We start from the raw sequence: 51,101 nt of genomic DNA, 5'->3' as shown, positions 1-51,101 counted from the left end.
GGCTTGCCCCGCGATAGCGATAGCACTGCCAACATCGCATCGCGGGGCAAGCCCGCTCCCACGTTGCCCGGTTCTCTGCGCGGCAGCGCAGCCCGGAAGGGCTGGGTGATCTCCCACAGAAAACGCATTCCCCTGTAGGAGCGGCCTTGTGCCGCGATGGGCCGCAAAGCGGCCCCCGCTGTCTCAAACGGCCTGGACTGCCCCCACCTTGCCCCGCCGCTGGGTCAACGACACCAGCAAGATGAACAACGTCACCCCGGCAGTCATCAGCGTTTCATAGCGGTACGCATCGCTGAACAGCATGTAGCCCAGCACCATGACAATCGTGCCGATCACCAGCCACGTCAGCCACGGGAATAGCCACATCTTCAGCTCAGGCGTACGCCCTTCACGCTCTGCACGGGCACGCATGCGCAGTTGCGACACAGCGATCACCAGGTACACCAGCAAAGCGATGGCGCCTGTGGTCGACAGCAGGAAGCCAAACACCTTGCCAGGGAACACATAGTTCACTAGGCACCCGGCAAAGCCTGCCAAGGTCGAGAAAATCACCGCCACCGTGGGCACGCCAGCGCCGGAGATACGTTTGGTCATGCTCAACGCCTGCCCGCGCGCACCCAGCGAATAGAGCATCCGCGAAGCCGTGTACAACCCCGAGTTCATGCAACTGGTTACCGCCACCAGCACCACGATATCCACCAGCAGCTTGGCACCCGGCACGTTGAGCACCTCGAGCACACGCTGGAACGAACCTACCGCCTTGAGTTCGGGATCGTTCCAGGCCACCAGCGATACCACCAGGAAGATGGACGCCAGGTAGAAGATGGCAATGCGATACACCACAAGGTTGGTGGCACGGCGAATCTTCTCTTTCGGGTTGGCGGTTTCGTCTGCGGCGATGGTGACGATCTCGGCACCAAAGAACGAGAAGATGGTGATCAGCACCCCACCCAGCACCGTGCCAAAGCCATTGGGCATGAACCCGCCGCTATCCCACAGCCGGCTGACGCCCGACACCTCGGCCAGCGGCCAGAAACCTAACACTGCCAGGCTGCAGACCACGATGAAGGCGATGATCGCAACCACCTTGACCAATGCGAACCAGTACTCGAAGGCACCGAAGTTCTTCACGCTGATCAGGTTGGAGCACGACAGCACCAGCATGATCAGGAATGCGAACAGCCACGACGGCACTTCAGGGAACCACGCATGCAGGATATCGGCCCCGGCAATGGCCTCGACCGGGATGATCAACACCCAGAACCACCAGTACAGCCAGCCAATGGTGAACCCGGCCCATGGGCCGATGGCTTCGGATGCGTAGGTGGAGAACGAGCCGCTGTTGGGGTTGGCGATGGCCATTTCGCCGAGCATGCGCATTACCAGCAGCACCAGCAGGCCGGTCATTGCGTAGGAGATCAGGATGGCCGGACCAGCGGTGGCGATGGCATTGGAGGAGCCGATGAACAACCCCGCGCCAATGATGCCGGCGATGGAAATCATCGACACCTGACGGGAGGTCAGGCCGTGTTGCAGGGAACGCTGTTTCTTGTTGTTGGGCGATACCATGGGGAACCCTCGAATGGGTCGGCCGCCGTACCGACGGCTGAAAGTTGAAGCAGAATTCTGTAAGTCGGATAACTACTTTGTTGTTTTTGTATAACGCCGGTAGCGGTGTTGCCCTCCTCTTCGCATGACCGGTTGTCATGGTTGACGCAGATCAGTATTAATCTATGAGGCAAGGTCAACAAACGACCTTTTCGAAGCACATCATTCCAATAGCGAATGAACTCCTTCCATTTTGCCGGGTTAACGCACTGCCATGTCCAAACGCCTGATGCCGTCCACCACCGCCCTGCAGTGCTTCGAAGCCGCTGCCCGGCACCTGAGCTTCACCCGCGCAGCCCAGGAACTGCACCTGACCCAGAGCGCGGTGAGCAAGCAGGTGGCGCAACTGGAGGACATGCTTGCGCACCCGCTGTTCCAGCGTATCCGCCGGCGCCTGCACCTGACGCCGGCTGGCGCGCTGTACCTGGCCGAAGTGAACAAGATCCTCACCCAGATCGATATTTCCAGCCGCTACATCCTCAGCTACGGCGATGAGACCGAAGTGCTGCGCATCGCCACCCAGCCAACCTTCGGAGCGCGTTGGCTGGTACCTCGGCTCAAGGGCTTTGGCGAGCGCCACCCACGCATTCACCTGGACATTCGCAACGAACTGGAGCCGTTCGACCTGGTGCAGGCCAAGGCCGACATCGCCTTCTTTTTTGGCCAGGGCACCTGGCCGGGGGCAACTTGCATCGAGCTGTTCAGCGAAACCGTGGTGCCGGTGTGCGCGCCTGGGGTGCTGGCCCAGCAACGCTTTACCAGCGCCGAGGCGCTGACTGCGCACCGCCTGCTGCAATGCGCTTCGCGCCCCGAGGCCTGGCATGAGTGGTTTCTGGGTTTGGGCCTGCATAGCCAGAACAGCTACCACGGGCCACGCTTCGACACGTTCTACCTGTGCATCCGCGCCGCTATTGCCGGCTGCGGTATTGCGCTCATCCCGCGCTACCTGGTGGCCGAGGAGCTGGCCGAAGGCAAGCTGGTGATCGCCTGGGACCACCCGGTGGCCAGCAATGGCCGGCATTTCATGGCCCATGCCGAACACGCTGCCGAAGTGCCCAAGGTGCGCGCATTCGTGCAGTGGATTGGCGAACGGGTGGCGGACGAGTACGCATAAGCCTGTACCGCCCTCATCGCAGGCTGGCGCCAGCTCCCACAGGGGCCGTGCAGAGCCGCGATATTGATGCCTGCAGATTCCTGTGGGAGCTGGCGCCAGCCTGCGATGGGGGCGGTACAGGCTTGCACCAATGATCAACAGCAAGCACAACTTCGCGAATCCAAGGAATGATCGCAATCCATTAATTCGTTTGCAGTGCAACCCCGCCGCGCGTTTGGATATAAACAAACTCGAACAAGGCCCGCGTGCACATGAACCAGGAAAGTATCAGTCAATCCATCGCCATCGTTCACCCAATCACACTTTCCCATGGCCGCAATGCCGAAGTCTGGGACACGACCGGCAAGCGTTACATCGACTTTGTTGGCGGTATCGGGGTACTCAACCTGGGCCACTGCAACCCGGCTGTGGTCGAAGCCATCCAGCAACAGGCCACGCGCCTGACCCACTACGCCTTCAACGCAGCGCCCCACGGCCCTTATCTGGACCTGATGGAGCAACTGCGCAGCTTCGTGCCGTTGAGCTACCCGCTGGCGGGCATGCTCACCAATAGCGGTGCCGAAGCGGCAGAAAACGCCCTGAAGGTCGCCCGCGGCGCCACCGGCAAGCGCGCCATCATCGCCTTTGACGGCGCTTTCCACGGCCGCACCCTGGCCACCCTCAACCTCAATGGCAAGGTCGCGCCCTATAAGCAGCGCGTCGGCGAGCTGCCCGGGCCGGTCTATCACCTGCCCTACCCCAGTGCCGACACCGGGGTCACCTGCGAGCAGGCGCTCAAGGCCATGGAGCGCCTGTTCAGCGTGGAATTGGCGGTGGAAGACGTGGCTGCGTTCATTGTTGAACCGGTCCAGGGCGAAGGCGGCTTCCTCGCGCTGGACCCGGCGTTCGCCCAGGCGCTGCGGCGCTTTTGCGACGAGCACGGCATCCTGATCATCATCGACGAGATCCAGTCCGGCTTCGGCCGCACCGGCCAGCGCTTCGCCTTCCCTCGGCTTGGCATCGAGCCTGACCTGCTATTGCTGGCCAAGAGCATCGCTGGCGGCATGCCGCTGGGGGCATTGGTGGGGCGCACAGAACTGATGGGCGCGTTGCCCAAGGGCGGGCTGGGTGGCACCTATTCGGGCAACCCGATTGCCTGTGCAGCAGCGCTGGCCAGCCTTGCGCAGATGACCGATGCCAACCTTGCCACCTGGGGAGAACGCCAGGAACAAGCCATCGTCAGGCGCCATGCGCACTGGAAGGCTTCAGGGCTGAGCCGCTTTGTCGGGCGCTTGACCGGCATTGGTGCGATGCGCGGTATCGAATTGGTCAACGCCGACGGCAGCCCGGCGCCCGCGCAATTGGCGAAGGTGCTGGAAAGCGCTCGCAGCAAGGGGTTGTTGCTGATGCCAAGCGGCAAGGCGCGGCATATCATCCGCCTGTTGGCGCCGCTGACCACCGAGCCGCAGGTGCTCGAGGAAGGCCTGGATATCCTCGAACAGTGCCTGGCAGAACTGGGTTAGGCGTTACAGGCCCAGCTCTTCGGGGGTCAGCATGTCGCATTCAAAGGCGATCCAGCCGCCTTCGAGCTCGGCATGGCCGTTGACGATCGGGCCGTAATAGGTGAGGCCGTTGTCCAAGGTGACGCAGATGTGCGAGGCGGGTTTTTCCGGGGCCGCGAGCGTACCGACGAAATGCACCTTTTTCAGGGTTTCGGTCACCGCCTCCAGGCCTATGCGCTGGTTGGTGTTTTCCGAAGCCTCGACGTCGCCGCCACGGTCCTCGCAGCTAACAGTGACGGTGGCGGTGTAGGGGTACTTGTTGCTCAAACTCTGTGTCCTCGACAAAACGGCATGTGCCAATAAGGCCGCCAGAGTAAGGCAGTGCTGGCGCCGCTGCGAGAAAAAAAACCAACTCCCCTGATTTAAAGGCCCTGCCTGACCTGTGCTGGCGACTCGTCCCACAGCCTCTATGCGCAACTGCCAATTATGGCGGGACAGCCGTTTCAATAGCATGGCTACCTCATCCAATCGCCAAGGTATCCGTAAATGCTCAAGTTCACGCTGTTCCCTGCTGTCGCCCTGCTGCTGGTTGCCGGCCAGGCCGTCGCCCAATCCTGCCCTGAAGCCTCGACAGTCACCCAGAAGCCCGAGGGCACCGGCTTTGCCTACATGGCAGCCGGGGGCTGGACGGGCGAAAACCCGATGGCCGACGAACACGACCTGAAGACGTTCAAGTTCACCGCTGTAAAAATCAAAGAGGGTGCCGTGCTCTGCGATTACGAAGCCGATGAACGTGGCGGCGCTCGCATGCAGCTCAAAGCGTCCAAACAACCGGCAAAAGGTAACTGGAGTAACAACTTCTGCAAGTCTGCCAACCCTGCGGACTGCACCTTCAAGTGATCAAAGCTGGTATTACCAGGGGCTAGCAGCCTCAATCAGCGTTGGTCCAAGCGTGCGTCGGCTGGTATTGTGCCCGCCGATGCATGCCCCACCACGCGAGGATACCGAGTGAGCGCCGAACAACACCTGATCGCCGACCTGTTCGAGGTCGACAAACGCCTGACCCTCAAGCCCGTCGTGGACTTCAACAATTACCTGCGCAATGCCTTTGCCGATGGCGCCTGCCGCTGCCACCGCTGCATCGAACGTGCAGGCGACGAAGCCGGCTACACCCACCGCCACACCTTCGAAATCGAAGGCCGCACGCTGAACCGGCGCTTTGCCAATACCGCCGGTAGCGATGTGCTGCTGATGCTGAAAAAAGCCTGGTTGTCGTACACCAAGGCTGACCTAGTCACCGTCGGCCCACTCGACATGACCACACTCACGTCGTTCACCGAGCCCTCCCTGCACGCGCGCCTGCTGGCGCTGCTGCCAGCCAGTGGCCTGGCCCGCGAAAGCGATGGCCAGTGGCATTTACAGCTGCTCGCCGACTGACCGACGGCGGCCACGGCAGGATTCCCCGGCTCTGCTACCGTGGGTTAATCCTCACCTGCAGGTGACCCGCCATGGCCCGCACAACCCCCATCGAGCTGTACCGCAACATCGGCATCGTCGCCCACGTCGATGCCGGCAAGACCACTACCACCGAGCGGATCCTGTTCTACACCGGTGTCAACCACAAGATGGGCGAAGTGCATGACGGTGCAGCGACCATGGACTGGATGGCGCAGGAGCAGGAACGCGGCATCACCATCACCTCTGCGGCTACCACGGCGTTCTGGCAAGGCTCGACCAAGCAGTTCGCCGACAAATACCGTTTCAACATCATCGATACCCCCGGCCACGTCGATTTCACCATCGAGGTAGAGCGCTCGCTGCGCGTGCTCGACGGCGCGGTCGTGGTGTTCAGCGGTGCCGACGGGGTTGAGCCGCAATCCGAAACGGTCTGGCGCCAGGCCAACAAATACAACGTGCCGCGCCTGGCCTACATCAACAAGATGGACCGCCAGGGTGCGGACTTTCTGCGGGTGGTCAAGCAGATCGACCAGCGCCTGGGCCATCACCCGGTGCCGATCCAGCTGGCTATCGGCAGTGAAGAACACTTCGTTGGGCAGATCGACCTGGTGAAGATGAAAGCCATCTACTGGAACGATGCCGATAACGGCACCAGCTACCGCGAAGAGGCCATCCCTGCAGAGCTTCAGGCACTGGCTGATGAATGGCGCGACCATATGGTCGAAGCCGCCGCCGAGGCTAACGACGTGCTGACCGCCAAGTACCTCGAAGGTGAAGAGCTGACCACCGAGGAAATAAAAGCGGCCCTGCGCCAGCGCACCATCGCCAATGAAATCGTGCCGACCATCCTCGGCTCGTCGTTCAAGAACAAGGGCGTGCCGCTGATGCTCGACGCGGTCATCGACTACCTGCCCGCGCCCTCGGAGATCCCAGCGGTCAAGGGCACCCACCCCGACGACGAAAGCCGGCACCTGGAACGCCATGCCGACGACCACGAGCCGTTTTCAGCCCTGGCGTTCAAGATCGCCACCGACCCGTTCGTCGGCACCCTGACCTTCGCCCGGGTGTATTCCGGCGTACTTAGTTCAGGCAATGCAGTGCTCAACTCGGTCAAAGGCAAGAAGGAGCGCATCGGCCGCATGGTGCAAATGCACGCCAACCAGCGCGCCGAGATCAAGGACGTGTGCGCAGGCGACATCGCCGCACTGATCGGCATGAAAGATGTGACCACCGGCGACACCCTGTGCGACCTGGAAAAACCGATCATCCTTGAGCGCATGGACTTCCCGGACCCGGTCATTTCAGTGGCGGTGGAACCCAAAACCAAGGCCGATCAGGAAAAGATGGGCATCGCCTTGGGCAAACTGGCCCAGGAGGACCCTTCGTTTCGCGTGCGCACCGACGAAGAGACCGGGCAGACCATCATCTCTGGCATGGGTGAGCTGCACCTGGACATCATCGTCGACCGCATGCGCCGCGAGTTCAGCGTCGAAGCCAATATCGGCAAGCCACAGGTGGCGTACCGCGAGAAGATCCGCAATACCTGCGAGATCGAGGGGCGCTTCGTGCGCCAGTCGGGCGGGCGCGGCCAGTATGGCCATTGCTGGATCCGTTTCGCACCGGGCGACGAGGGCAAGGAAGGCTTGGAGTTCGTCAACGAGATTGTCGGCGGCGTGGTGCCGCGCGAATACATCCCGGCCATCCAGAAAGGCATCGAGGAGCAGATGAAGAACGGCGTGCTCGCCGGCTACCCGCTGATCAACCTCAAGGCTGCGGTGTTCGACGGCTCTTACCACGACGTCGACTCCAACGAAATGGCCTACAAGATCGCTGCCTCCATGGCCACCAAGCAACTGTCACAGAAAGGCGGCGCGGTGCTGCTTGAGCCGGTGATGAAGGTCGAAGTGGTCACACCCGAGGAATACCAGGGCGATATCCTGGGTGACCTGAGCCGCCGCCGCGGGATTATTCAGGACGGCGACGAGACCCCCGCAGGCAAGGTGATCCGGGCCGAGGTGCCGCTTGGCGAGATGTTTGGTTATGCCACTTCGATGCGCTCGATGAGCCAGGGCCGGGCGAGCTTCTCGATGGAGTTCACCCGCTATGCCGAGGCCCCGGCGAACATTGCCGAGGGGATTGTGAAGAAGAACCGTGGGGAGTGATGTTTGCCTGCTCTATATCGCGCCTTGACGCCCCTGTAATCGATGGACTCGCCCCCGCCGAGGCATCACAGTGCCACGGTGGCGTTCGAAGAAACCAACGGCAGCGGGGGCGAGTCCATGAAAAAGCATAGTTCAAAGCACAATCCTCTGCCTTCCACAGCAGGTCTGAGCAGGCGGCTCAAAACGACAGCCAAGGAAGACGCAATCGCGTTGTCGGCCCCATCATTGCTACGGCGATCGTGGCGAAACAAACCGAGCCCAGTCGTTTTGCCAGTAACCGCATGGATGACTGGCCTTAGGGTCTGTCTGAAATGTGTCTGCGCGACGGCCAGACAAGCCGGTTTTTAACGCAGCATGGCCGAGTGCAGGCACTTTACGTACAAAACCTAGCCTGCCACCCTACTCGTTAAACCTTCGGAGACCCGCTATTGAACCCCCTCGCACGGACGCTGACCACCCTGCTGCTCACCTGCCTGCCACTGCTTGCCCATGCCAGCAATGCCGAGACCCTGATCGCCCGCCACGACTGGCACCAGGCGGCCCGTGCCGTGCTGCTCGAGGCCGGCCAGGAGAAAAATATTGATTCATCACTCCCGCTGGCCCAGGCCAGGGCCGGTTTTGTCGATGACGCCCTCAACACCATCGCCGGTCTTTATGCTGGCTCGCAGCCCTATCGGCTGGTGGAAGTGGCAGAGCTGCCACAGGTAAGCGCGGCGCGCCGTGAAGCGTTGCTGGGTCAGGCGCTGGACATTGCCCGGCAACAGGCCGAGCGTGACAGCACCGCCAGCACCGGAGCCTTCATGTGGCTGGCACTGCACTACTGCGGCGCGGGCGACGAGACACAGGCCCGTGCGTTGCTTGCTTTGGCGCTGGAGTATGCGCACAAGCTCGGCAGTTACGACCGGATGATCTACGCGATGCAGCGCAGCCCGCAACATACCCGCAGCTGGATGATCAGCCCGGTGACCCAGGCCCTTGCGCGCGATCGAGAAAATGCCGCCTTCAACTGGCTCGGCCTGGCCGAGCTGGCCTTGAAAATGGGCGACAAGACCCAGGCTCTGGGTTTTGTCGACCAAGGGATCGAGGCCACCGGTCAACTGCGCGACTCGCGCAATGGCTACGTCCTCAGCCAGCTCAATTTGTTGGCGCTCAAGGCCGGCAGAGCCTCGCTGCCAGAGCCCTTGACGCCCTATCTGAACATGACCCGCCTGGCTATCACTGGCGCCCCGGACCAAGCCTATGCGCTGCTCGCCGCCGCGCCCCAGGACGGCAACACCCATTACGGCGCCCGCCTGTGGCCAAAGCTGATCGAGGATGCCAGCCAGCGTAATGACCTGCCCACCGCGCGCTATTTCGCCGAACGCCCGATCGAGCAATCTGCGCTGGAGCAGGCCAGCGCCTGGCAGCAGGTGGCTCAACTGCAGTGGCAAGCCCACCAGGACTTCAGCGCCAGCTACCGGCAGGCATTCCAGGCCCTGGAACCCGCCGCCGGCACGCCGCGCAGCCTTGAGGACATCAGCACCCTGGCCAAGCTCCTGGACCTGGCCCGGCAAGCGGGCCTGAAACAACCCGAGCCAGCACTGCTGGACCAAGCGGTGGCCATGATCGACCATCTGCCGGCCGACAGCCCCTCTGACCAGATCCGGGCACGATTGCAGTTGCTGCCCTGGCTATGGCGCCAAGGGACAAGGGATCTGGCCACAACCCAGGCGCTGACGGCATACCGTGACCTGAGCGGTTACCGCGACTCTTCGGCCGCCACCCGCGCCGAGTTGCTGACCGAGATGGGGGTGGTGTTCAGTGAGGTAGCGGCGCCCTCGCCCGGCGTCAGGACACCAGCGCCCGCTCCCGCAAAACCATGATCTCGCGCGCAGGCCCAGGCAAGGCTGCTCCGGGCTGGCCAGGGTGACTTCGGAGTTGGCCGGACAGACCCTAGTGCTGCTCCCCTGCCCGCTTCAGCAGCTTCTTGCAGCGTTCGGACAAATGCACCACACGCAGATGCTTGCCCGCTTTGGCATAACGCTCACGCAGGGTCTGCAACGCCGCCACCGCCGAATAATCGACGAAGCTCAGGTGCTGGCAGTCCAAGGTGACGTTGGCCGGGTCTGCCGCGGGGTCGAACTGGTTCAGAAACGGCGTGGTCGAGGCAAAGAATAGCGTGCCATGTACGTGGTAGTGCTTGCTGCCCTCGGCATCTTCGTGGCTGTCTGCGTACAGCTCGCGTGCATGCTGCCAGGCGAAATTGACCGCCGCGATAACGATGCCGAACAGCACGGCGGTGGCAAGGTCCGTGAACACCGTCACCACGGTCACCGCGATGATCGCCAGCACATCGCTGACCGGCACCTTGTGCAGCACCCGCAACGAGGCCCAGGCGAATGTCTGCTGGGCGACCACGAACATCACCCCAACCAGTGCAGCCAGCGGTATGCGCTCGATCAGCGGCGACAAGAACAACACGAACAGCAGGATCATCACCCCTGCGACCACGCCGGACAACCGCCCGCGCCCGTTGGAACTGAGGTTGATCACCGTCTGGCCAATCATCGCGCAGCCGCCCATGCCGCCACACAACCCCGAAACCATATTCGCCGCCCCCAGCGCCACGCACTCACGGTCAGGGAAGCCCCGGCTTTCGGTGATTTCGTCGGTCAGGTTGAGCGTCAGCAGGGTTTCCAGCAGGCCGACCATTGCCATCAGCAGGGCATAGGGCGCGATGATCTTCAGGGTCTCGAGATTCCAGGCAACGTCCGGCAGCTTGAGTGCCGGCAGGCCGCCGGCGATGTGGGCCATGTCGCCAAGGGTTCGCGTTGGCAGGCCGAGCAGATACACCGCCAGGCCAACACCCAGGATTGCCACCAAAGCCGGCGGCACCGCACGGGTGAGCCTGGGTAGCACATAGACCACCAGCATGGTCAGCGCCACCAGTCCAATCATCAGGTACAGCGGCATGCCGCTGAGCCAATGCTCGCCCTCCTTGAAATGCTCAAGCTGGGCCAGGGCGATGACAATGGCCAAGCCGTTGACGAAGCCGAGCATCACCGGGTACGGCACCAACCGCACCAGCTTGCCCAGGCGCAGGGCGCCGAACAGCATCATCACCACCCCGCCCAACAGCACCGTGGCCAACAGGTACTGCACGCCGTGCTGGACCACCAGCGCCACGATCACCACCGCCATGGAGCCAGCAGCGCCGCTGATCATGCCGGGGCGGCCACCAAACAGCGCTGTCAGGGTGCAAATGATGAAGGCCCCATAAAGGCCCATCAGCGGGTTGAGGTGCGCCACCAGGGCAAAGGCGATGCACTCGGGCACGAGCGCAAACGAGGTGGTAAGGCCGGCGAGCAGGTCGGCGCGTAGACGAGCGGGTTTCATGAAGGTCCTGTGAGCAGCACGGCGCGCTGGAGCGTGACGTGTGGGGTGGCTTGAAATCGAGGGCGCGATGTTACGGAATTTGTCAGGCGGCAACCATCACCCATTGATTTGCGCCGTTGTGATTCACAACCGGCAAGATGCTGACAAATTTGCCATCATGCATGTTCAACCCGCGGAGATCATGGACATGCCGCTACGCCCTCTTTTCGCCTCGCTGCTCCTCACTGCAAGCCTCACCGCGCAGGCCGCCACCGAGGTCATCGCGCTACAACATCGAGCCAGCGCCGAACTGCTGCCCACCGCCCAGTCGTTCATCGGCAAGGATGGCACCGTCAGCACCTTCGAGAACAAGCTCATCGTCAACGCGCCGCAGCAGCGCATCGACGACCTGCGCACCTTGCTGCAACAGCTCGACACCGCGCCCAAGCGCCTGCTGATAAGCGTCGACAACGACGACAGCAACTTCCAGGACAACCGCGGCGACGCCCGGGTGATCCGCTACGGCACGGCCAACCGCGAAGGTGGCATGCAACAGGTTCAGGCCAGCGAAGGCCAGCCGGCGCTGATCCAAGTGGGCCAGAGCGTGCCCGTCACCAGCAGCTCCACCGATGGTTACGGGCGGGTGCAGAGCAACACCGAATACCGCAACGTGACCCAGGGCTTCTACGTAACTCCCAGCCTGAGCGGCGACACGGTTCGTCTGCAAATAAGCACCAATAATGACCGAATGAGCCAGGAACGCCAGGATGTAGTGAAAGTGCAGAGCACCGACACAACCGTCACCGGGCGCCTGGGCGAGTGGATCACGCTGGCGGGCTTCAATCAGCAAAGCCAGGCCGGGCGCAGTGCCTCCAGCCTGAGTTACAGCACCCAGCGCGGTGAAAACATGACTTTGCGGGTAAAAGTCGACCTGGTGGAGTGAATCCAGGCAATTCAAGGCCTCGACCAGAGGCCTCTAAACTGACTGCCAAGTCGTATTAGACCAAAGATGTAGTAGACCCATAAAAGCACTACAAAACGTTTGACAGGGTGTTTTTCCCAAGGGCATGATGGCCCCGCTCCCGCTGATCAGAGGCCCTGGCAAGGGTCTTCGGAGCGTCCTGCCACCACCTGCGCAGGCGCTTCGTGTCCATACAGCCCACAAGGCGGTTCGACAAGGTTGCGACTGCAACGAAGAAGTTGTCCCGAGGGACGGAAGCGCATTACCGCAGCACTGGCAACCGCGTCGCAAGGCAGCACGGCATCCACGAGCCAACCTGCACTGCACCGCCACGCCCGACTGCTCCCCCTTCCCCTTCGCACCTTCCCGTCGCCGCCGCACCCTCCTCCAGCCGTCAGGCACTCTGAACCGCGTTTTCGGGCATCAGCACAACTATCTCAAGATCGATGCGACGAGGTTTATTTCCATGGCACTGACACGCGAACAGCAAATTGCAGCCCTCGAGAAAGACTGGGCCGAAAACCCGCGCTGGAAAGGCGTGACTCGTACCTACACCGCCGCCGATGTCGTTCGTCTGCGTGGCTCGATGCAGCCAGAGCACACCCTGGCGCGCCATGGCGCAGAGAAACTGTGGAAGCTGGTCACCCAGGGTGCCCACCCGTCCTTCCGCCCTGACAAAGACTTCGTCAACTGCATGGGCGCCCTGACCGGCGGCCAAGCCGTGCAGCAGGTCAAGGCCGGTATCCAGGCTATTTATCTGTCGGGCTGGCAGGTGGCCGCCGACAACAACTCGGCCGAGTCCATGTACCCCGACCAGTCGCTGTATCCGGTCGACTCCGTACCGACCGTGGTCAAGCGCATCAACAACTCGTTCCGCCGCGCCGACCAGATCCAGTGGAAAGCCGGCAAGAACCCGGGCGACGAAGGCTACATCGACTACTTCGCGCCCATCGTGGCTGACGCCGAAGCCGGTTTCGGCGGCGTGCTCAACGCCTACGAACTGATGAAGAACATGATCGAGGCAGGTGCTGCCGGCGTGCACTTCGAAGACCAGCTGGCCTCTGTCAAGAAATGCGGTCACATGGGTGGCAAGGTGCTGGTACCCACCCAGGAAGCTGTACAGAAGCTGATCGCCGCGCGACTGGCTGCGGACGTTGCCGGGGTGCCGACCATCATCCTGGCCCGTACCGATGCCAACGCCGCCGACCTGCTGACAAGCGACTGCGACCCGTACGACCAGCCATTCGTCAATGGCGAGCGCACCCGTGAGGGCTTCTACAAGGTGCGCGCAGGCCTCGACCAGGCAATCTCCCGCGGCCTGGCCTACGCCCCGTATGCCGACCTGATCTGGTGCGAAACCGCCAAGCCCGACCTTGATGAAGCACGCCGCTTCGCCGAGGCGATCAAGAAGGAATACCCGGACCAACTGCTGTCGTACAACTGCTCGCCGTCCTTCAACTGGAAGAAGAACCTGGACGACGCCACCATTGCCAAATTCCAGCGCGAGCTGTCGGCGATGGGCTACAAGCACCAGTTCATCACCCTGGCCGGCATACACAACATGTGGCACGGCATGTTCAACCTGGCGCACGACTACGCCCGCAACGACATGACCGCCTACGTGAAGCTGCAAGAGCAGGAGTTCGCCGACGCGAGCAAGGGTTACACCTTCGTTGCGCACCAGCAGGAAGTGGGCACGGGCTACTTCGATGACATGACCACCGTGATTCAAGGTGGCGCATCGTCGGTGACGGCGCTGACCGGCTCTACCGAGGAAGAGCAGTTCCACTGATGGTGGGTTGCGGTTAGACGAAGGCCCGGAGCTTGTAAAAGCCCCGGGCCTCTTTCATGCAACACTACCCAGATGAAATAAGGCATTACAGACGCCCATCAAAACTCCAAGCAAATCCTAAGCACGGAATCCACCATCGATTGGTACCGCCACACCAGTTACGTAAGAAGCTGCGTCGGAGCTAAGCCAGTACACAAGCTCAGCAACTTCATAAGCTTCACAGACTCGTCCCATGGGCTGCGATGCGCACACGTCATCAAACTGGCTTCCCAACACATGCCTTGCCAATGGCGTTGACACAAACCCCGGGCAAACGGCACTGACCCGCACACCATAAGGGGCATATTCCTTTGCAACGGCCTTGGTAATTCCAACTAGGGCGTGCTTGCTGGCGGTGTATACAGAACCACCCGTCACACTGGCATTCAGGCCTGCCAGCGAGGCGACATTGACAATACTGCCATACCCCGCTTCACGCATTGCAGGCAACACAGCCTTCATGCATCGCCATGGCGCACTTACATTGGTGGACATGACATCTTCGAAATCAGCATCGGGATAATCCTCGGTCATTGTAAACGATCGACCATCAATACCAATGCTATTTACGAGACAATTTATAGGTGGATGATCGAGAGCCAGTTGCTTGAAGAGATCGGCCAACTCGATGGGGCTACGCAAATCAACCGAGTATGGATGCGCACACCCCGCTCCCCTGTTGATACTCTCACATACACGGACGTTCCTAACATGATCTCGTCCGCACACAATAACTGTGCATTGCTCTCTGGCAAATTTCCAAGCACACGCCTCTCCGATACCGGAGTTGCCACCAGTAATAACAACCACCTTGCTCATACCTTCAAGCCTCTCTGTCATTGATCAAGTCTTGCACGCTGAAGAAATAGACAGGCCACGCCAAAAATCACACCAGCGCAACCAAAACTTGCCCAAGTAACATTGAAGCCAAGGCCATCCAGCATCGGCACAGCTAGGGTCACGCATAGCACTCGTGCAGCAGCTTGAATCACAGGTATCAATGAAAACAAAAAACCTTGTTGCAACCGCGGCGCTCGCTGGGCAATCAAGGTCGCCATGTACGTGATGCCGATGATTTCGCCCAGGGTCCAGACCACCACCATCAGCAATATTGCTGGCCAAGTCTCGAGCAAAGCATAGGCGCCGAAACCAATGCCGTAGCAGATCGCAGCTAGCGCCATGTTGGCCATGGCAGAGCAACGGCGACTCAAGGCGATCAACGGTCGAGTTAGTACGATGACTAGTAACCCATTGACAATACCTGCTACTCCAAACAAATGAGCCGCATCACCTACCCCCAATGCTCCTAACCAGAGCGGAAACTGGTATTCGCGCTGGCCATCGAGCAAGGACAATACGAAGAACATCACACCCGCCAAGATCACCACCGCAGGTATGGGCACACTCTTTGACTCAAACTGCGCATCCTTATGAGTATCGAGATGACTCTCAACCATCGGCAGGGTCAAGACAGCGCTCGTCACCAGGCAAACCAGGCTAATCACTGCGGTAAACCACAAGAGATACTGGCTCTGCAAACTAAGCAGGACGCCTCCTACGACAAACAGTAAGACACCACCCGCATTACTGGCGAGATGGAGATATGCAAAGGCCCCCACCTGATCGCCGGACGGTGCCGCCTGGGCCGTCATCACACTGAAAAGCGGTGTGATAGCACCCGCATTGAACATAAAAAGCAAAATCATCCCCATAGCGATGGGTAAAATCGGCAGTAAGCTACCCAACAGCGCGAGTAGCGCCGTTGACGAGCAGCCCAACAAAAGAATTCGGCTACCCATACGCCCCGGCAGTTGGCCACCAAGCAGGTTTCCGGCCAGATAGCTGATGATCATCAGCGACACCATTGTCGCCAATTCAGCATCTGCCAAAGCGAAGTGCCGACTCATGAATAACGCCGCAAACGAACCGACTCCGTTGGTCAGGACAAATAGCGACTTTAGCAGTGCCACCTTATGCATCATCGGAGTCATTCGCTTAATGCTATGGCCTACGACACTATCCATGAGGGCCGAGGCACAATGTCGTGCCATCCTTCAGCCTTGAAATCCAGCGACGCTCACTTCCAACTCGAATGTTCCAGAGCCCCAGTAACTTATCGACATCCAGTAATTGCGCCTGACGAGCCAAGCGCAGGTATAAGCGCACAGCCTTCACGCTGGTGCAACACTGGAGTAGTTGGCCAGTGGCCAAAGGACAGACCTCGCCAACGAAATAGAAATACTCCCTAGCCTTCAATAAATCACGATTGCTACCGACTTCATATAGCATCTCCAGCAACGCACGCTCAGGCATTGACCTGAGCACACCGTCCCGCCGTTCAAGTGTCGTAGTGCGCAGTTTTATATCGCCGCGCCAATCAAATAATCCCGCATATACATAACGTACCGAATAACGCTCGACAAACCAACGAGGCAATGAGGCCCGGTCATCGCCCCACAATACTAGTGAAGTATCACTCCCATATACTTCGCGAAGCGCACTGCCACCGCCTAAATGTAGGCAGGTTATCTGACGCTCCAGATAGCAGCAGCCCACCGCAAGGCTCAGCTCATTATCTGGAAAGGCATAAATACCTCGAGCCACACGATTCAGCCAACCATTCCTGGCATAGCTGGCGGCCCTCTGGCTCGATATCCCAATGCGTTGCAACGTACTTAGGTCGAGCAACATCTCGCGCGGTTGGGAGGTATAGAGTTTTCTGATCAAAGAATATTGTTGTTGTATGGGCATATCTGCATCCTGCGACTTCTAGGCTAACGCCGGTGACTGTTGGTGCAGGGCATCCCTGCCCCTAACGCTAGTTTCATGCTTCTTTCAAAGCCTGGATGAACGATTGCAGATCGTCTCCCTTTGGAATTGCCACTCGCAGCACATTGGTCAGCAATGAACCAGCATGGGGATATTGTGAGCAATCGCTGAAACGTATCCCCGCCTTGTGCAATGCTTTGGCCAAACGCTGATCGGGGCCGTCATCGAGCAGCAAGAAGTTGGCAAGGGTATCGATAACGCCGATTCCAAAGCCTTGGCAGCACTCAACAATCCGCGTACGCACTATATCTTGGCGATCATGCGCCGCTGCGAGTTCTGGCTAATTGGCTAGACAATGCTGAGCTGCCTTGACTGCCGCGTGGTTGATATCCCAAGGGCCACGCAATTTGAGCAACTGACTGACAGCATGCGTGCTGGCCACCACATAGCCGACACGCAGACCTGCCAATCCGAAATATTTGGAAAACGAGCGGATAACGAACAACTGCTCAAGGCCGCTGAAGATACCAAGGCAAGAATGGCGGAGGTACTCATAATAGCACTCATCAACAATCACTGGTTTATTCAGTTCAACGCAGCGAGCTATCAAGCGCTGTAGATCATCAGGCTCAATCTGCACACCCAACGGATTATTCGGATTACACAAAATCAACCCATCTCGACCTGACAAAGCTTCGAGCACTACATCGCAAGGAAGATGAAATAATTTCCCGCGCCGCTCGTATGGCACAATGACCGCCTCCACGCCATTGACGTCTAACATCTGGTAATAGAACGAAAAAACGGGGGATGGAACAACCACCTGCGCGCCTGGCTCGAACACCAGACGGACCACCAGATCGATAGCCTGATCGGCCCCATTGGTCAACAGAAGGTTCTGGCGAGGGACCTGACAGTAGTCACTGAGCGCGTCGAGCAGTTGTCGGTAGTTAGGGTAGGTATATAGATCCCTAGGAGCCAAAGCTTCGGATAGAAACTTCTCAAGGAAGGACTCGAGAAACTGATTCTCGTTGAGATCGAGCAAAATAGAAGAGAAGTCCCGCTCCGGTGCTTTCCAGTGCCCTGCAGCCAGGGTGTGCGAATGCAGCTTCACAAGTTACCTCCTCCATAAATAATTTCCTCTCCCTTTCGATACATGAGCCGAACCTCCTCCTCACTTGCAAAGACCACGGAGCAACCACTCGCGACAGCCAACTGCTGGCTAACAATTAGACGCCCGACCTCCGCCGTGAAGGCTAAGGCGCGATGAAACGCTTCAGAGAGATTACGCCCAAAGGTGGTGATGCCATGGCCTGGCATGACGATGCAGTTAGTCTCAGTCACGCATTGAGAAATGGCATGTATGTCCAGTTCGATATTCACACCCTCGTCAAGTATGCGAGGGGGTTTGCCCAGCACCAGGGCCGTGTCATTGGAGACATACTTCATTGCCCGCCATCGCATGACCGAGAAGAACGCCAGAACTTCATTTGGGTGTAGGTGCACGGTAGCATTTATGTCTGGGCGACAACTGAAAATCTCTCGGTGCATCCGGTGTCCCACGCTTGGCCTTGTCACACCGTGTATCAACTCATCTGTAAGCAAGTCGAGCACCACAATATGCTCCAACCCACACTCCTCCAGTGACAGACCAAGGTGCTTGGTGTAAATGACATCGCGCCGACGATGCGGGCATGGGCGCCGCACCGCGATATTTCCAAGGGTATTCATAAGCAGTTGCCGAGCAGCCAACCGTTGCCCGTACAGCAGTATGTCTTGAGCGATTTTCCGTTCGAACCAGACGGGTAACTCGCTATTCCCCTCAGGATTACGCTCGTTGATCGGTTCAGACATGTGCTTCGCCCTCCTGATTTTGGGGCCACCACTCTTGGTCGGTCACTGACGGTGCTTTCTCGAGCATCGTCAGCAGAGTTTTGAGTGCCCTTGCCTTTAGGGTCGACAATGACCGCTGGCTGCAAAACGCCGCATGAGGCGTCAGCGCCACGCGCGCATGTGCACGCAGCGCTGACGGGATCGCCGGCTCGTGCTCGACGACATCAAGCAGGGCCTGCCTCAATTGCCCACTATCCAGTGCTGACAACAAACTATCGGTGTCAATCAGCCCACCTCGGGATGTGTTAACCAGTACCGCGCCAGGTTTGAGCCTGGCCAGATTGCACTCATTGAACAGATGGTAAGTCGTCGGCGTCAGCGGTAGGTGCAACGTCAGAATGTCGGCTTGCGCCAGCACGGCCTCAAACGAACAAGCCTGCGCCACCCCATTAGGACAGTTCGCAAACGCTGGATCATGGAATTTCACTTGGTAGCCAAACACAGCAGCACGCCGGGCCACTGCCTGGCCGATGGCGCTATAACCCAACACGCCGAGCACAGTCTCATGGCATGACTTGAGCAACTCACCTGGCGCCTGTGTATTGCACTCACGCCAGCACCACCCCCCCATCTGGGTATGTCGAAAGTATTCAAGCAGCCTGCGCTGAGCTAGCAGCACAAGCGCCAAGCTGTGTTCGGCCACCTCCTCAACCCCCACCTGGCCGACGTTGGCAAAGCGGATCCCCTTAGCCCTTAAGGCAGCCATATCCACATCATCCACCCCCGTGGTTGCCTTCACCAGCGCCCGACATCGCGACGCCTGAGCCAACAGCGCGTTATCAACCCTTACGGAATGGAATGCAACGATGCCATCTGCCCATGCCAGTTGCCCGGGCGTTGGGGTACAGGTCACCTTGATCTCGCAGCCATCATCGTGCAGACCATCGAACTCGTTGTGCTCGAGGTAGTTCACCTGTAATGAATCGATCATTAGAATTCTCACGTGCCTATCCTTTTCCATTGGAATCATATTTGCCGTGCGCTTAGGTAAGGTTCTTCATGGAACTGAGGAAGTAGTCGCAGCGCTGCCCCAACTGCCGCTCCAACGCAGTGGTGTACAGGTGCATAGCAACAATCATGTCCTGACTGGCATGACCCACACATCGGAAGTAGCTGGTTGCCGCCTGCCATGGGAGTGCAGGCTCTCGCAGCGCCACCTCCAGCCCTACGACCTGCTCAGAAGTGATGAGCGAACGCGCCAGAGCCTGACTGATTTCCCCTGACTCATGCATTGCCGCCTGCGGGTCGTCAACATGGATAAGCGCCTGACTGAGCAAACAAGGATCAACTTCACAGGCTTGCAGCGTGCTGCCCCCGATAGCGTTGATGTGCACCCCACGCTTAAGTTGATGAGGGTGGACCAGGGGGGATGGCTTATCGTGGGAAGTGGTGGTGCAGACGATATCCGCATCAAGCAGTGCCTGCTTGACTGACTTGACAGCCTCTACCGGCACGCCAATCTGTTCGCTCATGGAGACAGCGAAGGCATGGCAGCGATCCAGGTCTCTGGCCACTACCTTGACCCTACGCAATGTTCGGATCGCAGCCATAGCCTCTATATGGGCCTTGGCCTGCACCCCTGCCCCGATTATCGCCAGTGTTGGTTGCGCGATTGGGCAGAGACGGTCGGTGGCCAGCGCACTCATGGCAGCAGTGCGGAGTGCCGTAAGCGCACAGCTATCGAGCATAGCTTGCAACTGCCCGGTACAGGAATCGAGTAGCAAAACCGCGCCGTTTATAGCCGGCAGCCCTCGATTGACATTGCCTGGGAAGAAAGACGACACCTTGACCCCCATCACCTTTCTATCAGTGAGAACAGCAGGCATGAACAAGGAGAAAGCCTTGTGCGCAGGATGCTCAATAACATGCCGCGGAGGCACCTTATCCGGCGTGCGCGCGCTTGCTCGGTAATCCCTTGCCAGCACAGCCAAGAGCTCCTTGATATCAGTGCAGTCGCGAATATCTTGCGCATTAAGTAGAAGCATGCCCGAATCCTCGACCATTATGACTCAACCAATCTGGCAACTCTGCGAACTTGCTTCGCACGGCACCAGGAAAGTTCGCCTGTAGGTAATAACTGACAAGCCATCTTGGTTGCGACCGGTCACCCGCACCGTAACGATGCCTTGTCCTGGCCGCGAGACCGAAAGTCGCTTTGTCAGCACTTCGCTCTCGGCATAGAGAGTGTCACCTGCAAACACCGGGTTCGGCAGGCGAATTTCGTCCCAACCCAAGTTAGCGATCGCACGCGCACTTAAAGTCGAGACAGTCATCCCACTGATGATGGCCAAAGTCACCGAACTGTTGACCAGTAGACGACCGAACTCGGTATGCTGTGCATAGTGAGCATCGACATGGGAGGGGTGGTTGTTCATGTTGATCAGGGACTGCCAAATATTGTCTAACTCCGTGACGGTCCGACCTGGCCGATGCTCAAACAGGTCGCCGACAACGAACGCCTCGTAGTACAAACCTGGGGCTTCCCGATAGCGGTTTGCTGCAATTCGCTGATACCCGGTGATCATCGGTTCCATTACCAAACTCCAAAGAGCCCCAGTTCTTGGGCTCGCTGCATGACCTTGGTGGATTGTTTGACGAACGGAGGCCCGATCATCCGCGCATTCAACCGAGTAATCTTGTCGCCATTGCTGCGGGAAGCCTCGATAATTTCGCGGGCTCTTTGGATTTCCTCTGGCGAAGGACTGAAGACCTGGTTGATGGTAGCCACCTGACGCGGATGGATCGCGGTCTTGCCGCTAAAGCCCAACCCCCGGACAGCCGAGCTTTCCCACAACAGCCCAGGCTCGTCATCCAGATGAAAGTAAGCAGTATCGAATGCAGGAATGCTGGCTGCTGCCGCTGCGGCGACAATGCAAGAACGTGCATGCAGCATGTTCTCCCAACCACCAATATCCACACCCATACTAGCCGCGTAATCTGCGGAACCGAAGATCAAACCATCGGCACGATGGGCCACCGCGTGGATGTCACGTATGCATAAAGGGGTCTCCACTGTGACCAACACCAAGGGAGATATACCTTCCTCGCGGGCTACGTTGGCGCGCACGACATCAATTTCGCTTGCACACTCAAGCATGGTCATAACTACTTGTTGTGGCTGGTGCTCCAACCGCTTAAGCAAGAGCAGGTCCCGCAACCCCTCGTTGTTGCGCAGGGAGTTGATGCGCACCGCCGTGCTGACCGATGGCTGCTCGGCAAAAAATCGCTCAAGGTTTTCCCGTGCTTCAGCCTTCCGCCCAAGGGGCACACCATCCTCCATATCCAAGACCATGACGTCGCTCAACCCACGTTTGCAGTATTGGCCTGGGTAGAGGGCAGAGCAGTAGAGCAGGCTCCGGGGGGTGGATGAACTCATGGATGCACCTCCATCTGTTCTTCCTGCGCCTCGCCCCACTGCTGAACCTGCTGCGCAACGATCGAACAGAAACTGTGGATGTCTAGCTCGGTCATGTCTGCACGCAGCATGACCCGCAGGCCGGATTTATTCCTTGCGACGATCGGAAAAAAGACCGCGGAGGTGTAATAGCCTTTCTGGAACACAGCCTCGGATACCTTGACAGCCATGCCAGGACTCGCCATCGGGATTACACGAATGGGCGATGGTGTGCCGGTATACTCGGTTGGCACTAGCTGGTCGAACAACGTGATATTGTCGGCCAGCCTGCACTGCAAGATTGCTAGTTCGGTACTATGGTGAATTTCCAGCGAGGCCATCGCTGCACCGATCGCAGCTGGATTTAGATACTGCGAATAGGACATCGGCCCGCCAAACCGACGAAACTCCTTTAGATACGGTGCCTGCTTAGACATAAAGATGCCACCGCCATTGGCAGCAAATGCCTTAGCCAACGAATAAACCAGAATAGTCCTGCTGTTTATTTCTGGCATTAGCGCGCGGACAATACCTTCGCCCTGTTCTCCATAAGCGCTCAATGAATGAGAGTCATCAAAATAAAGAAACAGCCCGTACTTATCTTGCAAGCCAAGCAACTGCTCAATGGGCGCAGCACCACCCATACTATAAGCTCCATCGGCAACATAAGCCACCTGACGATGACGCCGGCACATATCTTCCAAAAACTGCACATCATTATGTTCGCATGTAGCGACCTGTGTTTCATCACCGCACACAGCCTTCATCTGATTCAATGCAAAATGCGCATTCTTGTCAAAAACCAGATAGGGCCGTACTCCATTGGTGAATATGCCGGCAGCGAGTAACGGTAATGAAGCTACAATTCCGGCACTACAGGATGTAGCTGTAAATGCTTGACAACTGAAATGCGATGACAATGCCTCTTCCAGTTCATCCAATTCACGAAGACGGATACGAATGCGCGAGGTCGGCAGGTTGACAGTACCACTCTCCAATACATAGCGAGCCGCCCGCTGGACCAGTCGCTTATCAGTCTCCAGCCCCAGATAGGAGCATGAGCACATATTCATGAAGACATGCCCGTCCTGGTCACGCAGGCGACCGGATGGATAGTGGGCCACACTGCGATCTGTCAGGCCAGAATCTTGAGCGAGCTCCCAAGCCGCGCTCCCCAACTCAACAGTGCGGGCGGTATTGATGAAAAAATTCCTTTGCTCGGACATAGCACTCCCTTAAGCATGCACGCACACTTTACTTACAAAGAAAAAGGAAACTTCCTACAGCAGCCAATACAAATTATTACTTGCTGCCTTTCAACAATCCAAAGGTCGGATGCAATACCAACACCCTACAACCAGGAAGGTCAACCCCAAGAGAAAAGCAGAGCATCCAGACACGCGAAAACTCATGCCTCAGGTGATATCCAGTGAAAAGATCAAACAACCAACCCACACCCAAAAGCGCCTAAACAATCTAAGCCAGAACGGTACCCGCTCAGAAACTGTTTGTTGCACTTCACCTTGGCCCCATCTAAAGCCTCTCCCCCGCATCTGAAATTGGCCAGATATATTCACGCCATTTTTTAGCACATCTTCCCACCAGCCACCCCACAGCTCTGGCCGGGCCACTACCCGTGACCTATCTGGTACGCCGACATGATCTGGTGCGAAACTGCCAGGCCCGACCTGGACGAAGCACGCCACTTCGCCGAGGCGATCTAGAAGAAATACCCGGACCAACTGCTGTCGCAGAACTGCTCGCCGCCCCTCAACTGAAAGAAGAACCTGGACGACGCCACCATTTCCAAATTCCAGCGCGAGCCGCGGGCGCCGGGCCACAAGCACCAGTTCATCACCATGGCCGGCATCCACACATGTGACACGGCATGTTCAACCTGGCGCACGACTACGCCCGCAACGACATGACCGCCTACGTGAAGCTGCAGGAGCAGGCGTTCGCCGACGAGACGCGAGCAAGGGTTACACCTTGGTGGCGCACCAGCAGGAAGTGGGCACGGGCTACGTCGATCACATGACCATCGTGATTTAAGGTGGCGCATCGTCGGTGACCGCACTGACTGGTTCGACAGAGGACGAGCAGTTCCACTGTCAGAGCTTTGTTTTGCCTGTAAGGCCTCATCGGCGGCACAGGCAACATTGCGGATTAGGTCTATCCTTGAGGCAGCATCGCCAGCAAGGACCGCCCATGCCATGTCCAAGCCACTCAATGATTCTCGTCCTGGCCACCACTGCTCTTTATATGCACTGGCCATCGCCGCCCCTGCTGGCCAGGCCGAAGGATCTGTTCCTATGCGGCCTGGCTGCTTTCCTGTGCGCACGCCCGGCCTACCTGCGCGGCTACTGCAATCTCAACCCGAGCCCCGCGGTGTCGGCGCTGGCGTTCGCCGTGCTGGTCGGCGGCGGCGTACTCTGCTTGATTGCCAGCAAAGGGCTCGACCCGCGGTTTATACCGGTGGAGCTGTACGCCCTTGCCATCGGCGCCATGCTCTGCCGCACCTCGGCCTGCCGCGGCAGCGGCAAAACCGACAAAGCGTTGACTCAGAGCAGTGCAGGCATTCTAAGAAGCTGCTAGAACGAGGGGTTTTCCCATTTGCAATTGGTGTCGCTCGCCAGACGAACTTTACAAGGCGTAGAAGGGGCAAATGAATACGGCGCAGTTCAAATGATATTAATTATCATTCCGCAACTAAGCCGCCATTACGCCAGGTAAGAAACATAATTAACAAAACCGCACGCAATGCCCGAACTACAAGGCTTTCAGCCAGTTACAAAGGTTTTTTGTTCTTAAATCTACGAATAAATTTGCTTCGGAAATTTTACTTGCTGAGGGTTTACCCATAAAATCAGCGCGATTGATTCAGCTGCGACATTTGGTCACTGCTTCTGCGACACCGCGTCGCCGCTCTACTTATTTCAGACTGCAGAGCTGGGTCTCTGTATAAGGATTTCAGCATGTCCGATTCAGCAGGACTCATGGCCCACAACTGGGGCTTTGCCATCTTCCTCCTGGGTGTCGTCGGCCTGTGTGCCTTCATGCTCGGCCTGTCCAGCCTGCTCGGTAGCAAAGCCTGGGGCCGCGCCAAGAACGAACCCTTCGAATCCGGCATGCTGCCTACTGGCAGCGCCCGCCTGCGCCTGTCCGCAAAATTCTATCTGGTCGCGATGCTGTTCGTGATCTTCGATATCGAAGCCCTCTTCCTGTATGCATGGTCTGTGTCCGTCCGCGAAAGCGGCTGGACCGGATTCGTCGAAGCACTCGTTTTCATAGCAATTCTGTTGGCAGGTCTTGTCTACCTTTGGCGCGTCGGGGCGCTCGATTGGGCTCCCGAAGGTCGTCGCAAGCGGCAAGCGAAGCTGAAACAATGAGGCTTTGGCATGCAATACAATCTCACCAGAATCGATCCGGATGCACCCAACGAGCAGTACCCGGTCGGTGAACGGGAAACCGTCACCGATCAACTGCTAGAGGACCAGGTCCACAAGAACATCTACATGGGGAAACTCGAAGATGTTCTGCGTGGGGCAGTCAACTGGGGTCGCAAGAACTCCCTCTGGCCGTACAACTTCGGCCTGTCCTGCTGTTACGTGGAAATGACCACGGCCTTCACGGCGCCCCACGACATCGCCCGCTTCGGCGCCGAAGTCATCCGGGCATCGCCGCGTCAGGCCGACTTCATGGTCATCGCCGGTACCTGCTTCATCAAGATGGCGCCGATCATCCAGCGCCTCTATGAGCAGATGCTCGAGCCCAAATGGGTCATCTCCATGGGTTCGTGCGCCAACTCCGGCGGCATGTACGACATCTACTCGGTCGTTCAGGGGGTCGACAAGTTCCTCCCCGTGGACGTGTACGTGCCTGGCTGCCCGCCACGCCCCGAGGCATTCCTGCAAGGCTTGATGCTGCTGCAGGAATCCATCGGCCAGGAGCGACGCCCGCTTTCCTGGGTTGTCGGTGATCAAGGCATTTACCGTGCCGAGATGCCCGCCCAGAAAGACCTGCGTCGCGAACAGCGTATCGCGGTAACCAACCTGCGCAGCCCCGACGAAGTCTGATCCAGCGACCTGCCGCCCGCTCCCATGGAGCCGGCGGCCTGGCTTCATTCTTAACGTTGACCCAAAGCGACCGAGACCATGACAGCGGACAACGCTATTTTCATTCCGCCTTACAAGGCTGACGACCAAGATGTGGTCGTCGAACTGAACAACCGCTTTGGCGCCGAAGCATTCGTCGCCCAGGAAACCCGCACCGGCATGCCGGTACTGTGGGTCAAGCGCGCACAACTCAAGGAAGTGCTGAGCTTCCTGCGTGGCGTCGCCAAGCCCTACAGCATGCTGTACGACCTGCACGGCGTCGACGAACGCCTGCGCACCCAGCGCCGTGGCCTGCCCGCCGCCGACTTCAGCGTGTTCTACCACCTGCTGTCGATCGAACGTAACAGCGACGTGATGATCAAGGTGTCGCTCAGCGAAGGCGACCTCAACCTGCCGAGCGTGACCAGCATCTGGCCGAACGCCAACTGGTACGAGCGTGAAGTGTGGGACATGTTCGGCATCGACTTTGCCGGCCACCCGCACCTGAGCCGCATCATGATGCCGCCCACCTGGGAAGGTCACCCGCTGCGCAAGGACTACCCTGCCCGCGCCACCGAGTTCGACCCGTTCAGCCTGACCCTTGCCAAGCAGCAGCTCGAAGAAGAGTCGGCGCGCTTCAACCCCGAAGCCTGGGGCATGAAACGCCAGGGCGCCAACGAGGACTACATGTTCCTCAACCTTGGCCCCAACCACCCTTCGGCCCACGGTGCGTTCCGTATCGTGCTGCAATTGGACGGCGAAGAAATCGTCGACTGCGTCCCGGACATCGGCTACCACCACCGTGGAGCCGAAAAAATGGCCGAGCGCCAGTCGTGGCACAGCTTCATCCCCTACACCGACCGTATCGACTACCTCGGCGGGGTGATGAATAACCTGCCGTACGTGTTGGCCGTCGAGAAGCTGGCGGGCATCAAGGTGCCGCAGAAAGTCGACGTTATCCGCGTCATGCTTGCAGAATTCTTCCGCATCACCAGCCACCTGCTGTTCCTGGGTACCTATATCCAGGACGTGGGCGCCATGACCCCGGTGTTCTTCACCTTCACCGACCGCCAGCGCGCCTACACCGTGATCGAAGCGATCACCGGTTTCCGCCTGCACCCGGCCTGGTACCGCATCGGTGGCGTCGCCCACGACCTGCCACGCGGTTGGGAAAAACTGGTCAAGGACTTCGTCGATTGGCTGCCAAAGCGCCTGGACGAATACACCAAGGCTGCGCTGCAGAACAGCATCCTCAAGGGCCGTACCATCGGCGTTGCCGCGTACAACACCAAAGAGGCCCTGGAATGGGGCACCACCGGTGCCGGCCTGCGCTCCACCGGTTGCGACTTCGACCTGCGTAAAGCGCGCCCCTACTCCGGCTACGAGAACTTCGAGTTCGAAGTACCGCTGGCCCACAACGGCGATGCCTACGATCGCTGCATGGTCCGGGTCGAGGAGATGCGCCAGAGTATCCGCATCATCGACCAGTGCCTGCGCAACATGCCGGAAGGCCCGTACAAGGCGGATCACCCGCTGACCACGCCGCCGCCCAAAGAGCGCACCCTGCAGCACATCGAGACCTTGATCACTCACTTCCTGCAAGTCTCGTGGGGCCCGGTCATGCCGGCCAACGAGTCGTTCCAGATGATCGAGGCGACCAAGGGCATCAACAGTTACTACCTGACGAGCGACGGCGGCACCATGAGCTACCGCACCCGGATCCGCACCCCGAGCTACCCGCACCTGCAGCAGATCCCTTCGGTGATCAAAGGCAGCATGGTCGCGGACCTCATTGCGTACCTGGGCAGTATCGACTTCGTTATGGCTGACGTGGACCGCTAAGCATGAACAACACGCTTATCCAAACCGACCGTTTCGCCCTGAGCGAAACCGAGCGCTCGGCCATCGAGCACGAGATGCATCACTACGAGGACCCGCGCGCGGCGTCCATCGAAGCCCTCAAGATCGTGCAAAAGTCGCGCGGCTGGGTGCCGGACGGCGCGATCTACGCCATCGGCGAAGTGCTGGGCATCCCTGCCAGCGATGTCGAAGGTGTGGCCACCTTCTACAGCCAGATTTTCCGCCAGCCAGTTGGCCGCCACATCATCCGTGTGTGCGACAGCATGGTCTGCTACATCGGCGGCCACGAATCGGTGGTCAGCCAGATCCAGAGCGAGCTGGGCATCGGCCTGGGCCAGACCACCACTGACGGGCGCTTCACCCTGCTGCCAGTGTGCTGCCTGGGCAACTGCGACAAGGCCCCGGCACTGATGATCGACGACGACACCTTTGGCGACGTGCAGCCTGCTGGCGTTTCCAAGCTGCTGGAGGGTTACGTATGACCATTACTTCCTTCGGCCCGGCCAACCGCATTGCGCGCTCGGCCGAAACCCACCCGCTGACCTGGCGCCTGCGTGACGACGGCGAGCCGGTCTGGTTGGCCGAGTACCAAACCAAGAACGGCTACGCGGCGGCGCGCAAGGCCCTGGCCGAGATGTCGCAGGACGACATCGTGCAGAGCGTCAAGGACTCGGGCCTGAAGGGCCGTGGCGGCGCAGGCTTCCCCACCGGCGTGAAGTGGGGGCTGATGCCCAAAGACGAATCCATGAACATCCGCTACCTGCTGTGCAACGCGGATGAAATGGAGCCGAACACCTGGAAAGACCGCATGCTGATGGAGCAACAGCCCCATCTGCTGATCGAAGGCATGCTGATCAGCGCCCGCGCGCTGAAGGCCTACCGCGGCTACATCTTCCTACGTGGCGAATACACCACTGCAGCCAAGAACCTCAACCGTGCCATCGATGAAGCCAAGGCCGCTGGCCTGTTGGGCAAGAACATCCTGGGTTCGGGCTTTGACTTCGAGCTGTTCGTGCACACCGGCGCCGGGCGTTACATCTGCGGTGAAGAAACCGCACTGATCAACTCCCTCGAAGGCCGCCGCGCCAACCCGCGCTCCAAGCCGCCCTTCCCTGCCGCCGTTGGTGTGTGGGGCAAGCCGACGTGTGTGAACAACGTCGAAACCCTGTGCAACGTGCCGGCCATCGTCGCCAACGGCAACGACTGGTACAAGTCGCTGGCCCGTGAAGGCAGTGAAGACCACGGCACCAAGCTGATGGGCTTCTCTGGCAAGGTAAAAAACCCCGGTCTGTGGGAGCTGCCATTCGGCGTGACCGCACGCGAGCTGTTCGAAGACTACGCCGGCGGCATGCGGGACGGCTTCAAGCTCAAGTGCTGGCAGCCAGGCGGCGCCGGTACTGGCTTCCTGCTGCCTGAGCACCTGGACGCACAAATGTACGCAGGCGGCATCGCCAAGGTCGGCACCCGTATGGGTACGGGCCTGGCCATGGCCGTGGACGACAGCGTCAACATGGTCTCGCTGCTGCGCAACATGGAAGAGTTCTTCGCCCGTGAGTCGTGCGGCTGGTGCACCCCGTGCCGCGACGGTCTGCCATGGAGCGTGAAGATGCTGCGCTCGCTGGAAGCCGGCCAAGGCCGAGCCGAAGACATCGAGACCCTGCTGGGGCTGGTCAACTTCCTCGGCCCAGGCCGTACCTTCTGTGCTCACGCACCAGGTGCCGTCGAGCCGCTGGGCAGTGCCATCAAGTACTTCCGCTCCGAATTCGAGGCCGGTGTCGCACCAGCAAGCGCTGCCGACACCCTGCGCCCGAACCTGGCCAAGCCGATCGCGTCCGGGCCGGTTGTGGTCGGCGCATAACAAGATAGACAGCGGGTGGTCCGTGCCACCCGCCAGCCTGCAGGCCGGCCCGAACGATTCGAGGCCGGCCGCGGGCTCACCGATTTCCATTAGCCACGCCCGCTCACGCGGGCCAACGAAGAACTTTGAACCATGGCCACTATCCACGTAGACGGCAAAGCGCTCGAAGTCAACGGTGCAGACAACCTGTTACAGGCCTGTCTGTCGCTCGGCCTCGACATCCCTTATTTCTGCTGGCACCCGGCGCTCGGAAGCGTCGGTGCCTGCCGGCAGTGCGCGGTCAAGCAGTACACCGACGAGAACGACACCCGTGGTCGCATCGTCATGTCCTGCATGACCCCTGCCTCCGACGGCACCTGGATCTCCATCGAAGACGAAGAGTCCAAGGCGTTTCGCGCCAGCGTCGTCGAATGGCTGATGACCAACCACCCACACGATTGCCCCGTGTGTGAGGAAGGCGGCCACTGCCACCTGCAAGACATGACGGTAATGACCGGCCACAACGAGCGCCGTTACCGCTTCACCAAGCGTACCCACCAGAACCAGGACCTCGGCCCGTTCATTTCCCACGAAATGAACCGCTGCATCGCCTGCTACCGCTGCGTGCGCTACTACAAGGACTACGCCGGCGGCACCGACCTGGGTGTGTACGGCGCCCACGACAACGTGTACTTCGGTCGCGTTGAAGACGGCGTGCTGGAAAGCGAGTTCTCCGGCAACCTCACCGAGGTCTGCCCGACCGGTGTGTTCACCGACAAGACCCACTCCGAGCGCTACAACCGCAAGTGGGACATGCAGTTTGCCCCAAGCATCTGCCATGGCTGCTCCAGCGGCTGCAACATCAGCCCCGGCGAGCGTTACGGTGAACTGCGCCGTATCGAGAACCGTTTCAACGGCTCGGTGAACCAGTACTTCCTGTGCGACCGTGGGCGCTTCGGCTATGGCTACGTCAACCGCAGCGACCGCCCACGCCAGCCACTGCTGGCCGACGGCAGCAAGCTGTCGCTGGACGCCGCCCTGGACAAGGCTGCCGACCTGCTGCGCGGCCGCACCATCGTCGGTATCGGCTCGCCACGCGCCAGCCTCGAGAGCAACTACGGCCTGCGTGAGCTGGTCGGCACCGAGTACTTCTACTCGGGTATCGAAGCCGGTGAGCTGGCCCGCGTGCGCCTGGTGCTCGATGTACTGAACAACAGCCCGCTGCCCGTGCCTACCTTGCGCGACATCGAAGACCACGACGCTGTGTTCGTGCTCGGCGAAGACCTGACCCAGACCGCCGCCCGCGTAGCACTGGCCGTGCGCCAGGCGACCAAGGGCAAGGCCGAGGCAATGGCCGATGCCATGCGCGTGCAGCCATGGCTGGACGCCGCCGTGAAGAACATCGGCCAGCACGCGCTGTACCCGCTGTTCATCGCCTCGCTGGCTGAAACCAAGCTCGACGACGTCGCCGAGGAATGCGTCCACGCAGCCCCTGCGGACCTCGCCCGCATCGGTTTCGCCGTGGCCCACGCCATCGACCCGAGCGCCCCTGCCGTTGCCGGCCTGGACGACGAAGCCAAGGCCCTGGCCCAACGCATCGCCGATGCACTGGTTGCCGCCAACCGCCCATTGGTGGTTGCAGGCACCTCGCTGGCCGACCCCGCCCTGATCGAAGCCGCTGCCAACATCGCCAAGGCCCTCAAGCTGCGCGAGAAGAACGGTTCGCTGACTCTTGTCGTACCTGAGGCCAACAGCCTGGGCCTGGCCATGTTGGGTGGCGACTCCGCCGATGCCGCGCTGGATGCGGTCATCAGCGGCAAGGCCGATGCCATCGTGGTGCTGGAAAACGACCTGTACGCGCGCCTGCCGGCGGCCAAGGTCGACGCGGCCCTGGCGGCTGCCAAAGTGGTCATCGTTGCCGACCACACCAAGACTGCCACCCTGGACCGCGCCCACCTGGTGCTGCCAGCGGCGTCGTTCGCCGAAGGCGACGGCACCTTGGTCAGCCTCGAAGGCCGCGCCCAGCGTTTCTTCCAGGTGTTCGACCCGCAGTACCTGGACAGCAGCATCCAGATCCATGAAGGCTGGCGCTGGATGCACGCCCTGCGTGCCACCCTGCTCAACAAGCCGGTGGACTGGACGCAGCTTGACCAGGTCACCAGCGCGTGCGCCGAAGCCGCCCCGCAACTGGCCGGCATCGTCAACGCAGCGCCAAGCGCGGCATTCCGCATCAAGGGCATGAAGCTTGCCCGTGAGCCGCTGCGTTACTCCGGCCGTACCGCCATGCGCGCCAATATCAGCGTGCACGAGCCACGTACCCCGCAAGACAAGGACACCGCGTTCGCCTTCTCCATGGAAGGCTATTCGGGTTCGGCCGAACCGCGCCAGCAGGTGCCGTTCGCCTGGTCGCCGGGCTGGAACTCGCCGCAGGCCTGGAACAAGTTCCAGGACGAGGTGGGTGGCCATCTGCGTGCAGGTGACCCGGGCGTGCGCCTGATCGAAAGCCAAGGCGACCGCCTGAGCTGGTTCAACGCCATTCCCGGTGCGTTCAACCCGGCCCGTGGCACCTGGACCGCCGTACCGTTCTTCCACCTGTTCGGCAGCGAAGAGAACTCCTCGCGCGCAGCCCCGGTGCAGGAGCGCATCCCTGCGCCATACGTGGCCCTGGCCAAGGCCGAAGCCGACCGCCTGGGTGTCAACGAAGGCGCGTTGCTGAGCCTGTCGGTGGCCGGCGTTTCGCTGCGCCTGCCGCTGCGTATCAATGAAGAGCTGGGCGCAGGCCTGGTTGCGTTGCCCAAAGGCCTGGCCGGCATCCCACCAGCCATCTTCGGTGCACCCGTCGAAGGCCTGCAGGAGGCAGCACAATGAGCTGGTTCACCCCCGAAGTGATCGACGTGATCCTCACCGTCGTGCGCGCCATCGTGGTGTTGCTGGCGGTGGTGGTGTGCGGCGCCTTGCTCAGCTTCGTCGAGCGCCGTCTGCTGGGCTGGTGGCAGGACCGTTACGGCCCGAACCGCGTAGGCCCGTTCGGCATGTTCCAGATCGCTGCCGACATGCTGAAGATGTTCTTCAAGGAAGACTGGAACCCACCTTTCGTCGACCGCATGATCTTCACCCTGGCACCGGTTGTGGCCATGAGCGCCCTGCTGATCGCCTTCTGCGTGATCCCGATCACCCCGCTGTGGGGCGTGGCAGACCTGAACATCGGCCTGCTGTTCTTCTTCGCCATGGCGGGCCTCTCGGTGTACGCGGTGCTGTTCGCCGGCTGGTCGTCGAACAACAAGTACGCCCTGCTGGGCAGCTTGCGGGCCTCGGCGCAGACCGTCTCCTACGAGGTGTTCCTGGGCCTGGCGCTGATGGGTGTGGTGGTCCAGGTGGGCTCGTTCAACATGCGCGACATCGTTGAATACCAGGCCCAGAACCTGTGGTTCATCATTCCGCAGTTCTTCGGCTTCTGCACCTTCTTCATCGCCGGCGTCGCCGTGACTCACCGTCACCCGTTCGACCAGCCCGAAGCGGAGCAGGAACTGGCCGACGGCTACCACATTGAATATGCCGGCATGAAATGGGGCATGTTCTTCGTGGGTGAGTACATCGGCATCATCCTCATCTCGGCGCTGCTGGTAACCCTGTTCTTCGGCGGCTGGCACGGCCCGTTCGGCATTTTGCCGCAACTGTCGTTCCTGTGGTTCGCACTGAAGACCGGCTTCTTCATCATGCTGTTCATCCTGCTGCGCGCCTCGATCCCGCGCCCACGCTATGACCAGGTGATGGACTTCAGCTGGAAGTTCTGCCTGCCGCTGACCTTGATCAATTTGCTGGTGACCGCTGCGATCGTGCTTTACAACACGCCAGCCGTCGCGGCCCAGTGAGGATTTGACCCATGTTCAAATATATCGGCGACATCGTTAAGGGCACCGGCACTCAGCTGCGCAGCCTGGCCATGGTGTTCTCCCACGGGTTCCGCAAGCGCGACACCCTGCAATACCCGGAAGAAGCGGTATACCTGCCGCCGCGCTATCGCGGCCGCATCGTGCTCACGCGCGACCCCGACGGTGAAGAGCGCTGCGTGGCGTGCAACCTCTGCGCGGTAGCCTGCCCGGTCGGCTGCATCTCGCTGCAGAAGGCCGAAACCGAGGACGGCCGTTGGTACCCCGAGTTCTTCCGCATCAACTTCTCGCGTTGCATCTTCTGCGGCCTGTGTGAAGAAGCGTGCCCGACCACCGCAATCCAGCTCACCCCGGATTTCGAAATGGCCGAGTTCAAGCGTCAGGACCTGGTGTACGAGAAAGAAGATCTGTTGATCTCCGGCCCCGGCAAGAACCCTGACTACAACTTCTACCGTGTTGCGGGCATGGCCATCGCTGGCAAGCCGAAAGGCGCTGCACAGAACGAAGCCGAGCCGATCAACGTGAAGAGCTTGCTCCCATAAGGACAGAAAGATGGAATTCGCTTTCTACTTTGCATCCGGGATCGCCGTGGTCTCCACCCTTCGGGTGGTTACCGGCACCAACCCCGTGCACGCCCTGCTCTACCTGATCATTTCGCTGATTTCCGTGGCAATGATCTTCTTCTCCCTCGGTGCACCGTTTGCTGGCGCCCTGGAAGTGATCGCCTACGCCGGCGCCATCATGGTGCTGTTCGTGTTCGTGGTGATGATGCTGAACCTTGGGCCGGCTTCGGTCGCCCAGGAACGTGGCTGGCTCAAGCCGGGCATCTGGGCGGGGCCAGTGCTGCTGGGCGCGCTGCTGCTGCTCGAACTGCTCTACGTGCTGTTCGCCAGCCCGAGCGGCGCTGCCATCAGCGGCACCACCGTGGACGCCAAGGCCGTGGGCATCAGCCTGTTCGGCCCTTATCTGCTGGTGGTCGAACTGGCCTCGATGCTGCTGCTCGCTGCAGCCGTCACCGCCTTCCACCTGGGCCGCAACGAGGCGAAGGAGTAAATCATGGGTGCTATCCCTCTCGAGCATGGTCTGGCGGTCGCCGGCATCCTGTTCTGCTTAGGTCTGGTTGGCCTGATGGTCCGCCGCAACATCCTCTTCGTGCTCATGAGCCTGGAAGTCATGATGAACGCTGCTGCCCTGGCGTTCATCGTCGCCGGTGCCCGTTGGGTACAACCCGACGGCCAGGTGATGTTCATTCTGGTGATCAGCCTGGCAGCCGCCGAGGCCAGCATTGGCCTGGCGATCCTGCTGCAGCTGTATCGCCGCTTCCACACTCTCGACATCGATGCTGCCAGTGAGATGCGCGGATGAACCTACTCTTCCTGACTTTCGTCTTCCCCCTGATCGGCTTCCTGCTGCTGTCGTTCTCGCGCGGGCGCTTCTCGGAGAACCTGTCGGCGCTCATCGGCGTGGGTTCGGTAGGCCTTTCGGCCGCCACCTCCGCCTACGTGATCTGGCAGTTCAACGTGGCCCCACCTGAAGGCGGCGCCTACAGCCAACTGCTGTGGCAGTGGATGTCGGTTGACGGCTTTGCACCTAACTTCACCCTGTACCTGGATGGCCTGTCGGTCACCATGCTCGGTGTGGTGACCGGTGTCGGCTTCCTGATCCACCTGTTCGCGTCCTGGTACATGCGTGGCGAAGCCGGTTACTCGCGCTTCTTCTCGTACACCAACCTGTTCATCGCCAGCATGCTGTTCCTGATCCTGGGCGATAACCTGCTGTTCATCTACTTCGGCTGGGAAGGCGTGGGCCTGTGCTCGTACCTGTTGATCGGTTTCTACTACAGCAACCGCAACAACGGTAACGCAGCGCTAAAGGCGTTCATCGTCACCCGTATCGGCGACGTGTTCATGGCCATTGGCCTGTTCATTCTGTTCGCCCAGCTGGGTACGCTGAATGTGCAGGAACTGCTGGTGCTGGCACCGCAGAAGTTCAAGGCTGGTGACACCTGGATGGTGCTGGCCACCCTGATGCTGCTCGGTGGTGCGGTCGGTAAATCGGCGCAGTTGCCGCTGCAGACCTGGCTGGCCGACGCGATGGCAGGCCCGACCCCGGTTTCGGCACTGATCCACGCCGCAACCATGGTCACCGCAGGTGTCTACCTGATCGCCCGTACCAACGGCCTGTTCCTGTTGGCACCGGATATCCTGCACCTTGTGGGTGTGGTGGGTGGCGTGACCCTGGTACTGGCCGGCTTCGCCGCGCTGGTGCAGACCGACATCAAGCGTATCCTCGCCTACTCGACCATGAGCCAGATCGGCTACATGTTCCTGGCCTTGGGCGTAGGTGCCTGGGACGCGGCAATCTTCCACCTGATGACCCACGCGTTCTTCAAGGCCCTGCTGTTCCTTGCCTCCGGTGCGGTGATCGTTGCCTGCCACCACGAGCAGAACATCTTCAAGATGGGCGGCCTGTGGAAGAAACTGCCGCTGGCCTACGCAAGCTTCGTGGTCGGTGGTGCTGCCTTGGCCGCCCTGCCGATCCTGACCGTGGGCTTCTATTCCAAGGATGAAATCCTCTGGGAAGCCTTCGCCAGCGGTAACAGCGGCCTGCTGTATGCCGGCCTGCTGGGCGCCTTCATGACCTCGCTGTACACCTTCCGCCTGATCTTCATCGCCTTCCACGGCGAAGCCAAGACCGAAGCCCATGCTGGCCACGGCATCAGCCACTGGCTGCCGCTGGGTGTGCTGATCGTGCTGTCGACCTTCATCGGTGCATGGATTCACCCGCCACTGGCAGGCGTACTGCCGCAGAGCGCAGGCCACGCCGGTGGCGAAGCCAAGCACTCGCTGGAGATCGCTTCGGGCGCTATCGCCATCGCCGGTATCCTGCTGTCGGCCATGCTGTTCCTGGGCAAGCGCCGCTTCGTCAGCAGCATCGCCAACAGCGGCATCGGCCGTGTGCTGTCGGCCTGGTGGTTCGCCGCCTGGGGCTTCGACTGGATCTACGACAAGCTGTTCGTCAAGCCTTACCTCTTGATCAGCCACCTTCTGCGCAAGGACCCGGTTGACCACGGTATCGGCCTGATCCCGCGCCTGGCGCGTGGCGGCCACGTCGCCATGAGCAAGACCGAGACCGGACAACTGCGCTGGTACACCGCGTCCATCGCCATCGGTGCCGTACTGGTACTTGGCGCTGTAGTAGTGGCGGCGGTATGACCATGAACGTTGCGAACCTTGCGACTCTGCAAAAGGAAACGAACCCGTCATGATTTTGCCTTGGCTGATCCTGATTCCTTTCATCGGCGGCTTCCTGTGCTGGCTGGGTGAGCGCTTCGGCTCTACCCTGCCGCGCTGGATCGCGCTGCTGACCATGTCCCTGCTGCTCGGCATCGGCCTGTGGCTGTGGGCGAACGGTGACTACACCCTGGCCCCGGCCCCTGGCGCAGAACCTGCCTGGGCGCTGGAATACAAAGTCGAGTGGATCAAGCGCTTCGGCATCAGCATCCACCTGGCGCTGGATGGCCTGTCGCTGCTGATGATCCTGCTGACCGGCCTGCTCGGCGTGCTGTCGGTGTTGTGCTCGTGGAAAGAGATCCAGCGCCACGTCGGCTTCTTCCACCTCAACCTGATGTGGATCCTGGGCGGTGTGGTCGGTGTGTTCCTGGCACTGGACCTGTTCCTGTTCTTCTTCTTCTGGGAAATGATGCTGGTGCCGATGTATTTCCTCATCGCGCTCTGGGGCCATAGCTCGGCAGACGGCAAGAAGACCCGGATCTACGCTGCCACCAAGTTCTTCATCTTCACCCAGGCCAGCGGCCTGATCATGTTGGTGGCGATCCTTGGCCTGGTGCTGGTGAACTACAACACCACCGGCGTGCTGACCTTCAACTACAGCGACCTGCTCAAGGCCGAACTGCCGCCTGGCGTGGAATACGTGCTGATGCTGGGCTTCTTCATCGCCTTCGCGGTGAAGCTGCCAGTGGTACCGTTCCACTCCTGGCTGCCAGACGCCCATGCCCAGGCACCGACCGCAGGCTCCGTGGACCTGGCAGGTATCCTGCTGAAGACCGCCGCCTACGGCCTGCTGCGCTTTGCCCTGCCGCTGTTCCCGAACGCCTCGGCCGAGTTCGCGCCAATCGCCATGACCCTGGGTCTGATCGGCATCTTCTACGGCGCCTTCCTGGCCTTCGCTCAAAGCGACATCAAGCGCCTGATCGCGTTCTCCAGCGTCTCGCACATGGGCTTCGTGCTGATCGGTATCTACTCCGGCAGCCAGCAAGCCCTGCAAGGCGCCGTGATCCAGATGCTCGCCCACGGTGTATCGGCAGCAGCGCTGTTCATCCTCTCCGGCCAACTGTACGAGCGCCTGCACACCCGTGACATGCGCCAGATGGGCGGCCTGTGGCACCGCATCGCGTACCTGCCGGCCATCAGCCTGTTCTTCGCCGCGGCCTCGCTGGGCCTTCCGGGTACCGGCAACTTCGTCGGCGAGTTCCTGATCCTGATCGGCAGCTTCGCCCACGTGCCTTGGATCACCGTGATTGCCACCACTGGCCTGGTGTTCGGTTCGGTGTACTCGCTGATCATGATCCACCGCGCCTACTTCGGCCCGTCCAAGGCCGATACCGTGCTGGCCGGCATGGACGCGCGCGAGCTGATCATGGTGCTGGGCCTGGCCGTGCTGCTGATCGTGCTGGGCGTGTACCCGCAGCCGTTCCTCGACACCTCTGCCGCCACCATGAGTGGTGTGCAGCAGTGGCTCGGTTCCGCTTTCACTCAACTCGCTTCGGCCCGGTAAGAGCGCTATGGAATTCACCACTCAACACTTCATCGCATTGGCGCCGATGCTGATCACCACCATCACCACGGTGGTGGTGATGCTGGCGATCGCCTGGAAGCGCAACCACTCGCAGACCTTCCTGCTGTCCACCGTGGGGCTGAACCTGGCCCTGCTGTCGATCCTGCCGGCACTCAAGGTTGCACCGCTGGCGGTCACAACGCTTGTGACCATCGACAAGTTCGCCTGCCTGTACATGGCGGTCATCCTGATCGCCACGCTGGCCTGCGTAACCCTTGCTCATGCTTATCTGGGTGAAGGCTCCAAAGGCTTCCCGGGCAACCGTGAAGAGCTTTACCTGCTGCTGCTGATGTCGGCACTGGGCGGCCTGGTGCTGGTCAGCGCCAACCACCTGGCTGGCCTGTTCATCGGCCTGGAGCTGCTGTCGGTGCCGGTCTACGGGCTGGTGGCGTACGCGTTCTTCAACAAGCGCTCGCTCGAAGCTGGCATCAAGTACATGGTGCTGTCGGCAGCAGGTTCTGCGTTCCTGCTGTTCGGCATGGCGCTGCTGTACGCCGATGCCGGCAGCCTGACCTTCGACCAGCTGGGCAAGGCCCTGGCGACCACCAGCATGCCGAGCCTGCTGGCACAGCTGGGCCTGGGCATGATGCTGGTAGGTCTGGCCTTCAAACTGTCGCTGGTGCCATTCCACCTGTGGACGCCGGACGTGTATGAAGGTGCTCCGGCACCTGTCGCCGCGTTCCTGGCAACCGCCAGCAAGGTAGCGGTGTTCGCTGTTCTGGTGCGCCTGTACATGCTCTCCCCGGCTGCCAGCAGCGGTGTGCTGAGCACCGTACTGGCCGTCATCGCAGTGGCCTCGATCCTGGTCGGCAACCTGCTGGCGCTGACCCAGAGCAACCTCAAGCGTCTGCTCGGTTACTCCTCCATCGCCCACTTCGGCTACCTGGTCATCGCCCTGGTTGCCAGCAAGGGCATGGCCATGGAAGCAATGGGCGTGTACCTGGTCACCTACGTGATCACCAGCCTTGGCGCCTTCGGTGTGATCACGCTGATGTCCTCGCCATACGCGGGCCGTGACGCCGACGCGCTGTACGAGTACCGCGGCCTGTTCTGGCGCCGCCCGTACCTGACCGCCGTGCTGACCGTGATGATGCTGTCGCTGGCGGGCATCCCGCTCACTGCTGGCTTCATCGGCAAGTTCTACATCATCGCCACTGGCGTCGAGTCGCACCTGTGGTGGCTGGTCGGCGCCTTGGTGGTGGGTAGCGCCATCGGTGTCTACTACTACCTGCGCGTAATGGTCACCCTGTACCTGGTGGAGCCGAACCTGCGCCGCCACGATGCCCCACTGAAGTGGGAACAGCGTACCGGTGGCGTCATGCTGCTGGCCGTCGCCATTCTTGCGTTCGTGCTGGGTGTGTACCCGCAACCCCTGCTGGAGCTGGTGCAGCAGGCTGGTTTGCACCTGGTCGGCTGATTGGCTGGCTGATGTAAAACAAACCCCGCCTCGGCGGGGTTTCTTTTTGCCCCGAAATACCGTTGAACACAGTCTGTGTAGGAGCGGCCTTGTGTCGCGAAAGGGGTGCGAAGCGCCCCCAGGATATTTGAATCAAGCTGATACGGCCGGGGCCGCGTTGCGACCCTTTCGCGACACAAGGCCGCTCCTACACAGACCATGTCCGGACGCGATAGTGATGTCATACGCGTCACTGTGCTTCATCTGCTCTTCGAAGCGTCAGACTCCCGCACTCGATCTGGAACCCGCCCCATGCGCCCCACCCTGCCCTCTTCCTTGCTGGCCCTGTTGGTCGCTGGCACCACCCAGGCCGCTGGCCGCGTCGAACTCGACGAAGTCGTGATCCGCGACCAACCGCAGAGCGAACAGGAAGCTGCCGCCCAGCGCCTGCGTGAAATCCCCGGCGCCAGCAACCTGGTGGACATGAACGAGGTCGGCCAGGGCCGGGTGGCGAGCAATCAGGATGTCTTGGCCTACCAGCCGGGGGTGTTTGCCCAGTCGGCCGGAAACGATGGCATCAAGCTGTCGATCCGTGGCTCGGGCATCAACCGTGCCCCCGGCGCCCACGGCTCGGGGGTTTACACGATGTTCGACGGGCTGCCGTTGACCGGCCCCGGTGGCACCCCATACGAGCTGTTCGAGCCACTGTGGCTGAGCCGCGCCGAGGTGCTGCGCGGTGCCAACGGCTTCGAGCAGGGCTCGCTGGCGCTGGGTGGGGCGATTAATTACGTCACGCACACCGGCTACGACGCCGCGCCCCTGCAGGTGCGCTACGAGGTCGGCAGCCGTGGCTATCAGCACCGGCATGTGAGCTCCGGTCAGGTGCTGGGCAACCTCGATTACTACGTTGCCCTCACCGACTCCGAATACGACGGTTACCAGAAACACAGCAGCGGCAGCGCCAAAGGTATTGCCGCCAACGTTGGCTATCGCTTCAACCCGAACCTGGAAACACGCTTCTATCTGCGCTACCGCGAGACCGAGAACGAGCTGGCCGGGCGCTTGACCAAGGCGCAGATCAAACACGATCCGCGCGCGGCGAACTCTGCCTACCTGGCCCGCAACGACAGCCGCCCACAACCAGGCAGCACATGGGTGGGCAACAAGACCACATTCTTCCTGGACGACGATTCACGCCTGGAAGCGGGCCTTGTGTATCACGACTTCCCCATGGACTTGCGTGAAGGTGCAATGCGACTGAAGGTTGCATACACCGATGTCAGCGGCACGCTGAACTACATCCGGCGCGACACGCTGTTTGGTCACGAGAGCAAAACCACCGTCGGCTGGCGCACCACCAAGCATCTGCCCAACAGTGGCGCGTCGCAGTTTTCGCGGGTTGACGATATTGTCGGCGCGCGCACTCGCGACTTCAGTTATCAGGGCTCGGACACCGTACTGCACGCCAGCAACGACCTTGAGTTGGTCCCTGACCTGTGGCTCACCACCGGCATGGCGATGATCTACACCCGGCGTGAGAGCGCTGTGACTTATCCGGCTAGTGGCGGCAAAGTCAGCCAGCACGACTGGGACTATGCCCCGCGGGTGGGCCTGCGTTACGACATCAACCCACAGTTGCAGGTGTACGGGAACCTCAGCCGCTCGGTGGAACCGCCGCATCCATGGTCGCTGATCTGGGGGTCTACGGTCGCTACCCAGCCCATCGAGCTGCAGAACCAGACAGCAACTACCCTGGAACTCGGCGCCCGTGGCGATTCGGCTATCGGCCGTTGGGATCTCGCCTGGTACTACTCGCAGGTACGCCATGAGCTGCTCGCAGTCGAGATCGTCGCCGGCCTGCCTGCCAAGGAATCCAACGCCAGCCCCACCGTGCACCAGGGCGTCGAAGCCGGCCTGGACAGCACCCTCTGGGAGCAAGCGGGCGCCGGCAAGTTGAGCCTGCGTCAGGCCTACACCTTCAGCGACTTCCACTACCGCGACGACGACGAGTTCGGCGGCAACCGCCTGCCCGGCATCCCGATGCACTACTACCAGGCCGAACTGCGCTACGGCTGGCCGAGCGGGCTGTATGCCGGGGTCAACGCGCAACTGGCTTCCAAGGTGCAGACCGACTACGCCAACAGCTATCACGCCGATGCCTATGCCCTGCTTGGCGCGCGCCTTGGCTGGGACTCGCCGAAGCAGGACTGGCAAACCTGGCTGGACCTGCGCAACCTGACCAACAAACGCTACGCAGCGACAGTTACGCCAGGCTACAACGATGCAGGGCTGGACGTGGCCCGCTCGACACCGGGCGAAGGGTTTGGCGTATACGCCGGGGTGTCCTACAGCTTCCGTTGAGGGACGGGCCGCGGGGCAACCTCGCGGCCCTGTTCACGACGGCAACTGCACCTGTTGCTTGTTCGAGGCAAGGATTGCCCAGCTGGAAATGAACAGCGCGGCGATCAGCGGCCCGATCACAAAGCCATTGAGGCCGAATACCGAAAGCCCGCCGAGGGTGGACACCAGAATCAGGTAGTCGGGCATGCGCGTGTCCTTGCCGACCAGGATCGGGCGCAGCACGTTGTCGACCATGCCGATTACCAGCACCCCGAACGCAGTCAGCACGATGCCTTGCCAGGTCGAACCGGTCAGCAGGAAGTACGCCGCCACAGGCGCCCAGACGATCCCCGCGCCCACAGCCGGCAACAGCGACAGAAACGCCATCAACACCGCCCATACCAGCGCACTGGGAATACCCAGCACCCAGAAGATCAAGCCACCCAGCGCCCCTTGGGTGATCGCCACCAGCAGGTTGCCCTTGACCGTCGCACGCACCACACGCTTGAACTTCAATTGCAGGCGGCGCTTCTGGTGCTCGGGCAGCGGTACTGCCTGGCGCACTTTGCGCGCAACTTCTGCGCCCTCGCGCAGGAAGAAGAACAACACGTACAACATGATGCCGAAGCTCACCAGAAAATCGAACGTGCCCTGGCCGAAGCTGAAGGCTTGGCTGGCGAGAAACTGGCTACCCTGGGTCGCCCACTTGGTGATCTTGTCGCGCAGCCCGTCGAGGTTGCCCATGCCAACCCGGTCCAGTGCATGCTGGGCGTAGCCGGGCAACATGTCCTTGCCGCGCTCGATATAGCCGGCAATGTCCAACTGGCCACTTTCGATGCGCTGGTAGAGCGAGGCGCCCTCCTGCACCAGCAAGGCACTGATGACGATGACCGGCAGGATCGCGATCAGCAGGCAGATAGCCAGCGTGGTGGCGGTTGCCAGGTTGCGTCTACGCTCGAAGCGCATCACTAAACGGCGCTGCAATGGCGCGAAGAGGATGGCCAGAATGACTGCCCAGAAAATCGCCCCGAAGTACGGCAGCAGGATCCAGATGAACGCGATGGTGACCACTGCAAGCAGCACGGTCAGGGCTTTGTTCTGTAATACGGTTTGGTTCATGGGCAATCCTCAGGGGTTCAAAAGCTTAGTGCTCCAGGCAGTGGCAAAAGTGCCGTTGATTCAGGTCAATACTGGTATTGCCGCGCCGTTCTAGCATCCGCGCCTTTTGCCCACGGTGCGCCCCATGACCTCCCCCACCCCACCCGAACTGCTGGCCCCTGCCGGCACCCTCAAAAGCATGCGCTACGCCTTCGCCTATGGCGCCGATGCGGTATACGCCGGCCAGCCGCGCTACAGCCTGCGGGTGCGCAACAATGAATTCGACCACGCAACCCTGGCCCAAGGCATCGACGAGGCCCATGCCTTGGGCAAGCGCTTCTATGTGGTGGTCAACATTGCCCCGCACAACGCCAAGCTCAAGACCTTTCTCAAGGACATCGCGCCGGTGATCGCCATGGGCCCGGACGCGCTGATCATGTCCGACCCCGGGCTGATCATGCTGGTGCGCGAACATTTCCCGCAGATGCCGGTGCACTTGTCGGTGCAGGCCAATACGGTCAACTGGGCCAGCGTGCAGTTCTGGCAGCGCATGGGCCTGACCCGGGTGATCCTGTCGCGTGAACTGTCCCTCGAAGAGATCGAGCAGATCCGCGAACAGGTGCCAGACATGCAACTGGAGGTGTTCGTGCACGGCGCGTTGTGCATGGCCTATTCAGGCCGCTGCTTGCTGTCGGGCTACCTGAACAAGCGCGATGCCAACCAAGGCAGTTGCACCAACGCCTGCCGCTGGAAGTACCAGGCCAACCCCGCCAACGAAAATGCCACCGGCGATATCGTCCGCGAGTACGAGCCAACGCTTGGGCTCGGCAGCCCCACCAGCCAAGTGTTCCTGCTCCAGGAAAGCAACCGCCCTGGCGAGGAAATGCCGGCGTTCGAAGATGAGCACGGCACCTACATCATGAATGCCAAGGACCTGCGCGCCATCCAGCACGTCGAGCGCCTGAGCCGCATGGGTGTGCACTCGCTGAAGATCGAAGGCCGTACCAAGTCGCACTTCTACTGCGCGCGAGCCGTGCAGTCCTATCGCAAGGCGATCGACGATGCTCAGGCTGGCCGGCCGTTCGACCGCGGCCTGATGGACAACCTGGAATCCCTAGCCCAGCGCGGCTACACCGAAGGCTTCCTGCGCCGCCACGTGCATGACGAATACCAGAACTACCAGCGTGGTAATTCGGTATCCGAGCGCCAGCAGTTCGTTGGCGAACTGACCGGGGTACGTGTGGATGGCCTGGCGGAGGTCAAGGTGAAGAACCGCTTCGCCATCGGCGACCATCTGGAGCTGATGACGCCACAGGGCAACTATCACTTCGACCTGCAGCGCTTGCATAACCGCCAGCAGCAGGCTATCGAGGTGGCACCCGGCGATGGCCACGTGGTGTACCTGCCCATCCCTGAGCAGGTGGCGCTGGAATACGGCCTGTTGATGCGCGACCTCGGCAACGACGAGACGCCTGCCTGACAGACCTGTAATCTGTGCGTCAGGCCCCTGACAGCTGCGCCAGATAAAGTGACTACGGGGCAACCCGCGTTCCCCAGCCCAACTCAATAGTGTGCAGTTTCACAGGAGCCTCACCATGCCGCGCAAACATCTGCTGACCTTCGCCCTGCTGGCCATTAGCGGGTTGGTGCAGGCCGCCGAAACCATCGATGTGTATCGCGACCCTAGCTGCGGTTGCTGCAAGGCATGGATCAAGCACCTGAGCGACAACGGTTTCACCGTCAATGACCATGTCGAGCCGAACATGAGCGCGGTCAAGCAACGCCTCGGCGTGGCTCCGCGCCTGGCTTCATGCCACACCGGGGTGATCAACGGCAAGTTCGTCGAAGGCCACGTGCCGGCTGAGCAGGTACGGCTGCTGGCCGAGCGCGACGACCTCAACGGCGTGGCAGTGCCGGGTATGCCCATGGGCTCGCCGGGCATGGAAATGGGTGATCGCAAGGATGCCTACCAGGTGATCGGAGTGACTAACGCAGGCCAGGACACCGTAGTCGCCCAATACTGATGCTCAGCCTCTGGGCGCTGTTCCTCAGCGCCTTCGGCGCAGCCACCTTGTTGCCGTTGCAGTCCGAAGCGGTACTGGTCGGCCTGCTGCTGCGCGAGCCGCACGCCTGGGCGATATTGCTGTTGGTCGCCACCGTGGGCAATGTGCTCGGCTCGGTGGTCAACTGGTTGCTGGGGCGGGGTATCGAACGGCTGCGTGACCGCCGCTGGTTCCCTTTCAGCCCCAGGCAACTGGAGCGTGCCCAGCAGCGCTACCAGCGCTGGGGCCAATGGTCGTTGCTGCTGAGCTGGATGCCGGTGATCGGCGACCCGCTTACGCTGATTGCCGGTATCATGCGCGAACCCTTCTGGCGCTTCCTGCTGCTGGTCAGCATGGCCAAGGCCGGGCGCTACCTGGTGGTGGCCATATTGACCTTGGGCTGGGTTCACAGCGGGTAACGTCTAGAATGCCGACGCTTCAACCCGGTCTCGCGTATTCAGGCAAAGCGCTGCAATTGCATCTCCCGCAGCCGGCTGAGGGTGCGCTGGTAAGGGAACGCCAGATAGCCTTTGGTGTACAGCGCTTCCAGCGGCACTTCGGCCTCCAGGTACAACGGCACCCGCCGGTCGTAGCATTCGTCTACCAAGGCGATGAAGCGGCGTACGCTGTCATCCTTCGGCGCCAACGTCGGCAGTTCGCGGTCGCCGGCCAGCACACGCGCTGCGCCGTCCTCAGTACCACGGGCAATACGCCCCGCGGCTTGCTCGCCGCTCAGCGCCGGAATACCGCCCAGCAGGATCGCCGGGAAGCGGTCGCACAGCCCCATGAAGTCGATAGCGGCCAATGGTTGCTCGCACAGGTCGGCAAAGCGGCACCAAAGGGCCTGCGGGCTGTGGCGCAGCACAGGGATCAGGCGCGAACCCAATTGCACCGGTTGCGTGCTGCCAGCATCGCTCGGGCTCAATTGTTTGAACACACGCTGTAGCGCATCGGGCTGTGCCACCCAGTAACGCTGCTGCTGAGCGCCGGGGTGCAAGCGATGGTCCTGCCCGCCAGCCACTGGTATCACCCGCATATGCTGTTGGATGGCGGCGATAGCTGGGAGGAAGCGTTCGCGGTTGAAGCCATCGCGGTACAGTTGGTCGGGCGGCTGGTTGGAGGTGGCGACAATCACCACGCCTTCCTCGAACAGCACCTGGAACAGCCGACCAAGAATGATCGCATCGCCTATGTCGCTGACGAACAGCTCGTCGAAGCACAACACACGTATTTGCCCGGCAAGTCCACGAGCCAGGGCCTTGAGCGGGTCTGCGGTGCCATTGAGCTGAAACAGCCGCTGGTGCACCCAGGCCATGAAGTGGTGAAAGTGCTGGCGGCGGGCAGCGGTGGGCAGGCAGCGGTGGAACAGGTCCATCAGCCAGGTCTTGCCACGGCCAACCGGCCCCCAGAGGTACAGCCCCTGGGGGCGGCCACCGCACTGCAACGCCTCGAAGCAAGCCTGCAAGGCGGCGACAGCGGCGGCCTGGGCCGGGTCCAGAGCAAACCCGCGCTCGCTGAGCGCCTGGTGGTAGAGCGATTGGGGATTCATGGCCGGCATGGTACGCCAGTTGGCAGCTGCTGCGCAGGATGGGCTATGAGTCCTTGCGCAGGCCAACCTTGAGCAGCGCGCCGTCCTTGTCGTCCGTCAATACATACAGGTAGCCGTCCGGGCCGACCCGCACGTCACGGATACGCGCTTTCAGGTCGCCGAGCAGGCGCTCCTCATGCACCACCTTGTCGCCGTCGAGTTGCAGCCGGATCAGTTCCTGGGTCGCCAATGCGCCAATGAACAGGTTGTGGTCCCACTCGGTGAAAGTGGGGTTGTCATAGAAGGCCATGCCGCTGACGCCGGGCGATTTTTCCCAGACGTGATGCGGGTCGACCATGCCATCGACGTGTTTACCCTTCGCTTCCGGGATTGGCAGCATCGAATAGTTGATGCCGTGGGTCGCAACCGGCCAGCCGTAGTTCTTGCCGGGCTTGGGAATGTTGATCTCGTCGCCGCCACGCGGGCCGTGCTCGTTAGTCCATAGTTCACCTGTCCACGGGTTCAGCGCAGCGCCCTGCTGGTTGCGGTGGCCGAACGACCAGATCTGCGGCTGCACATTGTCGCGACCAACAAAAGGGTTGTCCTTGGGGACTTCGCCGCCAGGGAGAATGCGCACCACCTTACCCTGAAGCTTGTCCAGGTCTTGGGCGGTGGCGCGCTGGTTGTTCTCACCCAAGGCGATAAACAGGTAGCCATCACGGTCGAAGACCAACCGCGAGCCAAAGTGATTACCGACCGACAGCTTCGGTTGCTGGCGGAAAATCACCGTGAAGTTTTCCAGACGGGTTTTGTCCTCGGACAATTGGCCACGGCCGACCGCAGTACCGGCTTTGCCGTCGCTGCCCTCCTCAGCAAACGACAGGTACACCGTGCGGTCCTTGTCGAACTGCGGCGACAGCGCAACATCCAGCAGCCCGCCCTGCCCTTCGGCCCAAACCTTGGGCACACCGTTCAAGGGCGGCCCGACCTTGCCGTCGGTGTTGACGATGCGCAGGTTGCCTGAGCGCTCGGTGACCAGCATGTCTTGGCCACCCGGCAGAAAGGCCAGCGCCCACGGGTTGCGCAAGCCATTAGCGACGGTTTTGACCGTCAGCATGCCTTCTTCACTGGGGAACTGCTGTTCGACTGCGGCCGTGGCCAGCAACGGGAAAAGGCTGGCCGCAGCCAGGGTGGACAGCCAGGTACGTAACGTCATGCTCGGTTCCTTCGAAAGGGCTCAGGGCGCATGCTGCGAATCGCGCGGTGGGCGGGTAGGTTCGAGGTTAGGGGCCTGTGGTTGGCGGCGCAGGTTATCACCGTTGCCAATGCCGCGATTTTCAAGCGTCGGCGGCCGCGGATTGGGCTGGGTGCCGGGGCCGCGTACCGCCGGGGTGGCCGGGACGCTGCCCTGACGACTGTTGGGGTTGGCGCGTTGAATCGGGCTGTTGTAGGGGTTGTTGCTGTCGCTGGCGGCAAGCAGCAGCGGTGGCGCCACAGGCGCGGCGTGCAGGGGCAGGCTCAGCAGCAAGCCAAGGGCCAGTGTTGGCAACAGGTTCATGCTTCACCTCCTCCACGAAAAAGCGCGCCTGGGCGTTGGATAGCCTAAGGCGCGCTGGGTTCGATGCGAATGAGGGAATGCTTTCGTGATGTTTCAACGCACAGCCGGCAACGGCTTTGGACAGTGATTAGCGGCCTGAGTTGGCGGCGGCCATCATCTTGTTCACTTCGCTGCGCACCAGGCTCGTGAATTCAGGTGGCGACATGCTTTCGAACTCGCCCCGCACCCATTCCGCCCATTTGCCCTTGCGCCGCGGCTTCTCGGCAATCAAGCGGCCGGCTTCGGCTTTGGCCTTGCCGAGGTTGGCTTGCCAATAGGCGAATAAACGCGCCTTTTCTGCCTCGATCTGCGCCCTTTCCTGGTAGCTCATGTTGGCCAGATTGAAACTCATGGGGAAATACCTGCCACTGAAAAATGGGCGCTATCTTACACCGTGCCGCGAAGCCATCGGCAGTCTGCTGCAACTTTCCAGACGCAACGGCATCAACTGTTGACCCAAACCTTTCATGAGGATGTTCACATGGCCAGGAAAAACGGCGCGCAATCGAACAGCGACCAGATCAAGGATCAGGTATTCAGCGAGCTGCAGGCATTGATCGAAGAGTCGGAAAAACTGCTCAGCGACAGCGCTGCGCTGGTGGGCGAAGAGGCCGAAACCCTGCGCGCGCAAATTGGCCAGAAACTGAGCCAGGCCCGTCAGGCTACCACCCGCCTTGGCCAACGTGCGCAGCCGGTGGTCGATGCCACCCAGGAATACATTGGCGGCCATCCGTGGCAGACGGTGGCCATTTCTGCAGGTTTTGGCCTGGTAGTCGGCTTGCTGCTGGGGCGCCGCCAGTAACGGCAGCGACGCTCAGGCAGCCAGGGCCAAGGGGATGCCGCTGTGAAAGCGCATCTCTTGGTCGGGCGAGGTAATCAGCTCCACCTCAGCCTGACGCACCTTCTCCACCACCAAGGCGATGTCCTGTGCATCGCCATAATGGTGGGCAAGCTTAAGATACCCCTGATAATGCCGCGCTTCGCTCTTGAGCAAACCGTTGTAGAACTTGCCAAGTTCCTCGTCCAGGTGCGGCGCAATCGCAGCAAAACGCTCGCAACTGCGCGCTTCAATAAATGCCCCCACCACCAGCGTGTCTACCAACTTCACCGGCTCGTGAGCACGCACAAGGCGGCGCAGGCCCGATGCATAGCGCCCGGCTGAAACGGGGCGTAGCGGCACACCACGGCGCTTCATGATGCGCAATACCTGCTCGTGGTGGACCAGCTCTTCACGGGCCAGGCGCGACATCATATTGATCAGCTCTGGATGCGCGTTGTATTTGGCGATCAAGCTGAGCGCGGTACTGGCCGCCTTGAACTCGCAATTCTTGTGGTCGATCAACAGCGTTTGCTGGTCGGCGAGCGCCGCTTCGATCCAGGCATCGGGGGTGCGGCAACCGAGAAAGGCTTCGATTTCAGGAATCAGGGACATGGCACTCACAATCAGACAGGCATCCTCAGGGGCCGTGGATTATACCGGCGGCAGCGGCAGGTGCCAGTGTCTATGCTTGATTCACGTCAAGCGGCGTCACGAGCAGCGCTGGCTATAGTCAGCCATCGGTCGTCATTCACAACGGAGTTTCAGCCATGCAAGCCGTTCGCAGTATTCTGGTCGTTCTCGACCCGCACCACGCCCACAGCCGTGCCCTGACCCGCGCCAAGCTTATCGCCGGGGTGACCGGCGCACGCCTGCACTTGCTGATGTGTGACAAGAAGCAGGAACACAGTGCATTGCTGAGCTTGCTTAGCAGCCAGTTGCACGACGACGGGTACGACAACGTCAGCCATGAACAAATCTGGAAAGACAGCCTGCATGAGTCGATCATCGCCGTGCAGCAGGCCGAAGGATGCGAGCTGGTAATCAAGGAGCATTCCCCTGATAACCCTCTGCGCAAGGCATTGCTCACCCCCAGTGACTGGAAACTGCTGCGTCTATGCCCAAGCGCCGTGCTGATGGTCAAGAGCGAACGCCCCTGGACGGGCGGCGTTATCCTGGCGGCCGTGGATGTGGGTAACCAGGATGAGGATCATCGTCACCTGCACGCCAGCATCATCGACCACGGCTTCGCCATTGCCGGCCTGACCAAGGGTGAATTGCATGTGATCAGTGCGCACCCCTCCCCCATGCTCTCGGCATCAGACCCTGTTCTGCAACTGAGTGAATCGATCGAACGACGCTACCGAGAAGCCTGCAAAGCCTTCCAAGCCGAGTTTGATATCAGTGACGACAGGCTGCACGTGGCAGAAGGGCCAGCAGATGTGCTGATTCCCTATACCGAACAGAAGTACGACGCAGTGGTCACCATTATCGGCACCGTTAGCCGCACCGGTATCTCCGGAGCATTGATCGGTAATACGGCGGAGGTGGTGCTTGATGCCCTGGAGGGCGACGTGCTGGTGCTCAAAAGCGAAAAGGCGGTTGAGCACCTGGCAGAGCTGGCACAAGCCTAGAGATTCTTGCGCCAGAAAGACAAAACCCCTACCTGCATGCGCAGATAGGGGTTTTGCGAAATGAATCTTGACGATGACCTACTCTC

The 51,101-nt window shown here is 60.7% G+C and carries 48 protein-coding genes and 1 pseudogene; 29 read left to right on the top strand and 20 right to left on the bottom strand.

Translation table 11 applies throughout. The features are described from left to right. Window positions 1–183: 183 nt before the first annotated feature. Window positions 184–1,569 carry an amino acid permease gene (locus HU720_RS10965; protein ID WP_186519947.1) on the bottom strand — a complete coding sequence of 462 codons (1,386 nt, stop codon included), beginning with the start codon at window positions 1,567–1,569 and terminating at the stop codon, window positions 184–186. A 253-nt stretch (window positions 1,570–1,822) separates the two neighbouring features. Between HU720_RS10965 and gcvA the strand changes: the two genes are divergently transcribed. Next, a complete protein-coding gene (gene gcvA / locus HU720_RS10960; protein WP_186519946.1) occupies window positions 1,823–2,722 on the top strand; it encodes a transcriptional regulator GcvA in 900 nt (299 codons plus the stop codon). Between the two features lie 251 nt (window positions 2,723–2,973). Beyond that, on the top strand, window positions 2,974–4,224 hold the full coding sequence (locus tag HU720_RS10955) for an aspartate aminotransferase family protein (RefSeq protein ID WP_186519945.1): 1,251 nt from the start codon (window positions 2,974–2,976) through the stop codon (window positions 4,222–4,224). Window positions 4,225–4,227: 3 nt separating this feature from the next. Here the strand turns inward: HU720_RS10955 and HU720_RS10950 are convergent, their stop codons facing one another. Next, window positions 4,228–4,530, bottom strand: a complete 303-nt coding sequence (locus HU720_RS10950) for a hypothetical protein (protein ID WP_186519944.1) — start codon at window positions 4,528–4,530, stop codon at window positions 4,228–4,230. Between the two features lie 219 nt (window positions 4,531–4,749). Between HU720_RS10950 and HU720_RS10945 the strand changes: the two genes are divergently transcribed. From HU720_RS10945 to HU720_RS10930, 4 genes are all read left to right on the top strand, one after another. Beyond that, complete coding sequence (locus HU720_RS10945) at window positions 4,750–5,103, top strand: DUF3757 domain-containing protein (protein WP_186519943.1); 354 nt, start codon at window positions 4,750–4,752, stop codon at window positions 5,101–5,103. Between the two features lie 108 nt (window positions 5,104–5,211). Beyond that, window positions 5,212–5,640, top strand: coding sequence for a hypothetical protein (locus HU720_RS10940; protein ID WP_186519942.1), 429 nt, complete (start codon window positions 5,212–5,214; stop codon window positions 5,638–5,640). A gap of 71 nt (window positions 5,641–5,711) precedes the next feature. Then, the gene (fusA, locus tag HU720_RS10935; protein WP_186519941.1) at window positions 5,712–7,823 is read left to right on the top strand and encodes an elongation factor G; all 2,112 of its coding nucleotides are present in this window, start codon (window positions 5,712–5,714) and stop codon (window positions 7,821–7,823) included. Between the two features lie 428 nt (window positions 7,824–8,251). Beyond that, window positions 8,252–9,685: a hypothetical protein gene (locus HU720_RS10930; protein ID WP_186519940.1), complete on the top strand. Its 1,434-nt coding sequence runs from the start codon at window positions 8,252–8,254 to the stop codon at window positions 9,683–9,685. A gap of 70 nt (window positions 9,686–9,755) precedes the next feature. Here HU720_RS10930 and HU720_RS10925 read toward each other — a convergent pair whose 3' ends face one another. After that, window positions 9,756–11,198, bottom strand: coding sequence for a SulP family inorganic anion transporter (locus HU720_RS10925; RefSeq protein WP_186519939.1), 1,443 nt, complete (start codon window positions 11,196–11,198; stop codon window positions 9,756–9,758). A gap of 187 nt (window positions 11,199–11,385) precedes the next feature. Between HU720_RS10925 and HU720_RS10920 the strand changes: the two genes are divergently transcribed. Continuing rightward, window positions 11,386–12,120, top strand: coding sequence for a secretin N-terminal domain-containing protein (locus tag HU720_RS10920; RefSeq protein WP_238337683.1), 735 nt, complete (start codon window positions 11,386–11,388; stop codon window positions 12,118–12,120). Window positions 12,121–12,604: 484 nt separating this feature from the next. Then, window positions 12,605–13,930 carry an isocitrate lyase gene (gene aceA, locus HU720_RS10915; protein ID WP_186519937.1) on the top strand — a complete coding sequence of 442 codons (1,326 nt, stop codon included), beginning with the start codon at window positions 12,605–12,607 and terminating at the stop codon, window positions 13,928–13,930. 117 nt (window positions 13,931–14,047) lie between these two features. Here the strand turns inward: aceA and HU720_RS10910 are convergent, their stop codons facing one another. The 11 genes from HU720_RS10910 to HU720_RS10860 all read right to left on the bottom strand — a co-directional run bounded on the left by HU720_RS10910 (window position 14,048) and on the right by HU720_RS10860 (window position 23,251). Then, complete coding sequence (locus tag HU720_RS10910; RefSeq protein WP_186519936.1) at window positions 14,048–14,788, bottom strand: SDR family oxidoreductase; 741 nt, start codon at window positions 14,786–14,788, stop codon at window positions 14,048–14,050. A gap of 17 nt (window positions 14,789–14,805) precedes the next feature. Next, window positions 14,806–15,960, bottom strand: coding sequence for an MFS transporter (locus tag HU720_RS10905; protein ID WP_186519935.1), 1,155 nt, complete (start codon window positions 15,958–15,960; stop codon window positions 14,806–14,808). Window positions 15,961–15,985: 25 nt separating this feature from the next. Next, on the bottom strand, window positions 15,986–16,720 hold the full coding sequence (locus HU720_RS10900; RefSeq protein WP_186519934.1) for a type IV toxin-antitoxin system AbiEi family antitoxin domain-containing protein: 735 nt from the start codon (window positions 16,718–16,720) through the stop codon (window positions 15,986–15,988). 73 nt (window positions 16,721–16,793) lie between these two features. After that, a complete protein-coding gene (locus HU720_RS10895; RefSeq protein WP_186519933.1) occupies window positions 16,794–17,042 on the bottom strand; it encodes a hypothetical protein in 249 nt (82 codons plus the stop codon). Between the two features lie 36 nt (window positions 17,043–17,078). After that, complete coding sequence (locus HU720_RS10890) at window positions 17,079–17,852, bottom strand: histidinol-phosphate transaminase (RefSeq protein WP_186519932.1); 774 nt, start codon at window positions 17,850–17,852, stop codon at window positions 17,079–17,081. Next, window positions 17,849–18,592: a class II aldolase/adducin family protein gene (locus HU720_RS10885; RefSeq protein WP_186519931.1), complete on the bottom strand. Its 744-nt coding sequence runs from the start codon at window positions 18,590–18,592 to the stop codon at window positions 17,849–17,851. The genes HU720_RS10890 and HU720_RS10885 overlap by 4 nt, the downstream gene beginning before the upstream one ends. Continuing rightward, on the bottom strand, window positions 18,585–19,562 hold the full coding sequence (locus HU720_RS10880) for an NAD(P)-dependent oxidoreductase (RefSeq protein ID WP_186519930.1): 978 nt from the start codon (window positions 19,560–19,562) through the stop codon (window positions 18,585–18,587). The genes HU720_RS10885 and HU720_RS10880 overlap by 8 nt, the downstream gene beginning before the upstream one ends. Window positions 19,563–19,614: 52 nt before the next feature. After that, window positions 19,615–20,616: an ornithine cyclodeaminase family protein gene (locus tag HU720_RS10875; RefSeq protein ID WP_186519929.1), complete on the bottom strand. Its 1,002-nt coding sequence runs from the start codon at window positions 20,614–20,616 to the stop codon at window positions 19,615–19,617. A gap of 24 nt (window positions 20,617–20,640) precedes the next feature. Continuing rightward, window positions 20,641–21,165, bottom strand: coding sequence for a MaoC family dehydratase (locus HU720_RS10870; protein WP_186519928.1), 525 nt, complete (start codon window positions 21,163–21,165; stop codon window positions 20,641–20,643). Next, window positions 21,165–22,007, bottom strand: a complete 843-nt coding sequence (locus HU720_RS10865) for a CoA ester lyase (RefSeq protein WP_186519927.1) — start codon at window positions 22,005–22,007, stop codon at window positions 21,165–21,167. Before HU720_RS10865 ends, HU720_RS10870 begins: the two co-directional genes overlap by 1 nt. Beyond that, entirely contained in the window at window positions 22,004–23,251 is a 1,248-nt protein-coding gene (locus HU720_RS10860; RefSeq protein ID WP_186519926.1) for an aminotransferase class I/II-fold pyridoxal phosphate-dependent enzyme, read from the bottom strand. The genes HU720_RS10865 and HU720_RS10860 overlap by 4 nt, the downstream gene beginning before the upstream one ends. 423 nt (window positions 23,252–23,674) lie before the next feature. Here HU720_RS10860 and HU720_RS10855 point away from each other — a divergent pair. The 16 genes and pseudogenes from HU720_RS10855 to HU720_RS10780 all read left to right on the top strand — a co-directional run. Continuing rightward, window positions 23,675–24,077 (top strand): annotated as a pseudogene (locus HU720_RS10855) (isocitrate lyase); the annotation flags it as partial. 177 nt (window positions 24,078–24,254) lie between these two features. After that, window positions 24,255–24,620 carry a lysoplasmalogenase family protein gene (locus HU720_RS10850; RefSeq protein WP_186519925.1) on the top strand — a complete coding sequence of 122 codons (366 nt, stop codon included), beginning with the start codon at window positions 24,255–24,257 and terminating at the stop codon, window positions 24,618–24,620. A 380-nt stretch (window positions 24,621–25,000) separates the two neighbouring features. Continuing rightward, window positions 25,001–25,414, top strand: a complete 414-nt coding sequence (locus HU720_RS10845; RefSeq protein ID WP_186519924.1) for an NADH-quinone oxidoreductase subunit A — start codon at window positions 25,001–25,003, stop codon at window positions 25,412–25,414. Between the two features lie 9 nt (window positions 25,415–25,423). After that, a complete protein-coding gene (locus HU720_RS10840) occupies window positions 25,424–26,101 on the top strand; it encodes an NADH-quinone oxidoreductase subunit B (RefSeq protein WP_012313769.1) in 678 nt (225 codons plus the stop codon). A gap of 78 nt (window positions 26,102–26,179) precedes the next feature. Further along, entirely contained in the window at window positions 26,180–27,961 is a 1,782-nt protein-coding gene (gene nuoC / locus HU720_RS10835; protein WP_186519923.1) for an NADH-quinone oxidoreductase subunit C/D, read from the top strand. Window positions 27,962–27,963: 2 nt separating this feature from the next. Beyond that, complete coding sequence (gene nuoE, locus HU720_RS10830) at window positions 27,964–28,461, top strand: NADH-quinone oxidoreductase subunit NuoE (RefSeq protein ID WP_186519922.1); 498 nt, start codon at window positions 27,964–27,966, stop codon at window positions 28,459–28,461. Beyond that, window positions 28,458–29,837, top strand: coding sequence for an NADH-quinone oxidoreductase subunit NuoF (gene nuoF / locus HU720_RS10825; protein WP_186519921.1), 1,380 nt, complete (start codon window positions 28,458–28,460; stop codon window positions 29,835–29,837). Before nuoE ends, nuoF begins: the two co-directional genes overlap by 4 nt. 132 nt (window positions 29,838–29,969) lie before the next feature. Then, the gene (gene nuoG, locus HU720_RS10820) at window positions 29,970–32,684 is read left to right on the top strand and encodes an NADH-quinone oxidoreductase subunit NuoG (protein ID WP_186519920.1); all 2,715 of its coding nucleotides are present in this window, start codon (window positions 29,970–29,972) and stop codon (window positions 32,682–32,684) included. Further along, window positions 32,681–33,688 carry an NADH-quinone oxidoreductase subunit NuoH gene (gene nuoH, locus HU720_RS10815; protein ID WP_186519919.1) on the top strand — a complete coding sequence of 336 codons (1,008 nt, stop codon included), beginning with the start codon at window positions 32,681–32,683 and terminating at the stop codon, window positions 33,686–33,688. Before nuoG ends, nuoH begins: the two co-directional genes overlap by 4 nt. An 11-nt stretch (window positions 33,689–33,699) precedes the next feature. Beyond that, window positions 33,700–34,248, top strand: coding sequence for an NADH-quinone oxidoreductase subunit NuoI (nuoI, locus tag HU720_RS10810; protein WP_039602697.1), 549 nt, complete (start codon window positions 33,700–33,702; stop codon window positions 34,246–34,248). A 10-nt stretch (window positions 34,249–34,258) separates the two neighbouring features. Then, on the top strand, window positions 34,259–34,759 hold the full coding sequence (gene nuoJ, locus HU720_RS10805; RefSeq protein ID WP_186519918.1) for an NADH-quinone oxidoreductase subunit J: 501 nt from the start codon (window positions 34,259–34,261) through the stop codon (window positions 34,757–34,759). A 3-nt stretch (window positions 34,760–34,762) separates the two neighbouring features. Further along, on the top strand, window positions 34,763–35,071 hold the full coding sequence (gene nuoK, locus HU720_RS10800; protein WP_023631349.1) for an NADH-quinone oxidoreductase subunit NuoK: 309 nt from the start codon (window positions 34,763–34,765) through the stop codon (window positions 35,069–35,071). Further along, entirely contained in the window at window positions 35,068–36,921 is a 1,854-nt protein-coding gene (gene nuoL, locus HU720_RS10795; protein ID WP_186519917.1) for an NADH-quinone oxidoreductase subunit L, read from the top strand. Before nuoK ends, nuoL begins: the two co-directional genes overlap by 4 nt. Window positions 36,922–36,970: 49 nt before the next feature. Continuing rightward, window positions 36,971–38,503, top strand: coding sequence for an NADH-quinone oxidoreductase subunit M (nuoM, locus tag HU720_RS10790; protein WP_186519916.1), 1,533 nt, complete (start codon window positions 36,971–36,973; stop codon window positions 38,501–38,503). Between the two features lie 7 nt (window positions 38,504–38,510). After that, entirely contained in the window at window positions 38,511–39,980 is a 1,470-nt protein-coding gene (gene nuoN, locus HU720_RS10785) for an NADH-quinone oxidoreductase subunit NuoN (protein ID WP_186519915.1), read from the top strand. Between the two features lie 291 nt (window positions 39,981–40,271). Beyond that, window positions 40,272–42,320, top strand: coding sequence for a TonB-dependent receptor (locus tag HU720_RS10780; RefSeq protein ID WP_186519914.1), 2,049 nt, complete (start codon window positions 40,272–40,274; stop codon window positions 42,318–42,320). 33 nt (window positions 42,321–42,353) lie between these two features. Here the strand turns inward: HU720_RS10780 and HU720_RS10775 are convergent, their stop codons facing one another. After that, window positions 42,354–43,418, bottom strand: a complete 1,065-nt coding sequence (locus HU720_RS10775; RefSeq protein WP_186519913.1) for an AI-2E family transporter — start codon at window positions 43,416–43,418, stop codon at window positions 42,354–42,356. A gap of 124 nt (window positions 43,419–43,542) precedes the next feature. On the opposite strand from HU720_RS10775, the gene yegQ reads away from it, so the two are divergent. The 3 genes from yegQ to HU720_RS10760 all read left to right on the top strand — a co-directional run bounded on the left by yegQ (window position 43,543) and on the right by HU720_RS10760 (window position 45,858). Beyond that, window positions 43,543–44,877 (top strand): tRNA 5-hydroxyuridine modification protein YegQ, encoded by a 1,335-nt coding sequence (gene yegQ / locus HU720_RS10770; RefSeq protein ID WP_186519912.1) that lies wholly within the window; start codon window positions 43,543–43,545, stop codon window positions 44,875–44,877. 115 nt (window positions 44,878–44,992) lie between these two features. Further along, a complete protein-coding gene (locus HU720_RS10765; protein WP_186519911.1) occupies window positions 44,993–45,421 on the top strand; it encodes a DUF411 domain-containing protein in 429 nt (142 codons plus the stop codon). Further along, window positions 45,421–45,858 carry a YqaA family protein gene (locus tag HU720_RS10760; RefSeq protein ID WP_186519910.1) on the top strand — a complete coding sequence of 146 codons (438 nt, stop codon included), beginning with the start codon at window positions 45,421–45,423 and terminating at the stop codon, window positions 45,856–45,858. The genes HU720_RS10765 and HU720_RS10760 overlap by 1 nt, the downstream gene beginning before the upstream one ends. Before the next feature lie 38 nt (window positions 45,859–45,896). Here the strand turns inward: HU720_RS10760 and zapE are convergent, their stop codons facing one another. The 4 genes from zapE to HU720_RS10740 all read right to left on the bottom strand — a co-directional run bounded on the left by zapE (window position 45,897) and on the right by HU720_RS10740 (window position 48,916). Beyond that, a complete protein-coding gene (zapE, locus tag HU720_RS10755) occupies window positions 45,897–46,997 on the bottom strand; it encodes a cell division protein ZapE (protein ID WP_238337682.1) in 1,101 nt (366 codons plus the stop codon). Window positions 46,998–47,031: 34 nt separating this feature from the next. Then, window positions 47,032–48,183 (bottom strand): PQQ-dependent sugar dehydrogenase, encoded by a 1,152-nt coding sequence (locus tag HU720_RS10750; RefSeq protein WP_186519908.1) that lies wholly within the window; start codon window positions 48,181–48,183, stop codon window positions 47,032–47,034. Between the two features lie 21 nt (window positions 48,184–48,204). After that, window positions 48,205–48,525, bottom strand: a complete 321-nt coding sequence (locus tag HU720_RS10745; RefSeq protein ID WP_186519907.1) for a hypothetical protein — start codon at window positions 48,523–48,525, stop codon at window positions 48,205–48,207. A gap of 127 nt (window positions 48,526–48,652) precedes the next feature. Further along, window positions 48,653–48,916: a hypothetical protein gene (locus HU720_RS10740; RefSeq protein ID WP_186519906.1), complete on the bottom strand. Its 264-nt coding sequence runs from the start codon at window positions 48,914–48,916 to the stop codon at window positions 48,653–48,655. Window positions 48,917–49,045: 129 nt separating this feature from the next. Between HU720_RS10740 and HU720_RS10735 the strand changes: the two genes are divergently transcribed. After that, a complete protein-coding gene (locus HU720_RS10735; RefSeq protein WP_186519905.1) occupies window positions 49,046–49,366 on the top strand; it encodes a DUF883 family protein in 321 nt (106 codons plus the stop codon). A gap of 12 nt (window positions 49,367–49,378) precedes the next feature. Here HU720_RS10735 and HU720_RS10730 read toward each other — a convergent pair whose 3' ends face one another. Continuing rightward, window positions 49,379–49,996: a tRNA-(ms[2]io[6]A)-hydroxylase gene (locus HU720_RS10730; RefSeq protein WP_186519904.1), complete on the bottom strand. Its 618-nt coding sequence runs from the start codon at window positions 49,994–49,996 to the stop codon at window positions 49,379–49,381. 155 nt (window positions 49,997–50,151) lie between these two features. On the opposite strand from HU720_RS10730, the gene HU720_RS10725 reads away from it, so the two are divergent. Beyond that, on the top strand, window positions 50,152–51,015 hold the full coding sequence (locus HU720_RS10725) for a universal stress protein (protein ID WP_186519903.1): 864 nt from the start codon (window positions 50,152–50,154) through the stop codon (window positions 51,013–51,015). Window positions 51,016–51,101 lie beyond the last annotated feature (86 nt).

This window comes from Pseudomonas sp. SWRI51, from assembly GCF_014268825.1.
Taxonomy (GTDB): domain Bacteria; phylum Pseudomonadota; class Gammaproteobacteria; order Pseudomonadales; family Pseudomonadaceae; genus Aquipseudomonas; species Aquipseudomonas farsensis.
Note: the sequence above shows the minus strand (reverse complement) of the source record. Positions and strands in the feature narration are given on the sequence as shown.

Excerpts from the sequence above, each read along its gene's own strand:
- HU720_RS10965 (WP_186519947.1), bottom strand. The coding sequence starts at position 1,569 with ATGGTATCGCCCAACAACAAGAAACAGCGTTCCCTGCAACACGGCCTG.
- gcvA (WP_186519946.1), top strand. The coding sequence starts at position 1,823 with ATGTCCAAACGCCTGATGCCGTCCACCACCGCCCTGCAGTGCTTCGAA.
- HU720_RS10955 (WP_186519945.1), top strand. The coding sequence starts at position 2,974 with ATGAACCAGGAAAGTATCAGTCAATCCATCGCCATCGTTCACCCAATC.
- HU720_RS10945 (WP_186519943.1), top strand. The coding sequence starts at position 4,750 with ATGCTCAAGTTCACGCTGTTCCCTGCTGTCGCCCTGCTGCTGGTTGCC.
- fusA (WP_186519941.1), top strand. The coding sequence starts at position 5,712 with ATGGCCCGCACAACCCCCATCGAGCTGTACCGCAACATCGGCATCGTC.
- HU720_RS10925 (WP_186519939.1), bottom strand. The coding sequence starts at position 11,198 with ATGAAACCCGCTCGTCTACGCGCCGACCTGCTCGCCGGCCTTACCACC.
- HU720_RS10920 (WP_238337683.1), top strand. The coding sequence starts at position 11,386 with ATGCCGCTACGCCCTCTTTTCGCCTCGCTGCTCCTCACTGCAAGCCTC.
- aceA (WP_186519937.1), top strand. The coding sequence starts at position 12,605 with ATGGCACTGACACGCGAACAGCAAATTGCAGCCCTCGAGAAAGACTGG.
- HU720_RS10910 (WP_186519936.1), bottom strand. The coding sequence starts at position 14,788 with ATGAGCAAGGTGGTTGTTATTACTGGTGGCAACTCCGGTATCGGAGAG.
- HU720_RS10905 (WP_186519935.1), bottom strand. The coding sequence starts at position 15,960 with ATGACTCCGATGATGCATAAGGTGGCACTGCTAAAGTCGCTATTTGTC.
- HU720_RS10900 (WP_186519934.1), bottom strand. The coding sequence starts at position 16,720 with ATGCCCATACAACAACAATATTCTTTGATCAGAAAACTCTATACCTCC.
- HU720_RS10885 (WP_186519931.1), bottom strand. The coding sequence starts at position 18,592 with ATGTCTGAACCGATCAACGAGCGTAATCCTGAGGGGAATAGCGAGTTA.
- HU720_RS10880 (WP_186519930.1), bottom strand. The coding sequence starts at position 19,562 with ATGATCGATTCATTACAGGTGAACTACCTCGAGCACAACGAGTTCGAT.
- HU720_RS10875 (WP_186519929.1), bottom strand. The coding sequence starts at position 20,616 with ATGCTTCTACTTAATGCGCAAGATATTCGCGACTGCACTGATATCAAG.
- HU720_RS10870 (WP_186519928.1), bottom strand. The coding sequence starts at position 21,165 with ATGGAACCGATGATCACCGGGTATCAGCGAATTGCAGCAAACCGCTAT.
- HU720_RS10865 (WP_186519927.1), bottom strand. The coding sequence starts at position 22,007 with ATGAGTTCATCCACCCCCCGGAGCCTGCTCTACTGCTCTGCCCTCTAC.
- HU720_RS10860 (WP_186519926.1), bottom strand. The coding sequence starts at position 23,251 with ATGTCCGAGCAAAGGAATTTTTTCATCAATACCGCCCGCACTGTTGAG.
- HU720_RS10850 (WP_186519925.1), top strand. The coding sequence starts at position 24,255 with ATGATTCTCGTCCTGGCCACCACTGCTCTTTATATGCACTGGCCATCG.
- HU720_RS10845 (WP_186519924.1), top strand. The coding sequence starts at position 25,001 with ATGTCCGATTCAGCAGGACTCATGGCCCACAACTGGGGCTTTGCCATC.
- HU720_RS10840 (WP_012313769.1), top strand. The coding sequence starts at position 25,424 with ATGCAATACAATCTCACCAGAATCGATCCGGATGCACCCAACGAGCAG.
- nuoC (WP_186519923.1), top strand. The coding sequence starts at position 26,180 with ATGACAGCGGACAACGCTATTTTCATTCCGCCTTACAAGGCTGACGAC.
- nuoE (WP_186519922.1), top strand. The coding sequence starts at position 27,964 with ATGAACAACACGCTTATCCAAACCGACCGTTTCGCCCTGAGCGAAACC.
- nuoF (WP_186519921.1), top strand. The coding sequence starts at position 28,458 with ATGACCATTACTTCCTTCGGCCCGGCCAACCGCATTGCGCGCTCGGCC.
- nuoG (WP_186519920.1), top strand. The coding sequence starts at position 29,970 with ATGGCCACTATCCACGTAGACGGCAAAGCGCTCGAAGTCAACGGTGCA.
- nuoH (WP_186519919.1), top strand. The coding sequence starts at position 32,681 with ATGAGCTGGTTCACCCCCGAAGTGATCGACGTGATCCTCACCGTCGTG.
- nuoI (WP_039602697.1), top strand. The coding sequence starts at position 33,700 with ATGTTCAAATATATCGGCGACATCGTTAAGGGCACCGGCACTCAGCTG.
- nuoJ (WP_186519918.1), top strand. The coding sequence starts at position 34,259 with ATGGAATTCGCTTTCTACTTTGCATCCGGGATCGCCGTGGTCTCCACC.
- nuoK (WP_023631349.1), top strand. The coding sequence starts at position 34,763 with ATGGGTGCTATCCCTCTCGAGCATGGTCTGGCGGTCGCCGGCATCCTG.
- nuoL (WP_186519917.1), top strand. The coding sequence starts at position 35,068 with ATGAACCTACTCTTCCTGACTTTCGTCTTCCCCCTGATCGGCTTCCTG.
- nuoM (WP_186519916.1), top strand. The coding sequence starts at position 36,971 with ATGATTTTGCCTTGGCTGATCCTGATTCCTTTCATCGGCGGCTTCCTG.
- nuoN (WP_186519915.1), top strand. The coding sequence starts at position 38,511 with ATGGAATTCACCACTCAACACTTCATCGCATTGGCGCCGATGCTGATC.
- HU720_RS10780 (WP_186519914.1), top strand. The coding sequence starts at position 40,272 with ATGCGCCCCACCCTGCCCTCTTCCTTGCTGGCCCTGTTGGTCGCTGGC.
- HU720_RS10775 (WP_186519913.1), bottom strand. The coding sequence starts at position 43,418 with ATGAACCAAACCGTATTACAGAACAAAGCCCTGACCGTGCTGCTTGCA.
- yegQ (WP_186519912.1), top strand. The coding sequence starts at position 43,543 with ATGACCTCCCCCACCCCACCCGAACTGCTGGCCCCTGCCGGCACCCTC.
- HU720_RS10765 (WP_186519911.1), top strand. The coding sequence starts at position 44,993 with ATGCCGCGCAAACATCTGCTGACCTTCGCCCTGCTGGCCATTAGCGGG.
- HU720_RS10760 (WP_186519910.1), top strand. The coding sequence starts at position 45,421 with ATGCTCAGCCTCTGGGCGCTGTTCCTCAGCGCCTTCGGCGCAGCCACC.
- zapE (WP_238337682.1), bottom strand. The coding sequence starts at position 46,997 with ATGCCGGCCATGAATCCCCAATCGCTCTACCACCAGGCGCTCAGCGAG.
- HU720_RS10750 (WP_186519908.1), bottom strand. The coding sequence starts at position 48,183 with ATGACGTTACGTACCTGGCTGTCCACCCTGGCTGCGGCCAGCCTTTTC.
- HU720_RS10745 (WP_186519907.1), bottom strand. The coding sequence starts at position 48,525 with ATGAACCTGTTGCCAACACTGGCCCTTGGCTTGCTGCTGAGCCTGCCC.
- HU720_RS10740 (WP_186519906.1), bottom strand. The coding sequence starts at position 48,916 with ATGAGTTTCAATCTGGCCAACATGAGCTACCAGGAAAGGGCGCAGATC.
- HU720_RS10735 (WP_186519905.1), top strand. The coding sequence starts at position 49,046 with ATGGCCAGGAAAAACGGCGCGCAATCGAACAGCGACCAGATCAAGGAT.
- HU720_RS10730 (WP_186519904.1), bottom strand. The coding sequence starts at position 49,996 with ATGTCCCTGATTCCTGAAATCGAAGCCTTTCTCGGTTGCCGCACCCCC.
- HU720_RS10725 (WP_186519903.1), top strand. The coding sequence starts at position 50,152 with ATGCAAGCCGTTCGCAGTATTCTGGTCGTTCTCGACCCGCACCACGCC.